The following is a 57,671-nucleotide window of genomic DNA, read 5'->3' on the forward strand; positions in this document are numbered from 1 at the left end:
AGATCTCCGATAAAACACCTCGGAGATGACATATGAAAACACTGAGTTCATGCTCTTTTGAGATAATAGCCTTATATTCAAATTTCAAATCTAGCGCCTAGTCCCTCAAACCTAGTCCAAAATATGCGAAAGATCATCTTCTATTTCAAAAAAAGCACTTTTAACATCGGTTAGTAAATCTTCCCGAGCGACTGATTTTTGAATTGTTGTATCTACTTTTTTGAAAATATAAAGCTCTTGATCTTCATCTAGACCCATATAAGGAATGCGGTTTTCAAATTCCTCTTGTAGTTCTCTAAAAATCGCTTCGTTCATTTCATGGCTTAAATTAAGTACACACACTAACTCTTCAAAGCGAGATTTTACCAAAGCAAAAGCGCGTTTTAGTTGCATTTTTTGGTACTTTAAAACCCTAGCGGTTAAAATTGCATTTAATTGTTGCTCGGTAACACTGACAATAAAACAGATATGATCTCGGATCCGACCTAATTTTTCAGGATCATCTAACGGCATATTGAGTATTAATAGGCTGATAGTGGGGTAATTAACTAATATCCTGGGGCTAAATTCATATAAACGCCCTTTGTTTTTAAGTAATTCAAAAAGCTCTATGACCATAGGTGAACATATACCTTCTGAACTAAAGTGAGAAACTTCTTTATCAACTAAAAAAGCACTACATGTTTTTAAACCAAAACTCTTTAAGCATTGGCTCAATGCACTTGCCAACTCTTTTGGTTCATCAATCGTACCTATATTTTCAATATATTGAACAATCGTACCCATTTCACTTGATAATGACATGGCATTAAAAGCCGCAGAAGTGGCGTCTTCAACTTGCTGCTCTAATATTTCACGATTTTCAATCACCTTAAATAGGCTTGATAATTTTGATTGTAATTCTTTATTGCCAAAAGGTTTTACAATATAGTCCTCTGCTCCGACATCGTAACCTGCAATACGCTCCTCAACAGTGCCTCTCGCTGATACAAACATCACTACAATTTCTGAAGTTGCGGGGTTTTCTTTTAATTTTCGGCAAACTTCATAACCATCCATATTCGGCATACTTACATCAAGCAATATTACTCGCGGTTTAAATTCCTCTGCTATTTTTAAGCATTCAGGACCGCTATTAACGCAGTGTAGTTGATAGTCGTCTTCGAGAATTTCTTCAATTATCTCTAAATTATACGGCTCATCATCTACAGCTAAAATTCTATTCTGGACCATTATTCCTCCCTAAATAATCTATACAGTTCAATACCTTATTTGTGACAGTCACAGATAATAAGATACTAATCTAAAACAAGCATAGTTAAGCTTATTTACTTTCTCCAGTTTTCAGTTGAATGTACCCAATTCATCTTGCTTTAGGCAAAACAATGATAACGGAGGCTCCTTGTGTAATATTATTTTGCGCATTAATCGTACCTTGATGGCAATCAATTAATTCTCTACATATTGCCAAACCCAAACCTGTACCACCAGCACCTTTATTGGTTTTACTACTTTGTGAAAACTTACTAAAAATAAGCTCTAACTCATCTTCAGGTATCCCTATCCCCTGATCTTCTACTTTAATTTCTACATTACCTTTACTATCAAAAACATTGATCTGTATTTCGCTATTATCAGGACTAAATTTAATGGCATTTGAAATAATATTTTTGAGTACCTGTGATATCTGATCCCTATCACAATTTAGCATTACCTGAGATAAATTAGCCTCTAGGCCAACCTTGATATTTCGTTCTAGCGCAAAACCAGAAATATCATCAATACTGGTTTTTATAATCGGTAAAAGATCATGCTCTTCAGGATAAAATGGAAATTTACCGACATCTAATTTAGAAAGATCTAATAAGTTATTTAATAAAGTTAATAATCTATGACCACTGCTTTCAATTCGTGACAAATACTTTTTCATTTTATCAATGGGGATCGGCTGTAATTCTAATTTATCTAAGCCAAAGCGAGAAAAACTCAATATTGAGTGCATAGGTGTTCTTAATTCATGGGACATATTCGCTAAGAAGTCTGATTTACTCAGATTAGCCTGCTCAGCTTGATCTTTTGCAAGTTCCAACTCTGAAGTACGATCTTTCACTTTTTGCTCTAACATATCTTTGGTTTCTTTGAGCAGCTCTTCTTTATGCTTTAAGTGCGATACATTTTTTAAAATAGCCGCAAAAGCAATTTCGCCATGAAAATCTATTTCAGAAAACGATCCAGCTAAAGGGATCTTTAAACCATCTTTTAATAAAACTTGTAGCTCACAGCTGAACTGCTTATTGCTTCCAGCCTGAAAAATAGCAGTTTTAACTTCTTCAGCAGACTCAATATCTATCAACGAATAAATAGAGCTACCCACTAAATCTTTATTTGAAGCTGAAAATAGATAAGCACATGAATCATTAGCTTCTAAAATATTACCTGACTGCTCAAACAGTACGATGCCATCAGGGGTGTTTTTATATATCACCCTAAGTAAGCTATCTTTTTCGATTAACGCATCAACCGTATCTTGAAGCCGTTCGACTAGCTCTAAATTATTACGTTTTAATAATTCTGTTTGCCATACTTTATGCAAGGCTTGCAACAATACACTTTCATTAAGTGGTTTTTCTAAAACATCCTCAACACCAATACGTATCGCTTCTATCAGTGCACTCTGATGTGGTTTTGAAGTAACCAATAAGCAACGACAATCTGAGTTAATTACCTTTAGCTGTCTAAAAACATCAATTCCGGTGCATTTGGCCATATTAAAATCAGATATTAATAAATCAAACTTTCGATTTTTAGCTAATTCAATAACCTCTTTAATCTCAGATGCTGTTGTCACATCTAAATGGGCCCCTTTAAGGCTTTTTTCTAGTTTTTCTAACCGCTGAATATCATCATCAACTAACAGTACCTTAGGCAGTAATATTTCGGCCTCTGCACTATTAATTCTTAACTCTTCCTCTAAAATACCTATAATTTCCTTATTATCAAAAAATGGATAAATCATTTGGGAAGAAGGTAAAAGTTGATGCAATTCAGCAAAAGTGGAGGAAATTTTTGCATCTTGTGAGTGAGGTGCAACAAGCAAAAAGGGGATTTCTTTAAAATTATTTTTTAATTCCTGCACTAAAGAAAGTGGAATTCCGTGAACCACAACTATCATATCAAAATGATCGTTTATCAAATCATTTTTAGGCACATCTTCTATTTCTAAAAAATGATTTAATAAAGTTTCACAGCCCACTAACTCTAGCAATACCTTGACCCGCATTGCTAATACACTGCTATTATCGACGATCAAAATCCGTTTTAACATGATCTAAATATTGCTCTTTTCTTTTATTGCATTCTAATAGAGTAGCGTGTTTTTGTTTGTCATTCATTGTATTCCACGACAAAATCTCATCTAAGTGCCTAAAGCATCCCAAACAAATATCAATTTCCGACAGGCAACAGTTGCCAACGCATGGATTATCTTTGGCCATATAAAAACCAAATAAAAGGATGTATTTTTAAGTATAGAGTGATTTTAGAAAAGAAGATAAATGGCGCACCCTGCAGGATTCGAACCTGCGGCCTTCGCCTCCGGAGGGCGACGCTCTATCCAGCTGAGCTAAGGGTGCATTTTATAAATTACAGTAAAATATTTTTTATCATACCTAAGTACTGTAGAGGGTTACAGGCGTATAATAAAGCCAACCAAAGTTAAATGCCAGCTTATTGATTCTATTTGCTTAATAATTCCACTATACTTTTTGCCGTTAGTAAGCTTTACTTAAAATAGTCTGATTTATGAATTGGCTAATTATAAAACTAGGAGAGATAAATGGCATTAATGACAATACTAGAAGTTGCCGATTTTTTAGGCGTCAAAGAAGAACGTGTAAAACGCTTAGAACGAGAGCATTTATTAATTGCAAAAGAAAATAATGATGCAGGAGATCCTCTTTTTGATGATGGTGATGTACAAAAATATAAAGAGCTCGCTGAGCGTATTGGTGGCCTTTAATTATATAGCAAACCCCTGCATAAAAGCCTACTTGCTTTTAAATTCACTTTGATTCAATTGTGATAAAGCAAGTATGGCTGCCTCATCAAACCCACGCTTTATATACCAAAAATAACATAATGCATTATAAATAAAGCTAAATATATCTAGCTTGTTTTTTGCTAACTCACGATTAATCGTTAAGTTACCTTGCTGACAATATAAATTCACTAACTGTGATTTTTGCTGTTCATAAAATTGATAACTTGACGCTATCGCAGCTAAATCAAAAAATACATCGTTAGTTTGTGCATACTCAAAATCAATTATCACAAACCTGTTGCCTTCATTTATAATATTGTTCTTTATTAAATCGTTATGACAAAAACCTAAAGTTTTTGGTAACTGGCTCACTAAAGATAAAGCTAAGTTAATTTTATGCTCAAATGTTTTATATTCGTTTAACTGTTTATAAGGTGAAAAGTGTGCGGCTAAATCCAAACAAGCAGAGCCTGTTGGGAATTGATGTAAATGAATTAATGATTCAACAATTGTTGTGATAGATATGTTATCTACAACCTCACCAGGGGCGTAATCAAATAAAGCTGTATTGTTTATTTTATTAAAACCGTATACCTGTGGCGCAATATCTTTTTTTGCTAATTGCTTTTGCGCAAGTAACTGTGCTATAGGTAATGCATTACGGTAACACTTTAATAAATAATGTTGTTGCTCAGTAATAATATGATAATTAATATTACTGAGCCCAGTAGGTAAAAATGTTGCTTTAAGGATTTTTTCATCAGGTTTAAAGTGATAAAAAAAGTCTGATACCTCTTCCATTAAACTGCGTTTTTCATATCTTGATTATCGGTTATATCAAGTCTGTTTTTTTCATATTCTTGATACCAAGTACTAAAACCCCATGCTGCCATTATGGTATAACAAATGAACAGTACAACAGTTGGATAATAGCCTTTTTCAACATATAAATATATTGAAGCGCCATCAATTACAATCCAGTATAACCAGTTTTCAAGCACCTTTTGAGTGACTAAATAAGTTGTGACTGCTGCAAAACAGGTCGTAAAACTATCTAAGTAGGCAAAATCAGCATGAGTATAATTAGACATTATATAACCGACTGCAATTGAAACTAAAGTGGTTATAGCAATGATTTTAAGATGTCGTTTAAAACCCCAAGATTGAATAGACACTTCCATTTTTTCTATTAAATCAGGTCCTTTATTATGCTTATGCCATGCAGTCCAACCATAAACAGCCATGCCCATGTAATACACATTTAATAGTGACTCCATTAGCAAAGCACCATTAAAAAACAAAATGGTATAAATAAAAGTACTAAAGAATGCTGCAGGCCAACACCACAAGCTTTCTTTTACCGCTAACAAAAGATAAGCGATGGAAAACACAACAGCGATATACTCCCAATGAGACATAGCAGTAAAGCCAGATAAAGTATCAGTGATAACTTGTGTCCAGTTTAAATCACTCATTCTGGAGATAAATCGCCATTAATAAATTTACATACAAATATTGCTTTACCAAAAGTTTCATAAGACTTTTTAATTTCTTGGTTTAATACACTCATAACTAAATCATAATCACCAAAAATCTGAGTCGACATGGTATTAGTAATCACTTTTAAACCCTCATGCGCATTTAATCTATCGATGAAGTCTTTAATAAACGGAATGTAATCTTGATTTAATGGGTATTTGCTAATTTCTACAGAAAGTTCCATATATTATCCTTAGTAAACTGTAGATTCATATTTGAATCTACAGTTTGATTAAACTAATTAATTAAAAGTTATAGTTAAAGCTTACGCCAGCAACCATAGGTTCGCCGTATTGCACATAAGTATGTGTTTCGTAACCATCTTGTGGATCATTACCAAATTCAAAGCCACGTACCGCATACTCTTCATCAAATAAGTTACGTGCCCATGCGCTTAGTTCCCAATCATCTTGAGAATAGGCCATTTTTGCATTCACTAAGTTAACGCTTGGAGCTTTTGAATCATGACCATCTGAAAAGTAATAATCATCTTTACCTTCAATGCCTACACTCATGTATATCGCATCAGTGGCATCAAATTTAGCATTAACAGAATATTGATATCTAGGCGCTTGCGCTTGTTCACGACCATCTTGATCAACACCAGATGAAGTTACATAATCATTAATTTCTGATTCTAAGTAGCCAAAACTACCATTTAAGCTAATACGATCAGTTAGTTGGTAAGAACCATCGATCTCTAAGCCATAGTTAGTACCACTACTTCCGTTAGCATAAAAACCAGTGAACTGCTCTTGCCCGCCATCTGTTTCTTTAATATTCCAATCTTTTAATTGAATATTATCGCGATACATATAAAAAGCGGTAACACGAAGTAGTAATCTGTTATCAGCCGATGAGCCTCTTACTCCAAACTCAGCGTTGTATAAGTACTCTGGCTCAAATGTTGTATGGTTTTTAAAGAATTCGTGATCTTCTCCTATTCCACCATCTTTTGCTTTGGCTAATGCTTCACCATTCACGCCACCAGCCTTATAACCACGAGATAAACTAGTGTAAATCATAGTACGAGGTATCACTTGATACTCTAATGCGACTTTACCACCAAACATAGTATCTGATGTGCTTTCTACTATGGCATTATTATCGCTATAATCCCCGTCATTTTGCTCTACACGAAGACCTGTAATTAAAGTGGTTTTATCATTAATTTGGGTCTCTACTTGGCCAAATAACGCTACATTTTGTGTATCGTAAACAGAAGTAAATTCATCTTCGGCATATAAATCCCAGTTGAAAAAGTTTCTAGTTAAGTCCACATCTCTGCTTTGATAATAAAGACCTGTGATCCAATCTCCTTGTTTACCTGACACAGATAACTCGGCGCTGCGGTCTTCACGATCTCTATAATATGCATCTTTTGAGCTATAACCCCAATCATGTAAGCCAGCAGAACATAGCTCAGGCTTATTTGGATCCTTACAAACCCAATCTTCATCGTAACTATACAATAGCTCAGAACTAATACCTGATACATTAAAAGCCACATCTGCACTATCAAAACCCTTAAAAGTATTTGCCAAACCTATGGCTAAACTTTCTTGATCATCTTGTCCTGGTTCATCAGCCACACTAGTACGACTATTATCTAACGTAAAACCATCATAGCCGTTATCAATATCAATGTAGTGAACGGTTAATTCAGAGTGCAATGATGCAGTTACTTGGCTATCAAGTTTAAAACGACTTACAACTTCATCTCTGCCTTGTGTATCATCTCGCTCTAAATAAGCATTTTCGACAAAACCATCTGATTTAGATTTATATGCACTAAATCTAAATGCAGTATCTTCAGTAATACCAGTACCAAAGGCGAAACCTGCATCTTTACTGTTGTAATTTCCTGCACCCACTTTAAAGTTAAAATTGGTATCAGTTGACGCTTTTGCTGTTTCAATATGTATCATGCCAGCCAATGCATCTGCACCAAAACGTGTACCTTGTGGGCCACGATAAATATCAACTTGTTCAGTATCAAATAACAGTGCTGCACCACCTAAACCAGAATAATTAATGCCATCAATAACTACGCCAACCGAAGGGTTGATAGGGTCAACAAATTGTGAGCGTAAACCCACACCACGAATTTGCATAAAACGGCCACGAGAAGCACCCGCAGTAAAGTTTACATTAGCTGCACCATTTAAAATTTCATCTAACGCTGTAGCGCCACGTAAATCAATATCATCTTTAGAAAATACTGACGCACTAGCGCTTAAAGTTTGAATGCTTTCTTTTTTAAAATCACCTGAAACCAGAATACGCTCAATATCAGCTTCATTTTCTATTGCAAGAGCAGGCGTTAATATCGCCTGTGAAACTGCCAAGGCAAGTATTGATGTAGATGTTTTAAATTTGAATTTCATGATGAAGTTTATTCCATTATTGTCTGAAGCGCGATGCGCGTTATTTTATGTCAAAGATACTGATTTAAACAGTAAAAATGTGTAGTAGATTTAATAAAGACTAAAGTGGCTTTATTGGCAAATATTACAATCAGGGTTTGCTGAAAATGTTATTTTTTGTTGCCCAAAAGTCATTGCATCAAAACTTATAAACTGATTTAAATGCATATGACCTAAAATATAGTTTAAGGCCAGCGTCGCTTGCATAGAACCCATTACACCTAATAACGGACTCACTACTCCTGAGTTTTCGCAGTTAAGTGCTGCTTGCTGCTCTGATGGTTCAAATATGCATTGGTAACAGCCATTACCTTGTTGGCGATTATCAAAAGCCATCAACTGACCTTTTGTTGCTATGGCAGCCGCTGAAATTAAAACCTTTTGCAAATTAACGCAGTCGCGATTTATCAAATATCGCGTTTCAAAGTTATCAGAGCAGTCAAGTATAATATCTGCGTTGCTGATCAGACTTTTAGCATTATCAGCTGAAAGCTGTTCGTTAACAGTATTAATGATTATTTCATTATTTAAGCTAGCTAAACTTTTTTTAGCAGCCTGTGTTTTAGCTTGTCCTAAGTGATTAATCTTATATAAAATTTGCCTTTGCAGATTAGTAAGTTCTACTTTATCGGCATCAACTAAGGTGATTTCACCTATACCCGAAGCAACCAAATACAAAGCCGCTGGGCAGCCTAAACCACCCACGCCAATGATCAATACCTTAGCTTGTTTTAATTTTTGTTGGCCGTCAAAACCAACCTCTTTAAGCATAAGTTGACGGCTGTAACGAACTTTCTCTTTATCACTTAGCGGCGTATTACTCACAATTAATTTCCGCTTGTAGCTTTTCAATTGCCAGTGCTGGATCGTCTGATTCTGTGATAGCACGTACTACAGCAACACTGCCTACGCCTGTTTGGGCAACTTCATTAGCACGCGATAAATCAATACCACCTATCGCTACCGTAGGGTAAGATTTCATTAACGGCACAAAGTGTTTTAGCTTTTCTAAACCTTGAATTTGACCTGTCATATCTTTGGTTGTTGTTGGGTAAATAGCACCAAATGCTAAATAACTAGGTTTATAGTTATCTGCTCTGAGCATTTCATAAAAACCATGAGTCGATAAACCTAAACGCAGATCTGCCATTTTTATTGCCGCTAAATCTGCTAAATATAAATCTTCTTGCCCTAAATGCACGCCGTAAGCTTTATGTTTTATCGCTAATTGCCAATGATCGTTAATATATACATTTGCTTTATATTTATGACCTAAAGCAACTGCTTGGGCTACTTTAGACTCCAACTCTGGGTCTAATTTATCTTTAATACGTAATTGAATGGTTTTAATGCCATTTACTAAACAAGTTTCAAGCCAAGACACAGTATCTACAACTGGGTATAAACCTAATTCTAAGCTATCACATTTAGCAAATTCCATAGCCGGTGGGTGTGCTGAGATAGGGTCTAAATCTAACTCTAAACCTAAATAACTATCTGGTTCTATCACTTGGGGAAAATCAGCTTTATTTTCAGGAAATCCACAATGGGCAACCGGACCAATACCTTCACCAAATCGTTTAGCCGCTTTTAAACCTTGATTAATATAAGCTTTAGCTAAAATAAAAGCGTCTTTTAATGGGTATTCTTTTGCTAAACATGCAGCCATTGCTGATGCAAAACTACACCCTGTGCCATGACTATGAGGCACAGCCAAAGTTTTATTACCTAACCAATATTCCGTACTCAAATCATCACTTGATTGGCAATAATCAATACAATAACCTTGCGGATAATCCCAGTGACCCCCTTTAAGTACCACAGATTGAATACCCATTTTAAAAAATGTCACTGCTGCGTCTCTTATTGCGCTAGGGCCAATTAAATACACCCCAGTTAAAGTTTGTGTCTCTCTTGTATTTGGCGTTAAAACATCAATTAAAGGCAGTAAATGCTCTTTTAACGCAGGTATAACATCATCTTCAGTTAAGTTTTCACCGCTTGATGCCACAACAACAGGATCGTAAATAACAACAGGCTTGCATGACCAAGTATTTTTATATTCTTGAATTTTTTGCGCTATAAACTTGATTTGCTCTTCATTTGCTAACATGCCAATTTTTATAACCGCTGCAGGCATATCTTGTTCTAAGGCTTTAAGTTGTGATGCAATCACATCAACTGCAACAGGGTTGATAGCTTCAAGCCCCATACTATTTTGTGCAGTTAACGCCGTTACAACAGTACAAGTATGAATCCCAAAACTTTGCATTGCTTTTACATCAGCTTGAATTCCTGCACCACCGCCAGAATCAGAACCCGCAATAGTCCAAACTACCTTATTCATTTACAACCTCTTAAAAATTTTTGTCAGTGAGTGCAGCTTCAATAAACATTTATAAAACACAATAAACGCGGTTTATGATTTAAACCTGTTCATGCCAAAAAGGCGTGCCTAGAGTAGGTGTAGAAGCATGAGCTGTTTGCCTTTGTGGCATTATACCCGCTAAATATCCTTGGCTGCCGGCTTCAATTGCATTCGCAAAAGCACGCGCCATTAAAACAGGATCATCAGCTAAAGCCACTGCACTATTTAATAATACGCCATCATAACCCATTTCCATGGCAATACAGGCATCTGATGGTTTACCAATTCCCGCATCTAAAATTAAAGTCGCATCAGGTAGGCGCATTCTTATAGTTTCTAGGTTATATGGATTCATCAATCCTTTGCCTGTACCGATAGGTGATGCCCAAGGCATAATCACTTCACAGCCTAAATCGTATAATCGTTGGCAAATCACTAAATCATCAGTGCAATAAGGTAATACTTTAAATCCTTCGGCAATCAATTGCTCTGCAGACTTTAACAGCTCAATTGGATCAGGTTGTAGGTTATAATCATCACCAATAACTTCTAACTTAATCCAATCAGTATTAAATATTTCTCGGCTCATTTGCGCTAATGTAAATACTTCATCCGCTGATTTACACCCAGCAGTATTAGGCAATAACTTTAAACCCATATTTTGAATATGCTGCCATATTTGAGCACCACTTTGCTCTGATGGATTTTGACGTTTTAATGATAATGTTATTACTTCAGAACCACTTGCTAGTACTGCTTTACTCATTATTTCTGGAGATGGATATAAAGCACTGCCAATTAATAAACGGTTTGTGAGTTCTTCACCATAAATAGACCAGGTCATATTAGCCCCCTGTTATTTGAAATAGTGAGACATTTATGTCGTTTATATAGCAAATCATATTAGCCCCCAGCTATAGGCGACATAATATCTATCTTGTCACCTGCATTTAAAGTTGTTGTAGCGTAATTACCTTTTGCAATAAATTGCGCATTTAGCGCCACTGCAAAGCTACCTGCGATACTTTTATTTTGACTATATTCGGTTAAAACATCAGCTAAACAAGCCGATTCATTCACTGTTTGTTCTTGCGAATTAATTAATATATTCATGCTAACTCACTTGTTTAATAAGTGGATTTTCTTGACTCAAATTTAAAGATCTTGATGAAAATTGCTCTGATACTGCAACTAATGCTTGCTGCAATACAACAGGTGCTAATAAAAATCCATGACGATACAAACCGTTTATACGTATTAAGCCACTTTGATTATAAACTGCAGGGCTATTATCAGATAACGCAGGTCGACAAGCGGATACTTGCTCTTTAATTTCTGCTTCAGCAAAGCCTGGATGAACACTATAAGCTGCTGATAATAGTTCTAAAGCTGAACGCACCGTCATAGGCCCCGTATTGTCTGATTCAATTTCAGTTGCGCCAACCACATAGTGATTATTTGGTTTTGGTGCGATATATAAATGATAATGTGGATGCATTAATCTTACAGGCCTAGTGATATTTACTTCAGGTGCAAATAACTGAAATAACTCCCCCCGCACAGCTCTTAAATTTTTAAGATCATCCGTTGCGCCAACGCCCCTACAATCAATCACTAAATCAGCTGAAATGTGCTTGTCATTACAAACAATTTTACCTTTTGAAAGGTGAGTAATCTTGCTATTTAGATACCAATTTATACCCTCAACGTCTAATTGATGGGTTAAAGCTGACATCAGTTTTCGATTACCTAACTGACCTTCTTCAGGTAAATAAATAGCTGAGTTAAAACGACGTGCTATTTCGGGTTCAAGTTCAGCAAGTTGGTTGCGATTTAATTTTCGCATATCACATTGTGACCAATGTGTTTGAATATGACGCACAAAACGCTGCATATCTCCGACATCTTGCGTATGAGATACAACTAAAGAGCCTTGTTGTTGGTAAAAGGTGTATTCATCTAAAGTAGCCAATATATCTGGCCACATTGAGATCCCTTGCATGCCCATTTTGACTATTTCAGGCTCAGCGATAAGTGATTCACTATAAGGCGTTAACATGCCACCAGCTGCACGAGCTGCACTACCTGTACCTTTTTTATCAGCCTTATCGTATAAATGAATATCATGACCTTGGCGGCCTAAATATAAAGCCATTAGTCGGCCAATTAAGCCACTACCCACTATGATAATTTTATTTTTTTTCATATAAAGTCTGTAGACGGGGCTTTTGCCGCGTTCACACAATGAAGAAATGCGGGACTAAAGCCCCGCTACAAAAACCAAATTACACTGGCTGGTAAATTTCAGCACCCGCATTTTTGAACTCTGCCGATTTAGCTTTCATCTCAGCTTCAACATCAATCATTTGGATTTCGATAGGTTCACCTAATTTATTAGGATCCATGCCTTTATCTTCAAGATCTTTGGCATAATCACGCACTTCTTGTGAGATTTTCATTGAACAGAACTTTGGACCACACATAGAACAGAAATGTGCCACTTTACCTGATTCTTGTGGAATTGTTTCATCATGATATTCACGTGCACGCTCAGGATCTAAACCTATATTAAATTGATCGTACCAACGGAATTCAAAACGTGCTTTAGACATGGCATTATCACGAATTTGAGCACCCGGATGACCTTTCGCTAAATCAGCCGCATGAGCAGCTATTTTATAAGTGATTAAACCTTCTTTTACGTCTTCCTTTTTAGGTAAACCTAAATGCTCTTTTGGCGTTACATAACATAACATCGCACAGCCATACCAAGCGATTTGGGCGGCACCGATACCAGATGTAATATGATCATAACCTGGTGCAATATCAGTTGTAAGCGGACCTAAGGTATAAAAAGGCGCTTCATCACAATGCTTAAGCTGCTCTTCCATATTTTCTTTGATCATATGCATTGGCACATGACCCGGACCTTCAATAAATACTTGAACGTCATGTTTCCAAGCAATTTTAGTTAATTCACCTAAAGTACGTAATTCAGAGAATTGCGCTTCATCATTAGCATCATATACAGAACCTGGACGTAGACCATCACCTAGAGAGAAAGTCACATCGTATTGCTTTAATATTTCACAGATCTCTTCAAAGTGCGTATATAAAAAGTTTTCTTTATGGTGTGCTAAACACCATTTAGCCATGATAGAACCACCACGAGATACAATACCCGTTAAACGCTTTGCAGTCATAGGTACATAACGTAATAATACGCCGGCATGAATTGTAAAGTAATCTACGCCTTGCTCAGCCTGCTCTATTAACGTGTCGCGGAAAATTTCCCACGTTAAATCTTCAGCAACCCCATTTACTTTTTCAAGCGCTTGATAGATAGGTACTGTTCCAATTGGCACTGGCGAATTACGTACAATCCACTCACGTGTTTCATGAATATAACGACCAGTAGATAAATCCATTACTGTATCTGCACCCCAACGAGTAGACCATACTAGTTTTTCAACTTCTTCTTCAATTGAAGAGCCAACTGATGAATTACCAATATTAGCGTTCACTTTAACTAAAAAGTTACGACCTACAATCATAGGTTCTGATTCTGGGTGATTAATATTATTAGGTAAAATAGCACGACCGCGGGCGATTTCGTCACGTACAAACTCAGGCGTAATAAAATCAGGAATACTGGCACCAAAAGACTCGCCTTTATGTTGCTCAGCTAATATTTCGTCACGAATTTCTTTACGACCCATATTTTCACGGATCGCAACATATTCCATTTCAGGTGTGATAATACCTTGGCGAGCATAATGCATTTGCGTCACATTTTTACCTTTCTTACCACGACGAATTTTTGGTAAGTGGTCAAAACGAATATGATCTAAACCTTCATCAGCCATACGCTGTTGTGAAAACTGTGAAGTCACAGATTCTAATAATTCAGTATCATCACGCCCCTCAATCCATTGCTCTCTGTATTTTGGCAAACCTTTACGCACATCTAAAACAAAACCTTCATCCGTATACGGACCTGATGTATCGTACACTAAAACCGGATCATTTTTTTCTACGACAGGGTTATCTTCTGGGCCACTGATATAAGTATCAGTAAGTGTAATTTCACGTATACCTACGCGAACACCTTCCATTTCACCTTCAACATAGATTTTTTCTGAACTTGGAAAAGGCTGACCCGTTAAATTATAAATATAATCTGACGCGGATTGTCGTTCTTCACGACGTGACGGTTTATTTTTAATTGCTGACATGACTAACCTCATTGCTATTAATGACGGCTTGTCAGGAGAGTACCAAATGGCACAAGTGAACTGTAAGTATTAAGACAAGATAATGCACTCAGTACATTGCCCTTTTGGTGTGTTTTCACCCATTATTGCATTTTATACAATAGGGAGAAAACAGCCCCATTGTAATTGGGCGCTTGTTTCCTACGTAGATATTAATCTATTCAGGTTCACGGATCCCGCTAATGCGATCTCAGCTCAACATATACAAAATGTATATTAGAGCACTCCGACAAGTAACTAGTGGGGAGCTTACTTATATTCAGATTGTATGGCAAGTAATACCGATATAACAAAATGAACATTTTTATAAACTTTTTATGATAATTAGCATCCAACAATTAACAAACAAGACTTTGTATATTTGCTATTATTAAGTAATTAGCATGTATATTAACTAATATTGAGTATTTTCATGAAACTATCTGCATTTTTAGCTAGCGTTTGCATTTTATTTACTAGCGGTTGCCAAATGACAAAAACAATTAAAGAAAGTGAATTAAAACATCATAATTTTAAATTAAATACAATTGACAGTAAGCCAGTTGAATCAATACAAGTGATCAATATAGAGTTTATTGAAGCCATGCGTGTAAATGGCTTTGCTGGCTGTAACCGATTTTTTGGTCAAGCTATGCTAGAAGAAGGCAAATTTAAAATAGATAAAATAGGCATGACTCGCAAGTCATGTGGTAATGATATCAATAAAATTGAAAGTGAGTTAATTGATACGTTATCAAATTGGTCTGAAGTGACAATGAAAGATCAAATGCTCACGTTAAAAGGTAAGCACCAGTTAAACTTTAAAATGACTAGCGATCTAAATAAAATAATGAGCAAATAATAATATTACAGCTATTTTGTAAGGCTTGTATGCAGGATTGATAGGTTGAATATCACACTTCAACCTATCAATAATTTTATCTATTTTGTTGGAAAAACCGAATCTATATAATCAGGTAAAAATGGACGACCACGTTCATTTAAAGCAGTACCAGTAATAAATGCATCAATCGCCACTTTTTCATCTTTTAATCTGACTATTTTTTGCCTAAAACCAAATCGGGTTTTAGAAATACGCTCAGGCACAATTTCTACATAAAACTCATCGCCCGGAACTAAAGATGATTTAAAATCAATTTCACTACGAATAACTACTAAATTAATTTTATCAGCAGCCAGCTGAGCAAAATCAATATTATTAGCAGCTAAAAATTCATGACGCGCATGCTCTAAATAATTAAAATATACGCCATTGTTCACGATACCTTGTAAGTCACACTCATAGTCACGTACTTTTAATTCAATTCTAAACGTCATTGATAGCCTCATAGTTAAATTTAATGCACCTATTTGCATAATGAGCACTAGTATGCGTATAAATTAATACGCAGCTAACATAAGCGGCACTTCAATAATTTATATAGTGTTCAGCATTAGGTTTATTAATTGTTTACTCACCTAAGATTGATGATAGGTGAATTTATTTCGCAGTAATCTAACAAAAAACAACCTTAAATCATAAATAAAGTGTGTTTTTATCGATTACTTTGTATTAAAAAAGCGCTAACTGACCACAAAATCATCACTCAAACTAAAATCTGATAAAAATACACTTGAAGGTGATGACAACAGGAAAAAAAACTCATATACTTCAACCCGCTTCAAATATCACAGTGCTGATATTTAGCAAGCTTTAAAAAGTGGCCCTTTAGCTCAGTTGGTTAGAGCATACGACTCATAATCGTCAGGTCCCCTGTTCGAGTCAGGGAAGGGCCACCATTTTTAAACCCAAACACACTCATCTAGTATTAAAATCCCAATAAAAACCTAGCTTAAACCTTATATTAGCGATTAATTACGTTTATCTACGATTTGTAATATCCAACTTTTATTATTCCATTTTAAATCCAGACAATTATTCAATAAGCCTCATTGAAATGACATGTTAGAATTATCAGCAAAGTAAAAACAAAAAAGCCTACTAAGACTTAATCAACGAAACTTCAATTTTATATCATTGAATACGCAAGTTTAATGCTCTAGTTAGATTCGATAATTTCAGTCAACCCAAAATATAAAACGTCACTTATAGGGTTGCCTAGAAATGATATCACTGCCCTTTAAAGCCGATAAAGCCTGATTTCATTACAATAAATCAGGTTACATCAGGTACCATTCGGTTTAATCAGATCCCATCAGTTTATAACAGTATTTGTATTGTCCAAATATTATTACCCTATATTTTGCAAATTAACTTTTGCTTAAATAATATTTAACAAGGGATACATGATGTATAAAAGAACAATTATTAACTTAGCTATTTTAAGTACTATTTCTACACTCTCAGCTTACGCAAACTCTGCTGAGGAGAATTCTGAAGAAATTGAAAAAATTCAAATCACAGGTTCGCGCATTCAACGTACTGACCTCGAAGGAGCAAAACCAATAACCATTATTACAAAATCAGATATCGTAGCAACAGGTCTAACTGACGTTGCAAGTGTATTAGCTGAAAGCATTTTTAATTCAGCAGGAACGTCTCAACCTAGAGCTAATACTTCAGCTGGTAACTTTTCATCATCCGATTTAAGAGGAATAGGTTCAAATCGTACTTTAACATTAGTTAATGGTCGTCGAATTGCTCCATCATCTTCTCTTTATGGCTCAAGCGCCAACCTTAACTTAATTCCAATTGAAGTTGTTGAGCGCATTGAAGTATTAAGAGACGGTGCTTCAGCCATTTATGGTTCAGATGCAATGGGCGGAGTGATCAATATAATAACGAAAAAAAATTATGAAGGTATAGGTATATCACTCAATACTTCAACTACAACTAGAGGTGGTGCAGAAAGACAAGGTGGGGCACTTTCATACGGTACATCTAACGATAAAAGCTCGCTTGTTGTAGTATTAGAGCATCAAACAAATAGCAGTTTAAAAGGTGGTGAACGCCCGCATTTAGATGCTGACTACAATGATAGACGCTTAAGTAAAACTTACTCTCCATGGGGAAGTTATTATGTAAGAGACGAGGATAAAAACTATGTTTATTCTCCAGGTCCTGACTGTCCAGAAGAAAACATTATTGAGCGCACATCAGATATCGGTTCGACTTGTGGATATGATGTGAAAGAAGGTAAATATTACTTACCAACAGTTGATAAAACATCAATATTCACTAATTTCACTTCTGCAATAACGGATGATATTGAGTTCTATAACACCATTTTATACACTAAAGATAAAACCTTTTCTTCTTCTACTCCTATGTGGATCAAAGGTTGGTTAGACGCCGGGCATGTAAACAATCCAACGACAGGCACTGACACAGAGCAAGATGTGCGCTATTACCATTATATGGAAGGTTCGACACCTAGAGAGTTCACTTTTGCAACACAATTATTAGATATAAATGCAGGTATTAACTGGGATTTCGATGATGGGAGCTTATCAATCAATTTAGCTCACAGTAGTGACAGTTTTGAACAAAAATCAAAATATTACTATTTTAAAGATGCACTACTTGAAGCAATAGAAGAAGGTGACTATAACCCGCTTGCATACGCAGGTGGCCCTAATGCGACAACCGATGTGTTAGATACATTTCGCCACACATCAACTCGAAATGGTAGAAGTACTACAAAATCAATCTCAATTGATTGGTCAAGTGTACTACCTTTTGAATTAGAAGGTGGCTCTATAGGCTACGCAATTGGTGGTGAGTTTAGATCTTTAAACTTAAGAGATGAGCAAGATGCGCAAACAAACTCTGGTAATGTTTATCCTGCTTATGGCGGTGATACTGTAGGTAGCCGTAATTATCGTTCTGCTTATGCAGAAGTTGAATTACCAGTGCTAGATACATTAACAATTTCAGCTGCAACACGCTACGACTCATATAGCCTACCTGATCAAGGACAATTTTCTAGTAGTATCTCTGCTAGATATGAAATAACAGATGAATTAGTTCTACGCTCCTCTTTCAGCCAAGGTTTTCGAGTTGCTGATTTAAATGAAGCAACAGGTGAGGAGAGTGTTAGTTTCACAAGCTTAGTCGATCCAAAGTATTGTAACCCAGTACCTGCAGACGAAAAAGATGATTCTGAACTGTGTGATAGTAATGAAACTGAAGTAAGATCCTTTGCAAATAAAAACCTTGCACCTGAAGAATCAGAACAAGTATCTCTTGGTTTCGCTTATGACATTTCAAAAGATTTTGGTATTACGTTAGATTATTGGCAGATTGAAATATCTAATCAAATTAGTTCAATCAGTGGTAAAACGATACTTGACGAAGAATATTTAGGAAACTTAAATAACTACACTGGTATCTATGTCACCCGTGATGAAGCTCTTGGTCGTGAAGATGAGATCGTAGAAATTGGTTCAACAACAACAAACTATTTAGGCTTAGATACTTCAGGTTTAGATTTTTCTGCTAACGCAAAGTTTGATCTTGAAGATATGGGGTCTATTGGATTTGACCTTTCTGCAAGTAAAGTACTTGCATATAAATTTCAAAAAACAAGCTTAGATCCACAGTATGATTATGTTGGCTACGCAAGCCGCCCAGAACATAGAGCGAGTTTTACAACTAATTATCAATACGAAGGTCTTGAAACTTTTGCTAAATTAAGATTTATAGATTCATTCCGTGGAGAGTCTCCATCACAAGAAGCTGATGGCTTGGATTACCAAGACTTTGGTTCTATGACAACTGTAGATATGGGTATAGGTTATAGCTTTGAAGATTACGGTAGAATTAAATTCGTAGCTAAAAATGTATTCGATAAACTACCAGATATCAATACTGATTGGAGTAGCCTAGGTTATAACTATAAAGTTCACAGCATTATTGGTCGTACGCTACAATTAAATTATTCTTTTAGTTTATAGTTTAACTGTTAATAAAAGACAGCTGTTGACCTGTATATAATATTCAGGTTAATAATAAACCACTTTTTCAATACACGATAAAGTGGTTTTTTTATCTCTTCATTTTTGTTAATACCTACCTTTGACGATGCATTATCAGTTTAATGTAAAATAAATTTTGCTTCATTAAATTGATTATCTGTAAATTTTCTACAGAACAGATGCTAACCGCTAAAAAAATAACCATTTAAAAATTAAAGTGTAGATTATTCACTCCACCTTACTGCATGTTAATTTAACGTTAAATTGTTTCACTTGCTTTTACTTAGATTGATATTTAAGATCAAGCTAGATTAAATATCGTTAATTAGGCCAGTTGTGCAAAAATTTTTAATCATAGCTCTGTTCATTACTTTTTCGTTCTCAGCATATGGAAACGAACTTATATCACCAAGTGAAAATTGGTATTATTATGATAAAGTCAATGCACCAAATCCCCTTTGGTACAGTGCTATTGAAACCGATGAATTGTGGCAATATGGACAAGCACAGCTTGGTTATGGCGAGGGAGATGAAAATACTACCACCTCTTATGGCGAAGCCCTAGACAACAAGACCATAACACAATATTTCCGCAAGCAATTTAAAATAAACAAACTTGAAGATATTACGAAATCACAAATAAGATTACTCGCAGATGATGGTGCTGCAATTTACTTAAATGGACAACTCATTTATACAGTACATCTTCCTGAAAAATTCGACCATTCAACTTTAGCTCTAAACTCAAATATAGAGCATGCCTGGATAGAGTTTAATGTCGCTCTTAAACATTTAAGACAAGGTGATAACGTGATTGCAGTCTCTATTCATCAATTATCGCCAACGAGCTCTGATCTGAGTTTTGATTTATCCCTCATCTACCAATAAAACTTTTCTATCTCAGACCCAACCCAATTACTTTTCTTCTTAATTAGCTGTATACGTATAAAACAAATGGATTCTAAAAATATATATCATTAATTTAGCTTAATAAACTCAAAGTTTAATTTTAATATAGGAAATACATGCTCATCAACCAAAAATAAACTAATCTTAGCTGACCTTAGCTGATATAGCGTGATAATTTAATGTTTAATATTTATTATTATAACTTTTCTTTTATTATCGACTAGTAGCTTTTAGATTGCTCGTTTCACTTAAACTGATTAAAGATCAATATGCTCAGGTACATGTGTATTCTCCCCAATTGTTAATCTAAAAGTTACTTTAATTTTTAACAGAACTTTATTCAATTAATAGACTTGTATAAACAAATCGCAATCTTATTAGTGAGTAAACTTAGATAAAAAAGTGACTCTTTTTAAATGCTTAATGAAAGTATTCAATCATTATCTCGTTAGTGATTCAATAAATCATATTAATAGCCCCAACTATAATTTTTTGATTTAAGCCCTAAAAGCATAAGTTTTACTTTACTTATGCTTTTTTTATTTTGATTTGAATAAGACAGTTTTCTATTAATATAATACGCTTATAGATGTTATATTAAGATAATGAATCAGTACTAACTATAACGGTTTCATATGGCAAATAAATTACCATCTTATTTTAAGTTGGATACTTGGTTAATCGACATAGATCAGAATCAAATCACTGATTTAGATGGGAAAAGCTCAAAGCTAGAACCTAAATCTATGCTGGTATTACAATATTTAGCATCAAAACCGAGAGAAACAATTTCTCGAGATGACTTATTTGAAGCATGTTGGCCAAATCAAGTGGTCACCGAAGATGCACTCAATCGGGTTATTTCATCATTAAGAAGAAAATTAGGTGATACAGCCGGTAGCCCAAAATTTATCGCCACTGTGAGAAATGCAGGTTATAAGTTAATAGTCCCTATACATGAATTAGACAACCCAAGATTTATTGATACAACTACAAGTAATTCAGAAGAGCATCTCGCCACTTCCCAAACATTAACAGAACAAAAACCTGTATTACAAAAAAAGAAAATACGATCTTTAGTCGCTATTTGCTTCTCGTTATTACTAGGGTGTATTATTCTCATTTATTCTTTTCAAAAAGATCCTGAAATAGCTAAACATCAGTTTGAAAGAATTAGTTACAACACACAACAAAACAGCATGCCTAAACTTGCAAGTAATGGTGAGGTTTTAGCATTTATTCAACAATCAGTTAATCATCCAAATAAGTTAAAAATAAGATATTTACCTGATACTTACGCTGAAGATATCAGTGCTGCTAACAAACACTATTTATACCCTAGCTTTTATAATTCTGCAGATAATATTGCAGTGTTATCACAAGATATTAAAACCAATCTAATACAAATAGAAAAAATAACTCTCAGTAATAAAACATCTGAGCCCTTACTTAAAATCCCTCATATGAGTCATGGTTTATCTGTTCACCCAAAAGGTGATGAAATTGTTTTTACTCAACCAATTTCAACTAATGCTCAGTCTCAAAATCACACTATTTATACCTTTAATCAAAAACAACAAAAGATGTATCCCATTTTCTTACCACACAGCCAATATAGTGATCGCTTACCCAATTATTCTCCTTCTGGAGAGTACATCGCATTTTTAAGAAATAAATCTCAATTTCAAGACGCATTATTTGTTAGTGACATGAACGGTAAAACAACTCAGCTTTCAAATTACAATGATACAATTTTTGATTTAACATGGATCAGTAACCATCAGATAATAATTACAAAAAATAAAGGTGTGTATATATTTGATTTAGATAAAAAAGAACAAATATGGCATTCAGCATCACCTTTACAAAGTTATCAAGAAATCACTTACAGCTTAGATACTAAACAGCTTATACTCACAGCCAAACAAACAATCAATACAGCCAATATTTTTGATTTAACCAATTCAACCGATGGATATTTATTAACTAAAGCGGAAGCGCAAGATACAGAGCTAAGTGTAAACTATAACGGTACTGCATTTGTTTTTGTTACCAATAGGTCTGGTAAAAAAAGCTTATGGTTTAGGAAAAGTAATAAAACTAATATTATTAAAAATACTGAAGCCGATGAAATTTATGATTTAGTATGGCATCCAAATAACCAGTATTTAGTCGCAGCTTACAAGCTCCAGTCTGAATACGGTCTGATGATTTACGACCTCAATACACAAACTGTTTATAAAAAAAGATATAATAAAAATCCAATACATATAATAGACTGGCGAAATAACCAGGAGTTATTAATTTCAGTTGAAAATAATTTACAATGGAAGCTAAATACAGTTTCATTCAATAACTTTATACCAACAGCTTTAAGGCCAATAGAAAACAGCGCTGAGCTTGATATATTTCAAGGCCGCCTCTCTCCTAATAAAAAAACGCTATACTTCCTTACTTCAAATAAAAGTCATATATTTAGTTGGGACTTTAAAGCTTCGCCTCAAGTGATTAATTTAAAAACTGAAAACATTTATCGAAACTGGTTTGTAGACAACACTAAACTTTTCCACTTTAATCTACCTACATGGAACAGATCAACCAATCAGAAAGTAGCAGATTTAATTGCATTTGATTTCAAGACGCAAGCAACATCTATCATTAAGCAATACCCTAATATTCAGATGCAATACCGCCCACAAAGATTAATTAACGGGTTTACAGCAGTTAAAAACAATAAATTACAAGGAGATTTGTGGCTTATAGAAACTAATTTTGATTAAATAAATTACGTACACCTTTTAGGAACTGCAAAGTATTGATTTAGCAAGCATTTAGCTGATGCCAGCTGATATCAGCTTTAATCTGTTGCTACTGATATAAAAAAACAAGAGGCTATTTAAATTATAAAATTGCTATAACCTAATATCATGATTTCATTTTTACTTGCGTTTAAAGCGCTTAAACAACGACATATAAAAATCGCACTGAAGTGTACCTGTTTTTTTTATTTTATAAGCCATGGCTTTTTAATGGCTAATGGCAAAGTATCAGATGGCCCTTTTATCACTCATTCGAATGATGAATTAATGATAAAGTGGTTATGCAACAGCCAAGAAAAATCAAATAAAATTTATAAACCTAGCTTTCCATACATATTTTCTAAGTGCGGTCTTAATGCAACAGTTTATGAATCAAAATTAAGTACAGAAGCAACTTACCTATCTGGTAATTTTGATATTGCAGTTTTTAGTGATGTGCATGGTCAATTTAGTTTAATGAAACAGTTGCTGCTAAAACACAATATCATCGATAAAAACAATCATTGGCGCTTTGGCAAAGGACATTTGGTGATCCCTGGAGATATTTTTGACAGAGGAGCATATGTTACTGAATCTTTATGGTTTTTATATCAGTTACAGCACCAAGCTCAACTAGCTGGTGGCGATCTTCATTTATTATTGGGAAATCATGAAGTCATGATTTTCAATGACGATTATCGATATTTACACCCCAAATATATCAATGTCTCCAAGCAGTTAAAGACTTCTACAGCTGATCTCTATGCTGAAGATACAATATTAGGCAACTGGCTTAGAAATAAAAATGTTGTTATAAAAATTAATAATCATATCTATACCCACGGCGGATTACATCCTGATTTAATAAGGAAAAAACTATCGCTTGCTGAAATAAATCAGGTTTTCTCTAACCGTTTACTATCCACTCATAAAGACAGTTTTTCAGAAATTGAAACTTATCTTCATGGTGCTAATGGTCCTGTATGGTATCGTGGATATTTTAGTGATATTGACACAGCAAAATTAGATCTCTTATTACACTATTATCAAGCTGAAAAAGTCATTGTTGGACATACTTCACATCAAAGCATTATTTCAAACAATGCTCATCGCATTATCGGTGTTGATTCAAGTATTAAGCATGGTAAATCTGGAGAGTTACTACTTATTAGATCAAACGGTTATTGGCGAGGGTTACTAAGTGGAAAACAAAAACCTTTGTTTCATTAATCAGATGACCACTCAAAAAAATTGATACGTTCTTAAATCACTTTCAGATTTTATCATTACAATAACGGATCACTACAAGAGATATAAAAACATGGTAAGACAAATCATACTATTAATTACAACATTTACAGTATGCGATGTCTTTTCATGTAATATGGTTATGGGTTATAGAGAAAATGAACGTCAACCTTTTATCAATCGCGCGCCACAACATGACGGACTATATATTGATTTATATAAACAAGCTTTAAAAGAGATTAATTGCACACTCTCGGTTGTAAGAGCACCTAAAAAACGTATATTAAATATGTTAAAAAAAGGACAAATTGATTTTTATCCTGGATTATCTTTTAACAAACAACGCTCAGCATATGTACATTTTATAAAAAATGGCTTAAAAGATGAATTAATCGCTATTTCTAAAAAATCCCTCTCGAAGTACAACACTCGCTTAAACTTAAAATTCAATTTAGAAAGTTATACTTTTCTAATGGCGCAAGGCGCTAATACATTAGGTATTGAACATTCAGGTGCGCGTATAAGATATGTAGAAAATTTAAGTATTGCAAATGCGGTTAAGTTTATCTCTGAAAATAAAGCTGATTATTATATCTATCACAAAGCTAGCCTTTTATATTATTTAAATACAAACCATATAACACATTTAGAAATCCACGCTTGCTGTGGCGAACCAAAACCAATGTATTTAGGGTTTTCTAAACGATCTATTTATGCTGAAAAGACCCTGAACACCTCATTCAACAACCACATAGCTTTAAGTCCAAATAATACCCCCTACAACTTAAAAAAACAGAGTAAAGCATTTCAACTTGCTACATCTTTGCAACGACTAAAACAATTAGGCTATATAAAACATCTTGAAGAACTGTATTTTCATCCATAAACCAACCTCCCTTTCCCCTCCCCCTAAGATATTTAATATTAAGTTAAGTAAATAGTGGTTTTTTAACTGATATAAAATGACATTAGCTTACTTTTCATCCGAATATTCACGAAGAAAAACATAAGCAACTGATTTTAATTGAAATTAATTAAACCATCAAAATCCAATGATTTGAATATTCACTCAATTCTATTAACCTATTTATTGCAATAAACACTAAAAAATCAACAAAATGTAAATTGTTTGCATTAAATAAACGCAATCTATCAGGAATGTTAACAGAATGAATAAATCGAATAATATACACCCTATTTATAAGTTAATAACGACATCTATTTTTATGGCATCGAGCCATTTGGCCTTTGCATCTGTCAGTAATGTAAAAGATGCAAACACGTATTGTAATAGTGAAGGAGGCGGTAGCCATGAATGGATTTCAAATGTAAAACTTAATAACTTGAGCTACTCATCTGGCCAAGAAGCCTACTCAGACAATACAGACAAAACTGCAAACTTAACCTCAGGGCACAATAGCATCACATTAACTCCTGGCTTTAGGTCTAAGTCATATGATGAACATTGGGCTGTTTACATTGACTATAATCAAGACGGGGATTTTGATGATACAGGTGAACAAGTCGTTACTGGAAATAGCCATAATGCATTACAAATACCATTTAATGTGCCAACTTCTGTACATGGAGTTACTACCCGTATGCGCGTGGCAATGAGGTATTATAATCCTGTTTCAAGTGCTTGTAATAATATTAGCGCTGGCGAAATTGAAGATTATACGGTATCAATAAGTAATATCGATACCTCTCCTGAAACAGGGGATATGCCAAATGCTTGTGAATCTCAAACACCATTTACAGGTAGAGATCTGTTTGATGGTCAAACTATTTGTCTTGATAGTGGCCGTCAAACTTTTAATATAGCTAACAGTGATAACTACACAACAATCGCTATCAGTACATCACATGGCACAGGTAACATCACCTTATTTGCCAAAAATGGCGAAAGACCAAAAACGGATTATACTGACCCTTATTCAAGACATGTTGGAAATAATGAATGTATTATTATTAACACCCCATCTGAATACTGGTCTTATCTTGAAGTGAACGGTACTCATGAAAATACCAGTTTGGTAGTTGATTTTAACGCCACTGCATGTCGCGTAGAAGTTGGTGAAACTGAAGAAATCAAAGATAATTATGGTAATGACGGCTATACAGATAGCTCAGTAAATATCAAAGTATTTCGTATAGAGTTTAGTGATACGCCATTTGATTGGAATACCAATGATATGAATACCGAGTTTAATAAAATGGTAGATTTTTATAAACGCTCTTCATATGGCCAATTTGACGTCACCTATGATATGTCGCACCCTGTTATTAACATAGACAAGCCTATCACATATTATGAAGGACAAAGCTCAAACCAGTGGCATGCTGATTGGCAAGCAAAAGTATTAGCTGCAACAGGTATTAACGCAAAATCACCTGGAGATAAAACGGTCATCTTAGTAACAGCACCTAAGCCTAATGGGTACAACTCTACAGCCGAAGCGCCTTATATTTCTTTATTTCACCAAGATGGTGGCGTCCTTGCACATGAACTCGGTCATGCGATGGGGATCCGCCATGCTTACGGACTTGAAGGTGAAAGTCAAATCATTGGTGCAGGTGTTGATAAAGAAACTGAAAGTATTAATTATGGGGGACTCTTTAGCCTAATGGGTAAAGGTTCAAGAGAGTATATGGACTTTGATTTAATGCATAAATCATATATGGGTTGGTTAAAACCAAATGATGTTCCTGTCATAACACAATCTGGTATTTACCGTATATATGCACTTGATCATGGAAACAGTACAGGGCATAACACTCCTGGAAATATTGGTCTACGCTTACAATCAGGTAATACTGAATCTGATCACACTTACTGGCTGGAGTACAGAACGACCAATCACAAGTATGGTAACGATATAGATAATGGCGTCCTTGTGTATCTTCAAGGAATGTTAGAGAAGGAACAAAACCCAAAATACTGGCAGCATACATCACACTTATTAGACATGACTCCAAACTCACAAAGTTCAGCTGATTGGTGGGGCCAAGACTTCACAGATTCTGAACTTGCTCTGGGTAAATCGTATTCTGATAAATGGGGTGCATTCACAATAAAGGTCCTCAATAAGGGTGGTGAATTAGGCACGCCTAATGCCTGGATGGATATCAGTGTCACATTGCATTAAATACTAATCATTTTATAGAGACACCCTAGTAATAAAATTATTGGGTTTCTCTATAATAAAATAGTCAGTGAATTAAATAATCCCCCTTTTTTAACACTTTAAAAAATATTTTATTTAATTCTTATCTTTAAACTACGGTGTCTCATCCATCAGTATCACTGTTCGATGAGGGAGTGGGTTTTCTATATCAGCTATATTTAAAACTTTTTTAATCTTCTCAGAGACTACGTAAAGTACATTAAAATAATATCATCAAGCCTCACTATCAAATCAACAAAGCGATTATTCAAAGTTTCACCTTCAATGATAGGAGTTTAAACTTGTAGTATACAGGGGTTGTTATCTAAAATTATTTAATCACTTGACGGACATCATCACGACTCTCGGTATAGCACTACCAAAATATATAGCAACATCATCAATAACATGATGAAAATGATTGATGATTTTGCTTATCCCCGCTATAAAAAAACATGACTTTCAGGAATGCCAACCTGTTAATTATTAAACATCTGAAAAATAATCGTAAACAAATCAATTCCGATTACCTTAGCAAATTAACTTATCACATAAATAAAACCATTTACTTTATAAAAGTTTAAATATTATCAGTATTACCTCCCGAGGCTAAATTAGAGAATGTCTCTTTACAGTAGACCAACAAATAAACTCGCAGTGTCAAGTTTAGCAGCAATCAAAATTAACATTGTAAATACAAAAAACCTTACACCAACCCACATTTAATTAACTTTTAATTAAAGTCATTTGAAGATTAGGTAAATCTATATAAAAAGACTCTGGAAAAGATGAACCTCAAAACATTTCAAACTTAATCTCATAAACCTATCTGATGTTAGCTGATGAAACATTATCATTAATACCAACAAAAACATAAAGCACTGTTTATAAAGTAAAAAAATAAAACAGTACATTTATTACTCTATTGAATAATGTAGTCGCAACACTTAGCCTAGGAACCCTTATTTGTATTTATCTCAATTGTACTGAGTAGCCCAAGGGCACATTAACAATGGATAGTTTCAAAAAGTGCAACAAATAGAAACAAATAATTCGTTAACACTATTAACAATAAGAAGCACAATATGAAATTAAATAAAACAACGTTAATGCTAGGTAGTATATTGGCAACCATGATCAATACCAGTACCTATGCAAGTGATTTATGTACAGCATCACCAATCGAACGCCAAGGTGAAGTTACAACAGGGGAGTCGCACTGTTTAACTGCTAACACCCATTACCTTTACTTTAAAGTACCATACGAAAACAGTGAGGTGACAATAACATTATCTGGTGGTACCTTTTCTGGTTCAAATGACGCAGAATTGCAACTATATACAGGGGATAGCTGGTCGAGTGACGAACTTGAAACGAGTGTTGATACAATCAATAGTAATAATGAATCAATGAGTTTTGTTTCCCGAGCAGGAGACCGTTACTTTAAGATCCGTGGCGATATTCAACAAGCTAACTTAAACATTACAGTTTCAGGTGGCGATATCACACCCCCACTAGGTGATTTCATTGTCTACAATACGAACATTCAAATTGATTTACCTAATGCCTCAATCACAAGTAAATCTCAATACCATGATGATGTGACGACGGTTCTAACACCAGGGAACTCGTTTACTGAATTATCGGAAAGTGGCTCGATTGATATTAATCATATTAGTGCAGCGCTTCATTTTCTTGCTTTAGAAAATGATATTAATGATAGTGACATTTCTAATTTGCTGTACTTCATTGCGAAATACAGTGAGAAAGGCGAGCCTTTAACTGACGCAGAAGCGTCTCAATTAAGCATAGCAATGCAAGCTCTTGCGAAAATGGAAGACTTCCACACGACACTTGGTAACTCCAGTAAAGTACAAATCGCTTACACTGCTGCAATTGAAACTTTCTTTACAGGTAATGCCTCAGAATACTTTGAAGCACAGTTACCACATATGCTCGCCCTCATTCAAGCTTATTCTTTATTTGAAGATCCGTGGAGCGACTCAAGATATATTGATGCCTTAACATTTATTCCACGATTACTTGGTGCGGCATCTACTGACGGTAATGCCACTGTAGTTCGCATATTAAATGATAATATGATTAATGTACTTTCAGTGCTACGTTCATTTGCACTTTTAGGTAATACTTATATTCATGCAAGCCAAGCAACAGATGATAATAAGCTATGGCTAGTACCAAATACATTAAAATCTATCGCTCGTGTTTCCACCATTGCCAGCCCTAATGCCATAATGCGCATCAATGAAATGGTCATTGAAATACACACTAAGTTAAATTTAAGTGTTGATAAAGAAAAAATTGATATCGCAGTTAAAAATGGTTTTTTAGACATTGCAGGTCGTACATGTGATACCAACGATGCATTACATAACTACTGCCTATCTGAAGGTGACATATTAACAACAACTTACGAATGTACAGATAACTTCACATTCCGTGCACAGACTGGAATATCGCAATCAATTTTAAACAGATCATGTGACGAAATAAAAACGCTCGAAACTGAGTTTCACAATTTATTTGGCACTGATAAAAACACGCCTGTTTCAGATGATTTAAACGATAATCTTGAGATCATTGCTTTTTCTAGTCCTGATGACTACAAAAAATATGCCTCTGCATTATTCTCTGTAAGTACAGATAATGGTGGATATTACCGTGAAGGTAATCCTAATCGAGATACAAACCAGCCACGTTTCTTTGCGATGACTTGTGACGATGATTGGGTTGGAAACTCATGTGAATATGAAAATCAAATTTATAACCTGAAGCATGAACTCGTTCACTATTTAGATGGTCGTTATATTAAATATGGTCGTTTTGCACATAATGATCCTTCTACAGGCTGGACTGAAGGTTTAGCTGAGTATTTAGCACAAGGTAACGTATATCAACGCACTTTAAAAAATATTAAGGGTAAAACTGTACCTCCATTACATAATGTATTATTTATGGGTGATGATTTTGATGGCCAATACCAGTGGGGTTATTTTGGTATACATTACTTAGCAAACGAGCATCCTAGTGAGTTACTATTACTCGCTAACGTACAAAAAGGTGGTGATACAGATGAGTACTTAACCACACTTAAAGGTATCGTAAATCGTATAGGCGCAGGTTTTATACCTTATGTGGTTGCAAATTCTGAAGCCGTAGCACCTGCAGCTGCAGCTATTCCAGATGCTAATTCTTTTGGATCATGTGATTTAATACAACAATATGCCTCTCCATATGACTATGAAGCACGTGCAGTATCTGTAACAAATACGACAGGCACACCAGTATCATTATTCTGGCTAGACGATACTAAAGGTACCTATTTAGGAAGTAAAAACTACCAAACATTAAATCAAGGAGATAGCTTTACCGCTTCAAAATGGCGTACAAATGACCGAATGGTATTAACAGATAATAACTATAACTGTCTTGCTGTAAGTGTAATGACAGAAGCTGAAAATACTTTCACAATTAATCCTGAGACAGTTGCCAATGCCAATATTGAAGTGATACCTGAGGCAAATACTTTTGGTACTTGTGATCTTGTTAATTCACACATCATCAATAAAAATGGTACTGGAAAACAAACAATTACCAATAATACCAATTACCCTGTCTCTATCTTACGTATCAATGATATAACTGGTGAGCCAATTTACAGCACAAAATATGCGACTTTAAGTCAAGGCGAAACTTTTGCACCATCAACACAATGGTATGAGAACCGCCGTGTCATGTTAGCTGATACAAAGTTAGATTGTCTTGCTGTCGGTGTTTTAAATCACGAAAACAACGATTATACGATTACAGCTGGCCTTGTTGAAAGTGCACCTGAACCCGAGGTTATTCCTGACGCTAATACGATTGGTTCATGTGATTTAGTACAAAAGCACTTCATCGAAAGTGAAGGCTATCCAATGACAATCACTAATAATAGTGATACCCCAGTTGAAGTATATCGTGTAATGAATGAAACGGGTGAAATTGGCGATTTAAAATATAGAACACTCCAACCAGGAGAAAGTTATATTAAAGATGACCCAGCCAAGGCTTGGTATGGTAATCGTCGTGTTGCGTTTACAACAGAAAATCAGCAGTGTTTAGGTGTTGCAGTATTAACTGAACAATTAGGTAATACATTTAGTATTAGCCAAGCGTTAGTTGATAACAAAACTGATCTCATTGATTCTGATGGTGATGGCGTTCCAGATAATATAGATGCTTTTCCTAACGATCCAAATGAAAGCCAAGATACTGATGGAGATGGTGTCGGCAATAATACAGATGCTTTCCCAAATGATGCATCTGAAACAACTGATACTGATGGTGATTCAGTAGGTGATAACGCGGACGCTTTTCCAAATGATCCTACGGAAACACATGATTCAGATGGTGATGGTATAGGTGATAATAGTGACCCTTACCCTAATGACAGCAATAACGGCATTAATTACTGCGATATTTCAGGTGAAAAGCAAACTCATGAATGGATTACAGCAGTGAGTATTGGTGATAAAACACATCAATCAAATAATGAAAATGGTGGTTACAGTGACTTTACTCATATCAGCTTTTCAGCCACAGCGGGTACACAACAAACACTTACTTTAACCAGTAATAACAGTGGTGATTCTGAGTACTGGTATGTCTGGATAGATTTTAATCAAGATGGTGATTTTGATGATAGCAATGAACTCATTGTGTCAGATCGCACTTCTTCAGAAAACTTAACGACAACATTTTCTGTACCGCAGTCTGCCGAAGGTAAGTTAAGAATGAGGACTGTACTGACATATCGTTCTATCAATAATGCATGTGAGTCATTTTCTTATGGTGAAGTAGAAGACTACACTTTAAACATTACCGAAAATGATGCACCAACAGAGCCACCAGTCCTCAGTGATGTACCTAATGCCTGTGCAAGCCAATCAGCATTTACAGGTAATAGACTAATCGCTGATGAAGCCATCTGTTTAAGTAATGACTCTCGCCATACTTTTACCATTAAAGGAGTTGATGCTTATCAGTCAATTGCTATCAGAACAGCACATGGAACAGGTGATTTGGCGTTGACCTTTAAACAAGGCAGTTGGCCATCAGATTCAAGTTTTGATGCTAAATCAGATACAACTAACACTAATACTGAATGTATTAACATTGATACCAATGATGCATATTGGGGCTACTTAGAAGTCAATGGTGCAGCAGAAGGAGCAAGTTTACTTGTAAACTTTGATACTGACGTCTGTCGTTAATATTCATTTTAAAAAATTAAAACCCATTAGGCACCAGCTTAATGGGTTTTATATTTAAAGTTAATATTTAAAAAAGCCTAAACTCTGACTCTTTATCAATTACATTGTTAGAAAAAACCTAATGGACTGGTATCATAGCTCACTAGTAAGTTTTTAGTTTGTTGATAATGCTCTAGTGCTACTTTATGGGTTTCACGCCCTACACCAGACTTTTTATAACCACCAAATGCAGCATGAGCTGGATACATGTGATAACAATTTGTCCAAACACGTCCTGCTTGAATTTTGCGACCCATTCGATACGCCACATTCATATCTCGACTCCACACCCCTGCACCTAAACCAAACTCAGAATCATTGGCAATCGCTAACGCTTCTGCCTCTGTTTTAAAGGTAGTCACAGAAATCACTGGTCCAAAAATTTCTTCTTGGAAAATACGCATTTTATTATTGCCTTTAAGCAAAGTCGGTTGAATATAATATCCATTTGAGTATTCGTTATTCAATTGCTCAATATCACCGCCAATGAGCAGTTCAGCGCCCTCTTCTTTGCCTATATCGATATATTGTAGTATTTTCTCAAATTGCTCTTGAGAAGCTTGAGCACCTACCATAGTGTCTGTATCTAATGGATTGCCACGTTTGATCAATTTAGTACGTTCAACGATTTTAGCAACAAATTGCTCATAAATATCTTCATGTACTAGTAAGCGTGATGGGCAAGTACACACTTCCCCCTGATTAAAGTAAGCAAGTACCACACCTTCAATACATTTACTTAAATAATCATCTTCATGATCCATCACATCAGGGAAAAAGATATTTGGAGATTTACCGCCAAGCTCTACCGTAGAAGGAATTATATTTTCAGCAGCACATTTTAAAATATGTGAGCCAACAGGCGTTGAACCCGTAAATGCAATTTTAGCAATGCGTGTACTTGTTGCCAGTGCTTGACCTGCTTCTGCACCATAGCCATTTACGATATTTAATACGCCCGCGGGTAATATGTCTTCAATTAACTCCATTAATACCAATATAGATGCTGGGGTTTGTTCAGCTGGTTTTAATACAATACAGTTACCCGCAGCGAGTGCTGGCGCTAATTTCCAAGCAGCCATTAAAATAGGAAAATTCCAAGGAATAATTTGACCAACAACACCTAAAGGTTCATGAAAATGATACGACACCGTATTTTCGTCAATATCACCAATACTGCCTTCTTGTGCACGTAAACAACCTGCAAAGTATCTAAAATGATCTACTGCTAATGGAATATCAGCAGCTAAAGTTTCTCGTACTGCTTTACCATTATCCCAAGTTTCAGCAACAGCCAATAAAGTTAAATTTTGCTCTAAACGATCAGCTATTTTAAGTAAAGTATTTGAACGTACCGTAACAGAGCTTGCTCCCCAAGCCTCTTTTACCTTATGTGCGGCATCAAGTGCCAGTTCAATATCTTTTTCATTAGATCTTGGGATTTCACAGATCTTCTTGCCATTTACTGGACTTAAGTTATCAAAATATTGTCCGTCTTGTGGCTCAACCCATTGACCACCTATAAAGTTTTGATATCTAGCTTTAAAGCTCATTACTGCATCTTCAGTTCCAGGTGCTGAGTAGATCATGTCACTTTCCTTTTTTATTTTTAATATGGTTAAGATTTGAACTTATCCTAAAAAAGTGTCATAAACTGTACTGTTAATTCACAAAAGTTGACTGTCAGTACAAAGTACAAATTCATATTTAAGGAAAATGATGATCACCGAATTTCTTAATAATAAAAAAACTGAACCTAAGGTTTTGGTTGAAAATAAAATAAGCTTTAATGGACCCCAATCACAACTGAGTATTTACGATACATTTGAACCTGCACAAAAAGTACAGCTAAAGTCAGATCAACCGCTGTTTTGTGCGATGATCAGCGGTAAAAAAGTCATGCATAGCGATGATGACTATCATAGTGATTTTTTCCCTCATGAATCTTTTGTGATGGCACCCAATCAAACCGTTGAAATTGACTTTCCCATTGCACAATTAGCACAACCAACACGTTGTTTAGCTATTGAAATATCATCGGAGCGTATTGCTCAAGTAGCGGAGCAGCTTAATTACGCACAACAAAAATCTAAAGAGTTTGACCATTGGCGATATCAACCGCAAATAGTGCATACACATCACAATGCACAAACTCAGGCGCTTTTACAGAGAATGACGCATATATATAGCGAAAATCATCAAGATCGCAGCTTTATGATAGATTTAGCAGTAAATGAACTGACAATAAGATTATTAAGGCAGCAAAGTAGAGAACTCATGATGTCATTTTGTATGCATCAGTCTGACTTTAGCGGTATGACAGCGGCGATTAGTTACATAGAAGATCATTTAGCAGACAATATTGAAATAGAGTATCTATGCAAACTAGCTTGTATGAGTCGAACAAAGTTTTTTAACGAATTTAAGCAAAACTTAGGCTGTACACCATTAGCATTTCAACAACAGCAACGCCTTAGAAAAGCTTATAACTTAATTAAATCTGGTAGACAAATCACCCAAGTTTGCTTTGAACTTGGCTTTACCAGTTGCAGTCATTTCAGTCGTGTATTTAAACAGTTTTATGGTACTAGCCCGAAAGCATTTCAAAATAAGCAATAAAAAAGGCTTTACTTATTACAGTAAAACCTTATTTGTTGTTAGAAAATGATAAGTTATTTTCTAATGCGCTTGATCCCAGTTATCACCAAAATCAGAGTCTGCAATTAATGGTACATCTAACTTAGCAGCTTGTGACATCAGCTCACAAATTTTTGCTGTATAACTTTCTAAGCAATCTTCTTTAATTTCAAATACTAATTCATCGTGAACTTGCATTAAGATTTTAATGGTATCTTTAGGTTGTTGCTTAACCCATTGATGTACAATTAACATGGCTTTTTTGATGATATCAGCTGCAGTCCCCTGCATAGGCGCGTTGATAGCAGCACGTTCAGCCGCTTTCTTGCGAGGACCATTTTTTGTGATATCTGGTAAATATAAACGTCTACCAAATAAGGTTTCAACATAACCTTGTTCTGTTGCTTTCTCACGCGTGGTTTCCATATAGGTTAATACACCAGGGAAACGTTCAAAATAAGTATCCATATAATGCTGTGCTTCAGAACGTGGAATATCTAACTGATTAGCTAAACCAAATGCCGACATGCCATAAATTAAACCAAAGTTAACTGCTTTCGCTTTACGACGCATATCCGTTGTTACTTCATCAAGCGGTACAGAAAATACTTCGGATGCAGTTGCACTGTGTACATCTTTACCACTAGCAAATGCTGTTAATAAGCCTTTATCTTGTGATAAATGCGCCATAATACGCAATTCTATTTGGCTGTAATCGGCAGCCATTATTTTATGACCTTCATCAGCAATAAACGCCTGACGAATACGACGACCTTCTTGCGTTCTAATTGGAATATTTTGTAAGTTAGGATCGGTAGAACTTAAACGTCCTGTTGCTGTTATCGCTTGATGATATGAAGTATGTACGCGTCCAGACTCCTCACTCACCATTAGCGGTAATTTATCAGTATAAGTCGATTTCAACTTAGATAAACCACGATACTCCATTATTATCTTAGGTAATGGGTAAGTTAACGCTAACTCTTTTAATACTTCTTCAGCAGTAGAAGCCGCACCTTTAGGGGTTTTTTTAATAACTGGCAATTGCATTTTTTCAAATAAAATCGCTTGTAGCTGCTTAGGTGAACTTAAGTTAAAAGGCTCTTCGGCTAAATCATGAGCTTCTTTTTCAAGCTCAATCAATCGCTCTCCTAGCTGCTGACTTTGCGCAGTGAGCATTTGGCTATCAATTTTTACACCGGTTCTTTCTATATCAGATAAGACACTTAATAGTGGTAACTCGATATCTGTAAATACACTTTTAAGGGATGCATCGCTATCAAGTTGAGGCCAAATTTCTTGATGCAAACGTAATGTAATATCTGCATCTTCTGCAGCATAAGGTGCAGCTTGTTCTAATGAAATTTGATTGAAGGTTAATTGCTTTTTACCTTTACCTGCAATGTCTTCAAAACTAATCGTCGTATGGTTTAGAAACTTTGATGCTAAGGCATCCATATTATGTTTGGTTGCCACACTATTTAATGTGTATGACTCCAACATAGTATCAAACGCAATGCCATTTAATTCATAACCCGCACGTGCTAATACACTTTTATCGTATTTAAGGTTTTGCCCTACTTTCGCTTTATTTTCATCAGCTAAAATTGGACCTAGCTTTGTAAATACTAATTCTTTACTTAATTGCTCAGGTGCATCTAAATAATCATGTGCAAGTGGCAAATAAGCCGCTTCGCCCGCTTTTACGGCAAAGCTCATTCCAACTAAATCAGCCTGCATGTAATCTAAGCTGGTTGTTTCAGTATCGAATGCAAATAGTTCGCTCGCATTGAGCTTTTCTATCCAAATATCTAACGCTTCTTCGGTTAAAATTGTTGTATAGTCTGCGTCAACGCTAGGTACTTCAGCTGATGCTTCTTCAATTGATTCAACAACTTCAGTTTTAACTGATTTTTTTGCTTTTGTCTTAGCTGGTTTATTTTTTAATAACTCAGTGATCCAACGTCTAAATTCCGATTCAGCATAATATTGGATCAACAAATCTTTATCTGGATCAACAACCTTTAAGCTTTCAAGATCTTCATCTAATTCAACATCAAGTTTGATTGTGGCTAGTTCATAGCTCAGTGGTAAATGTGGGATCGCAGCTGCTAGCTTTTCACCAATTTTACCTTTAATTGATTTAGCGTTATCAATCACACCCGTCAATGTATCGTATTTTTCAATCCATTTAACCGCTGTTTTAGGACCACAACCCTCTACGCCAGGAATATTATCAACTTTATCGCCCATTAATGAGAGGTAATCTATGATGCGATCCGGCGCAACACCAAACTTTTCAACTACAGCATCTGAATCTAATACTTCGTCTGTCATAGTATTAATTAAAGTGACGTGCTCATTAACTAACTGAGCCATATCTTTATCGCCAGTTGAAATTAATACATCGCGTTTGTTTTCTGTCGCAATACGTGCATAAGTACCTATCACATCATCGGCTTCAACTCCGCCAATACTGATCAGCGGAAAACCCATGGCTTTTATTATTTTATGTAAAGGCTCTATTTGGCAACGTAAATCGTCAGGCATAGACGGACGATTCGCTTTATAGTCAGAGTACATATCATTACGAAAAGTTTTGCCTTTTGCATCAAAGATCACTCCTACATGACTTGGATCAAACTGCTTTACCAAACTTTTTAGCATATTAACTACGCCATAAATGGCACCAGTAGGTTCACCTTTAGAATTAACAAAATGCGGTGGTGAGTGATATGCCCGAAAAAGATAAGAAGAGCCATCAACTAGAATAAGCGGATTTTCTGGGATCTGAGCCATTGATATGGATCCTAATAATAATTATGCCGTGATTGATGGATTATACCCAAATAACCCCAAGATGCGATATGACAAACTTATTAAACTGATATTTAATAAGATGTGGATAAGTGTGTAGATAAAAAAGAAAGCAGAAAACCTCAAAATGATATAAAAATCACTTCGAGTGCATGTAATTCTTTATTTATTAAGCTGTTATGTACTTCTAGACAGATTAATTGTTATTACTTTTAATTTTAATCTTATGTGGAAACTTTATTTTTACAGTGAATTTTTAATGACAATTTGTATTAAAATTAATCTCATCAAATTTCACAGAGGCGGTATACTACCATAAAGGATCTAAGATCATAGAGATCCTTTGAAATATTTTTGATTTTTTTATAAATTAAGCACTATAAAATTTTAATAGATGAGAATTAAATGAAAAAAATAGCTGTTATTTTAAGTGGTTGTGGTGTTTTTGATGGTTCAGAAATACATGAAGCCGTTTTAACCTTACTTCATATAGAGAAGCTAGGCGCACACTATCAGTGTTTTGCTCCTAATATAGATCAACTGCATGTGATCAATCATTTAACGGGTGAAGTTGATAAACAAGCAAAACGCAATGTATTAGTTGAATCTGCTCGTATCGCACGTGGCGAAATTAAAGATATAAAAACCTTGGATGCTGCTGACTTTGATGCACTAGTACTACCAGGCGGGTTTGGCGCTGCTAAAAATTTATGTGACTTTGCAATAAAAGGTGCTGATTCAACAATTAATCTTGATGTTAAAAATGCCTGTAAACAATTCTCAGAACACAAAAAGCCAGCGGTTTATATTTGCATCGCACCTGCGATCATAGGTCATATATATCCTAAAGGCACATTAGCTACGATAGGTAATGATGCAGATACCGCAGAGCAAGTTAATAAATTAGGCGCTAAACATGTTAATTGCGCTGTGAATGACTTTGTTTATGATGAAAATGCACACGTGATCAGTACACCTGCATATATGCTTGCAGGGTCGATTGTTGAAGCTAATACCTCTATAGAAAATGCCATTAATAAACTTGATGAAGTCTTAAATAGTAAATAATGGGATAAATGAGAAAAGTTATAGCTATAGACTAAAATAAAGTTTTGTTTAGTATTTTATATATTTATCGCTAGCGGTATAATCAGCTTAATATTCCGTCATCAATTCATAACGAGCAAGGTAACATGAAAAAACTATCAACGGCGCTACTTATCTTATTAGCAACATCAGTTAACGCACAAAACAATACTGAGATGACTGACGAAGCAATTAAAAATCGTCTTGCTCCAATCGGTGGTGTTTACTTAGCAGGCGCAGCGCCAGTAGTAGCTGCACCAACAGGTCCTCGTACTGGCCAGCAAGTTTTTCAAAATTCATGTTTTGGTTGTCACGGCACTGGCGCTATGGGCGCACCTAAAACAGCAGCTGATTGGGCTCCACGTATCTCTAAAGGCGCAGATGTATTATTAAACCACGCAATCAACGGTTTTAATTCTATGCCGCCTAAAGGAACATGTTTTGATTGTTCTGATGATGAACTGCAAGCAGCTATCGACTTTATGACTAAGTAAGTTAATTTAGTTTAAAACAAAAATGCCGTTCATTATAAATGAACGGCATTTTTTGTATCTAACACTTTTTAATATTATATCACCCGAGAAAACCTTTGCAGTTTTGCTTGGCTTTTTAAATGCGCATCAAAATTCATACAAATTATGCGAATAAATAACAAACCTTTTGATGTCACCTGAATATGATCATCTGTGATCTCTACCATTTTATCAGCAACTAAGCCTGATAATGATTCCAGAGAATCTGCAAAGTAGTTTTTAAAGTCAATATCAAACTCTTTATTAATCACATTCATATCTAATTCAAAATGACAAATAAGCTGGCGAATTACCGCCGCTCTTATCACATCATCTTGTGTTAGTGTTAAGCCTTTACATACAGGCACAGAGCCTAAATCAACTGCTTTATAATATTCTTTCACATCTTTTGGATTCTGAAAAATACTGCGCCCTACTTGAGAGATACTAGACACACCTAAACCTAATAAATCACAGTCTCCATGAGTTGTATATCCCTGAAAGTTACGATGTAATATGCCTTTTTGTTGTGCGATCGCAAGTGAATCATCTTTTTTAGCAAAGTGATCCATGCCTATTAAAATATATCCTGCATCATTCATTTGTTTGATGGTATTTTTAAACATTTGCAGTTTTTGTGCGGCAGTTGGTAATTGATCATCTTTGATCTTACGTTGTGCTGCAAATAAATCTGGAATATGTGCATAGTTAAATACTGAAACGCGATCAGGAGATAAAGCAATTAAGCGATCAATTGTTTTTGCAAAGCTTTCTTCTGTTTGCAATGGTAATCCGTAAATCATATCTGTATTAACAGATTTAAAACCGAGCTCTCTTGCTTCTACGACCAGGTCTGCAACATTATCAGCACATTGCTCACGATTAACCGCTTTTTGTACTTCATCATCAAAATCTTGAATACCAAACGAAACACGATTAAAGCCTAAGCTTCTTAACTGCTTTAACATGCCCTCAGCTAATGATCTTGGATCTATTTCTATGCCTTTTTCTGCATTAGATTCAAAGGTAAAGTTTTTTTCTAAAATGCCAATCAGACGTGTCATTTGTTCAACAGTTAAAAACGTCGGTGTACCGCCACCCAAATGCATTTGTTCAACAGTATAAGACTGATATAACTGTGACTGAGATGCCGCTTCTTTTTCTAAATAATCAAGATAGAGATCTGCTTTATGCTGATGGCGAGTAATTATCTTATTACAACCACAGTAGTAACAAAGCTGCTTACAAAAAGGAATATGTATATAAAGAGACAGCTTATTATTATCAGTGGTCTTAACGGCTTTTACGACTTCAGATTCGCTATAACCTTCTTCAAATGATAATGCTGTTGGATATGATGTATATCTCGGGCCTGAGATATTATATTTTTTTATCAGGGAATCATCCCATTCAATTAAGTTTTTCACGACGCAGATCTCTTAATTAGATTGTCGTAAAATTATACTTTGAAGTTATGATAGACGATTTGATCTGGAACAATAGAAGGAGTAAAAACAAAAAACCCCAGTTAATATCTGAGGTTCTTAGAACTGATAACTAAGCTTAATAGCTTAAGCTATAAAGTGATGGTTTTAGCATTTGGATCAGCTTTAAACTGTAATATCACTTTTTCAAGATCTTTTTGGATCTCATCTTCAAGATCTTTTTCAGCTTTCCAGCGTGCCGAGTCCATTTTAAAGATCTCTTTTTTAGAGTACTTTTTACGTGCATCATGTGTTGGCATATCTTTAACCACATCATACATCTTTAAAATAGCGGGGTATTGGGACTCAATATTGCTTTCACTTTCAAAAACATATTGAGACATTAATACCCATACTCTTAAACAGCCTTCAGAATACTCACATTGCTTTTCTTTCATTGCTTTAGCAATCAAGTTAATGCTATCAGCAAGCTTGGTATTCTTCTGTGCTTGTTGCGCTTTTAGTTTTGCCTTATGCTCCGCGACTTTGGTGTTTTGATCTTTTACTTGTCTCAGTAAAGTGCCGGCATAAAATGCTAAGGCGGCAACTATCAATGCACCAACAATAAAAGCGATTATCCAAAAGGTGCTCACTATTCGTCCTCATCCATCCATTCATTAGCTAGATCATTTGATAAATACTGATCTATCTTACTTTCTTCTGGTGCATCAAACTCATCTTCTTCATCATCTAAGCCTAGTAACTCACATAACGCCTGATGACGTTCTACTTTAGTATTAAAGTATTTAGCATCTTTACCAGTTAACAGCTCACCAGCTTCATGACGGTCGATTAAGTCTAATAATCTTTGATCATTTTCTAACTGCTCTAATTCTTGCTCAGGAGCAAGTACCACTTCAGGTGCTTTCTTAAGTTCTGCAGCAGGTTTTAAATCACGATTCATTACAGGCTCAGGCTTAATTACAACACTTGGTTTGTTACCTGGTGTTAAATCAATAGGTTTTTTACTACCCATGCCTTTAGGCTTTTTAACATTCTGATTTGAAACACCGCTATTTACAGTTTCATCAATCGCATTACGTGTTCCCGGTTTATTACCCTTAGGCTTTTTAGGACGGAAATTCTTTAATGCTCTTTCTTCTTGTAACTTTTCTTTACTTAAACGCATTTTACCTGTGCTTTGACTAGGTCCTTTGCGTGATTTTTTTTGTCTGCTCATTTCTCTATCGATCAATATAAACTGAATTACCTGTATTTTATCTTAAATTGCAGGCTTTTTCAGCAAAATCACATGATAGTCCTTAAATAGAATAATTTTAAGACTTATAAAATCTAAATTACGAAGAAGGGATAGTAGCGATGTAATTTTTAATACTAAAATTGGAATTGAAATGTTTTATGGTAGGTATTTGATTAAATTAAAAATAAAAAGGCAGTAGATTGCTCTACTGCCTATTAATTAGAGTGTCTGTTTAACCTGGACACTTCTCCCTTCGACCTTTAGATATACATCTTCAGTCTTATTTTTATTTACTATCCGTATTGTTTTTATTATAAAACTTCCATGAGTTTCTTATTATTTTTATTACCGGCCATCCTGACGCTATTATTTTTAGTCCTTAATCTGAACTTTAATCTCTTAGTGGATTTATTTATTCAGTTATTTTATTTCTCTGAACTTTCATCTCTTATTGGAATCTTTATTCAGTTTTTACTCTGCCGAATTTTCATCTCTTATTGGAGTCTTTATTCAGTTTTTACTCTGCTGAATTTTCATCTCTTATTGGAATCTTTATTCAGTTTTTACTCTGCTGAACTTTCATCTCTTATTGGAATCTTTATTCAGTTTTTACTCTGCTGAACTTTCATCTCTTATTGGAATCTTTATTCAGTTTTATTATTTTTCTGAACTTTAATCTCTTATTGGATTTATTTATTCAGATTTTTACTCTACTCTGAACTTTAATCTCTATGGATTTATTCATTCAGCTTTTCCCCATAACGCACTTAACTTATCGCTTAACTTTCCGTATTAACCTGCTTCCATGTTGTTTTATTATGTTTTTGCGACAGGGGTTAATTTACTTGTTAATAATTATTTTACAACTAATTTATACAAATTTAATCAATTATTTTAAAGGGTTTATAACGATACCTATAAATAACATAGACTTAAGTATAATAAAAAGTTTTTAATAAGAATTAACTTACAACTTTTTACGGCAGATAACTCACATTAAATGTGAGATATTTCCTACAACATACTATTAACAATTAGACTTTAAGCTTAATTCATCAACTAATTAACATTTAAAAGTTAAAAAATAGGCATAAAAAAAGCAGCTTAAGCTGCTTTTTTTAATATTTAGTACTAGCGCCTAATGAAGACCGCCTAAATATTTTGATAAAATTTCTATATCTTTATCAGTTAATTTTTTTGAGATATCAACCATCATACCATTTTGGTCGTTATTACGTGCACCGCTACGGAACTTTTCAAGTTGTGCTTTAATATACTCAGGGTGCTGGAAAGAGATTTTAGGGAATCCAGCTAGTGAAGTACCGTTGCCTCTTGGACCATGACAAGCTGAACATGCAGGAATACCACGTTCTGCATCGCCTGCTTTATATAATTTAGTACCAGCTTCAATTACATCTTCTGGTGTAGTGCCTTCACTCATATTAAGTGTTGCATAGTATGCAGATAAATCTTTCATATCTTGATCACTAAGCGCCATCGTCATGCCACTCATTACTGGATCCATACGACCTTCGCTACCGCCAGAAGTCATACCCAACTTTAAATCTTTAAGTTGTTTGTATAAATATTCTGCGCTTTGCCCAGCTAATTTAGGATAAATATTAACTGGAGCGTTGCCATCGGCGCCGTGACATGCGGCACATACTGCAGATTTCGCTTTACCAGCAGTTGCATCGCCATCAAATGCTGTTGCGTTGTTTGCAGCCAATGCACCAAACAACATAGTTAAAGTTAGAGCTATTTTTTTCATGCTGAATTCTCTGTTTCCGACCCTGTAAACTACAATGTGGGTATAAAGCCACCTATAATAAGTCAACTATTCTACACCATATTATGTATTCTGACAGTTTTTAACCCTGTAAAATCAATAAAAAGATAATAAAAATGGATAAATGATAACTAAACTCAACATTAGTGCCATCTTGGTATAAAATAACGAGCTTAGCTTAACCTTGTATCATAAAGGAGCCACAGTGCTTAAATCTCGTATAAAATACAGCGCAGCCACTTTCACTACCAGTGCACCAGATCTTTCTAAACTCCCACCTGATACAGGTATTGAGGTTGCTTTTGCTGGACGTTCAAATGCTGGTAAATCAAGTGCGTTAAATACATTAACAGACCAAAAACTTGCAAGAACCAGTAAAACACCTGGTCGTACTCAGTTAATAAACTCATTTGATTTAACTGACAATAAACGTTTAATCGATTTACCTGGTTACGGTTATGCCAAAGTACCGATTGAAATGAAGAAAAAATGGCAAAAATCTTTAGGCCAATATTTACAAAATAGAGATAGCTTAAAAGGTATCGTTATTTTAATGGATATTCGTCATCCACTAAAAGAATTGGATATGGATTTAATTACCTGGGCTGTTGATAGCGAAATCCCTATTTTAGCGCTATTAACTAAAGCGGATAAATTAAAACAAGGTCCTCGTAAAAGTGAAGTATTAAAAGTACGTAAAACACTAGCAAGTTTAAATGCAGATATTACAGTACATGCTTTTTCTTCTCTAAAAGGCACAGGATTACCTGAACTAGGTAAAAAGCTTGATGATTGGTATTTAGGCGAAATCATTCATGAAAAGCCTGCTGAAAAGTAAGTTTTAGCCAGAAGAAAAAAGACCGGCTTATCTAGTAAGCCGGGTATAGCAATCTGGGGAGAAGCTATTAATACGGTGCATCCCTAAGAATGCATCATCAACAGGATGTCTTCATACATGAAGACGGCGCGCACTGTAACAAAGGGCTCCAGAGAAATAAAGCTCCAATGTAAACAAATGCAACGATTACTCAAATAAACAGTTCCTATTTACGTATCAGTAACAAATTTAACAGCTAACTCCCAAAGTTAGACCTCTAAAAGTAGTTTAAGAGGCCTAGTAGGTTACATCTATAAACGGTAAATATTATCTGCACCGTCTTTATCAACCAACTTTACAAATGGGTCAACACCCGCGAATTTAGGTTTACCTTTTACCTGTAACTTAATTTCATTCGTGCCCGATTTTATTTCATGCTTTTGTAAATACATCACAAAATCATCAGCACCTAAGTTTTCTGGATCATCACTAAATAAGCCAATATCAACTAAGTCAGAAAACTCAACGGCTGTTTCTTGGCCTTGACCATCCGCACGATTTAACGCCGCCTCAATTGTTAAAGTAATATCAAATAAGTCTTCTTGACCTTCAACTTGTGTAACTTTTACGTCCGTCGTTTTTAAATCATATAAACTGATATGTTCAAACAAGTTACTCACAAATGCTTTTTCTTGCTCATTTGCATCCTGTGTAATAAACGCCATTAAGTCGAGCGTTGTTGGATAAGGTGTACTTTGATACTTAAATTCATTTAAGAATGCCTGTAAAGCTTCATTTAATCTTGCTTCACCTAAACGATCTTTCAATGACATCATTACAACTGAACCTTTACGATAATGAATATATTGCTGATTCTCACTTCGTAATAATGGCATTTCTTCTAAAAACTCCACACTACGACCTCGTAAATAACGATCTAATTCATATTTTAAGAATTTACGAATTTTTTCTGGACCATATTTTTTCTCCATAATCATTAATGCTGAATATTGCGATAAGCTTTCCGAGATGATTGCGCTGCCTTGTACATTAGCTGCGCCGACTTGATGTCCCCACCATTGGTGAGCCACTTCATGCGCCGTAACATAATATACAGGGTCGATATTTTCAGGATCTCTTAAATCAGTAATAAAACCAATTTGTTCTGAGTAAGGCACAGTATTAGCAAAACTTTGTGCAAATGAACGATAACCAGGAAACTCTATAATACGCATTTGTTTATGCTGGTATTCACCAAAATTAGCAGTAAAGTAGTCAATTGAATCTCGTACTGATTCAATCATACGATCTACATTCATATGATGATTTTCATGGTAATACACTTCTATATTTATGCCTTTGTATTGCTCTTTTTTCTGCGCTAACTTAGCTGACATTACGGAATAAAAGTTAACTATAGGCGCATCCATTTTATAATGAAAAGTACGACGACCATTAGCCACAGTTTCACTTTGTAAATAACCTGGTGCAATTGCAAACTGATCTTCAGAAGTGGTTACAATCGCTTCAAAGTCTATAAAACCGACACCTTTTCCAAAGAAACTTTCATTATGAAAATCTTCATCTTCCAGCTTATTTGCGCGTTTTAATGGCTCTAAATCATGTTGACGACGTTTATGACGATCAGTTAATTGATAGCTTGGCACATAACCAAAGTTAGGGAAAATCTCAAAATTATTTAAGAAAGTACCATTTTCAACTAAATTAACATCGGAATTTCCATCTGTAAAACCGCGTCTTTCACGAACAGCTGTTAATTTACCGTTACGCTCTTCTCCAGGCTGTAACGCAGGTTCGAAATTAAACCAAGCAGTATTAAATTTATCATTATGTTCACCCATAATGCCGCCTGTAATTTCAACATTCCATTGCTGTGTATTCGCACTTGGTCTAGAAACTAAAAACTTAGATATGGCTTTATTTGATGTGTTTTTTATGACGATATCTGCTTGCGCAATTACCTTCAGTTGCTCAGGGTAAATATCAATAATGGCTTTTGTTTTAGTAATTGTCGGAATTTCAGCATTAATAAATGCCACATATTCTTTCTCATATTCAGCCTGTAATGCTTCTCTATCATCTTGGATCACAAATTCATTTAATACTCGCGTATTATAGTGAATGTAACCCCCTGCACAGATCGAAATAACAAGTCCAGCCGCAATTGCCGCTTTACCTGGTAAACCTAAGTAATACCCTACATTTTTGATTCTAACTTTTAATGGTTGTGCTGGCCCTCTATGCCATAAAGCATAACCTAAAGCTCCTAATATAATTGTAACGCCACCCCAATACAGCATATACCAAGAATGACTTGTTAAAAATTGACCATAACCATTAATATCAGAATAAAGTACTTGTGGTGAACCTGAGAATTGGAACATGTTATGACTAAAACCAAAGTTACTTAATACAATTGTACTGATGATATACAGTACAAATAACATCATGCCGATATACTTATTAGGACTTATCACTTGTAAAAAGAATGCCATCACAGCAACCATGATCCAAGGCACTAAATTCACATAACCTAAACGAATCGCATATTGAGATAATTCAAAGTTACTATAACCATTCAACATTTGATTAAGTAAAGTGACACCTGTACCAAATACAAATAGCACAACTAAAATTAGGCTGATCGCAATCATTTTTGATAACCAAAAAGTGATATTATGAACAGGCATTGAGTCAACAATATCTCCCATACCTGAACTACGTTCACGCCATACTATTTCAGCACTATAATAGGCTAAAATAATCATCATCAATAAACTTGTTGAGTTAATAATTATACTCACCATAGCTTGAGTTAAAGGCCAATTAGGTGTGCCAAACATCCCCTGAGGGTCAACTAAAGGAGCAACTAATAAAAAGATTGTTAATACGCTTAAAACCATAAAAGGCGCACTGAAAATAACCTGCTTTATTTCAAATTTAGTACGCATAATTAAATGCGCTAGCGTTTGAATTCCCGCGCTTTTAAAAAGGATATTATTATTTAATAAATGACTGAAATCAGTTTCCTTTTCTTTTTTAGACTTTTTAGATGTTTTAACTTTAGATAAACGTACTTTACTGCTAAAACCACCAAAAAACACCATGATAAATGCCGCAACAACCAGCCAAATCATACGGTTTTGTAACAATATGCCTGTCATTTCGATACCAGAGTTATTTTTATCAAACATAGTCCAATAACGTGTTACCTCACGAAAAGTATTTGAGGCAAATGGGTCTAATAAAGCAGCCAAAGTACGGTACTCAGGCTCAGAAGCAAACTGACCTGCAATGATATATAAAATAAACAAGGCTACAGCCGATAGATATACCGCCATCATAGATCTAAAACGAATCGCAACAGCATAAAAGAAACAAGATAAAACTAACAAAGTAGGTAAAGACAGGTAAAAGTAAGAAGTAATGTAGTGCGTTAAATCTGTTGCACCTAAACGCTCTGGATCAACCCAACCAGTCATACCTCCGATTAAAGTACCTAATAAAATACCTAAAGGAACAAATAAAAATACAGTCGCTACAACAGCAAAAGACCCTAAAAAACGTCCTAATTGGTAACTTAAAGGGTTAATCGGTTTACTATAAAGTAGTTCTGACATGCGGCTAGTATCATTACGAGTAGCAGTACTCGCAACAAAATTCACCACTAAAAACATCGCAAATATGCCCATAATTAATAGTGTTTGCGCGATAGAGAATGGTCCGTTATATAATACGTTACCACCACCACCGATTTGTACATTTTCACTAACCGTGGCAAAAAAAGTGAGTAAAAAGAAAATCAAACTGGTCACATAAAAAGATGGCTGCCTAACAAAGTAGCGCCATTCAAACATAAACATTTTAGCTAACATAATAGACTCCTAAGCAGCTTTAGTTTGATTAGTATTACGATGTGAATGCAAAGTAGAAAAATACACATCTTCTAAATTAGCAGGTGCACTTTCAAACCCTTCAGGTGCATTTTGCGCTAGGATATGAACAATTGTTTGACCTGCAAATAATCGCTTAGAGATCACAGGCATATTTTTTTCTATTTCAACCGATTCAGCTTGGCTTACTGATTTACGCCAAATTTGACCATTTAATGTATCTGTTAAATCAATTGGATTACCTTGCAGCACAATTTTACCTGAAGCTAATACTGCCATGTTAGGACAAAGCTCAGATACATCTTCTACTATATGTGTTGATAAAATAATGGCTTTTTGTTCACCCAAGCTCACTAATAAGTTATGGAAACGATTTCGTTCTTCAGGGTCTAAACCTGCTGTTGGTTCATCAACAATTAATAAATCAGGATCACCTAATAAAGCCTGAGCGATACCAAAACGCTGACGCATACCGCCAGAAAAACCACTAACCGCATTTTTACGATGCTGATATAAATTGGTATGCGCTAATAAACCTTCAACCGCTTCTTTTCTTTCGCCTTTATTTTTAATGCCTTTTAAAATAGCCATATGATCTAATAATTCATAAGCGCTAATGCGTGGATAAACACCAAAGTCTTGTGGTAAGTAGCCTAACCTTTGGCGCAGTGCTTGAGGATCAGCAAATACATCTATGCCATCAAAGTTAATCGAACCTTTATCAGCTTGCTGTAATGTGGCGATAGTTCTCATTAAAGATGATTTACCCGCTCCATTTGGACCTAATAAACCAAACATACCTTTTGGTATCTCTAAATTAACGTCATCTAAAGCTTTAACACCATTATCGTATGTTTTTGATAATCCATTAATAGTTAACATATTCACTCTCTCTTAAGCACTTGTTAGTTTTGTTTTAGTTATATCGCTTGTTATAAAATTGTAAATTAATTTATTTTACTGTCGCTATGCTAAATAAACAGGCTTAAAAAACATACAAGAAAGTGATTAAAGGTAAATTGCGGTGATAAGTGGTTTTTTGAAATAATAGAATAAAAAAGGACTGAAACAAAAAAACCGCCAAAATGGGCGGTTCTTAATTAGATACTAAACAGTGTAATCAATGGGAATTGTTTGATCTTCATCATTTGCATTAGCGTACACAGCTAATAATTTAGCTTGCTGCTCCATTGCTTCTTTAGCGACGACTGCTTGACGAACTTCATCATTATTTTTTACAACATATGCTTCTTTTGCTGACAACGAATCATCTGTTAAATTTTGATATGCATTATATTTAGCAATTGATTTTTTAGCTTCAATATATTGACCATCATTAGGTAATGTAGGGTTTTCAGGAATGCTTGGTCTATCTGCAGCAAATAAAGCCTGAGCTTGTGAAGACAATTGTACAACCGTAGAAGATACTTCATTTACTGCAGGAGCCTGAACTTGAGCCTGTTCCATTTTAGGTGTACTACTTTGCCCAACTTGAGCATAATGATTTGATGGTTGAATTTGCATATTAACCGCGCTCCCCAGTAATTTAATTTGATAGCTGTATTTTACACTGCCAAACTGAATACTTAGTGAACAATTGTAATTTTTAGTACAAAAATTGTTTTTATGGCATTGTACAATGCTTAATCTAAACAATTTAGCCTCATAAATAATTCGCTTGATCTTTAATCATTACACAGCTATAACAATCAAAACAAATAAAAAGAGCTGCATATGCAACAACATAATAATATCCCATTATCAGATTTTATCGAATATCCACATGATGAAATGCTAGAAAAAGCTAAAGAAAACTACGAAAACATTAAACGTCGCCATTCTATACGATCTTTTTCAGATAGACCCGTGCCAAAAGAAATAATAGAAACTTGCCTAAAAGCTGCGGCCACGGCACCTAGCGGTGCTAACCATCAACCTTGGCACTTTGTTGCGATTCATAGTGCTGATATCAAAAAGCAAATTCGTATTGAAGCTGAAAATCTTGAAAGATCATTTTATGAAGGTCGTGCTGGTGAAGAATGGTTAGATGCCCTAAAACCTTTAGGCACAGATGCCAGCAAACCTTATTTAGAATCGGCACCTTGGTTAATTGCTATTTTTAGCCAAAAGAAAGGCGGTATCCATGCTGAAGATAAAAACCAAAATTATTATGTTCATGAATCCGTTGGCATCGCTACTGGGTTTTTAATTCAAGCACTACATCATAGTGGCTTAGTAACATTAACTCATACGCCAAAACCTATGAGTTTTTTAACTAAAATTTGTAACCGAAATCCAGATAACGAAAGAGCCTATATGCTACTGATTGCAGGCTATCCAGCTGATGATGCTACAGTACCCGATCATGCATTAGTGAAAAAAGATTTAAGTGAAGTTGCTAGCTTTATTTAGGATCAAAGTGATACGTTCCAATAGTATCTGCTTATCAGTAATACTATTGGATTCATTATATTAAGCAGCTTTCATTAAGCTCAAAAAAGCTTGCCATGTTTGCTCTGAATTTATCACTCGCCCATGCCCTAAGCCTTGTGTGGCAGTTAAGTTAACATGTTCAAATTGTGATACTTGCTCAGCAGTTAAATCAAAAGGGGCAAATTTATCACCTTCATCATGCACTATTTGAATTTGCTGTTGCGTTTGCGATAAATGCGGTTCGGGTAACAGCGATTTAAATGTTAAATCATGCTCAACTTCAATATCACTTAACAGATTATGAAATAATCGAGATTTTAATCCTGTTGATAAAATACGCTGCTCAAATGATTGATAAAAACCAAATGTCGGCGCAATCAATAGATGCTTGATTGATTTATCTTGGTTTAACGCACTCACAGTGCCCATTGAGTGGCTTACAATGCAGGCTAAGTTACCTTTACCTTCATGATTTAATACCGTCTTTAACCCCTTAATAAACAGAGGTAAGTTAGCAAATTTTCCTCCACTATTGCCATGCGCTAAATGATCAAAAGCAATTGCTTCATAACCAGCCTCAGCGATTTTTTCCATTAAAGTAAAAAACTGTGCGCCGCCGCCCGCCCAGCCATGTGTCAAAATCACCTTTGGACCTTGACCAATACGATAAAGATTTAAGTCTCCATATTGCGTAGCAAGCTTTTGTTGCTCAAAATCAGTTTGTGTCGATTTTAATTTTTTACTTAATATAGGTGTTAATAACAATTTTTGCGTTTGTTGTTTTGCAAATTTAGGTGCTAAAAAATATGCAGCATTAGAAAGTGCTTTAACTAAATAATAACTCAAAGATTTACTTGTTCTCTTATCCGAAAAATAGATTTTATTACTCATATCTAGCTCCTAACGCGTGTTATTAATGATGTTAATGCCAATTTAAAGCGATTATGTGAAGTATCTTCAAAGCCGACCCAAATCATGCTCTGACTGCCTAAATACAAAGAGTAAAGCTCATAAACAAATTGCTTAGCATCTGTATCTGGTTTTAGTTCTTTTTCATCTATTGCAGCTTGTACCGTAGCAATTAAAAAGCTTAGCCATTTAGCTAAATCATCAGCGACTTTGTCATGTACTAAGCCTGGTTGATCATCAAATTCAACTGACGCTGAAATATATATACAAGTCTTAGCTTGCGACTCATACCACCCTAACCAGTTATCACATACTTGAATTAAACGCTCTAATGGTGATGGTATTTCCAATACAGGAATCGTCACAATTTCACGAAATAAATCATGCGCATATTGCAACACAGCCAACTGTAAGTTTTCTTTTGATTTAAAATGTGAGAATAATCCAGATTTAGACATATCAACGGCAACAGCTAAACTGCCAATCGTTAAATCATTTAAGCTAGTAGAAGTAGCCATTTTTAATGCTACTTCCAGTATTTGCTGTCGTGTTTTTTTTGCTTTACTCATAAAAATTTCAACCAATAATAAAAACTCACACCCTAAAAATAGCACGAACGTGCTTTTTATCAAGTGTTTTATTAATGCACTATATCTTAGAATTAAATTTTATTAGCAAGCTGATTTAAAAAGATCGTTTAATACATAAGTTTGTTAATATCTCTCGTTGAATACTTAACCCCTTTAAAATGAGACTAATAATGACGATTGAGCGCCAAGAAACAAAACAACGCATGAGCCGAATTGTAAAACATAACGGTACAATTTATTTGTGTGGCCAAGTATGTGCTGATGCGACACAAGGGATCAAAGAGCAAACTCAAACTATGTTAGATAAAGTAGATTCATTACTTGAACAAGCTGGCAGTGATAGAAACCATATATTATCAGCAACAATTTATATTAAAGATATGGCTGATTTTGCTCAAATGAATGAAGTATGGGATAACTGGGTAAATGAAGGTTATGCGCCGGCACGTGCATGTGTTCAAGCAAGTATGGCACGTGATGTATTACTAGTAGAAATCTCAGTAGTAGCAGCTGAAATTTAAGCTAGAAGCTAGAAGCTAGAAGAAAACCTAATCTCCTAGCTTCAAGCAGTTTTATGCTTCATTAGGCACAATTTGAATCTCAACACGGCGGTTTAACGCTTTATTTTGCGCTGTATTATTAGCCGCTACTGGCTGTGTTTCACCATAACCTGTCGTATTTAAACGCGCTGCTAAAATGTTTTGATTCATTAGGTATGATTTAACGCTTGTAGCACGTTGCTCTGAAAGTTTTTGATTAAAATCAGCCGCACCTGAACTATCTGTATGCCCTTCGATGCTTAATAATGTTTTATCAAACTTAACAAGTACTTTAGCTACATCGTTTAAAGTCGTGTGAAAACCAGATGTGATATATGACTGACCTGTTGCAAATGTAATATTCGAAGGCATGATCAAACGTAAATTATCGCCTTCACGCACTACATCAATACCAGAACCTGATAACTCATCACGAAAAGCCTGTTCTTGCTTATCCATATAATCGCCAATCGCAGCACCTGCAATAGCACCAATTGCTGCACCAAATACAGCGCGTTTATTTTTATGATTACTAGTTGCTTTACCTAAAACAGCACCTGAAATAGCACCAATCGCAGCGCCTTTCTCAGCGTTGGTAGATGCACAGCCAGTTAATACAAGTGAAGCCACAACGACCGGTACAAGTGTTTTTTTCAATAACATGATTCATTCCCTAAAGGATTTTTATAAAGCGATAACGCAATAATAAATAAAATTAACTGAACACAAGATGAAGCGATTACATTAAATCACAAACCTGTAACCAGAAACTTAAACTATTCATTAATTGGAGGTAAATTATAAGGTTTTACAAGCTCGGTTAACATGCCATTTTTTTGAAAATCACGCATTTTTTGTTTTATTTTATTTAAAATCTCTAAATTATGATATTTACGTGAGAAAGCTGCATAACCCAAAATAGTATCTGTATATCTATAATTTAATTTCTGCAATTTATGACGATCTTGATTTAAGTATTTTAAGGAATAGTCAGCGGTTTCTTCCACTGCAATAACAATGTCAACACGGTCTTTGAGTAACATATCCATAGCAACTTTCTCAGAAGAAACTAAAACTTTATCGAGTGTTAAATCATTATCAAATCGTTCAAAATGTGCTGCTTTTCTTGTAACAGCAATACGTTTATTTGAGAGTTGCTCATAAGTATTAACTTCAATATTATTATCTTTCAAAGCATAAAATACAAAGGACGAATTTAATACCATGTAAGCTGGTTCGATAAAGTCTAAATAGTCATTTCTTTGCGGGTTTTTAATTAAGCCACCCAACATATCTATTTTGCCTTCTTTAGCCATTTTCAAGCAACGAGGAAACGGACAAGATACAACTTGTAATTCAAAACCAACATCAACTTCAATGCGCTGCATTATATCCAATATAATCCCAGAGCCTTGTTGATTAGTATCGACAAAAGTATACGGGGGTGCATGATTAATACCTAAAACGATTTGCGGATGATGTGCTATAGCAACTGGCATATCAAACATCAGTAAAAGTACTAAAAATATCATTTTATAAGATATGAATTTTTTCAAAAGTTACACCTAAAATAAGTGCAAAAATCCTTGCTTTGCAAAAGTAGAAAACATCGCCATTTTAATGTATTTCTCTATGTTTGTCGCTTTGATTACACTATTTACCTGTGTTGGTAACATTTGGCTACAGTTTCCCGCATCTATGAAAATGTATAATAAAAAAACACCTCCTTTTGAATTTAGTTTATTTATATGAAAGCATCAATAATTGCATTACTGACAACCAGCTTCATTTTAACAGGTTGTACGAGTGACGAGACGTATGAAAGCGACGTTACAGCTATTAACTTAGTTAATAACGAATTAAACATTATATGGTTTGATAAAAATAATGATGAAGAAATGTCTCTATCTCCTGATTCAGCGCTCGAGTACGGACAAGCAACTATTGAACAAACCTTATATCAAGATGAATCATATTCTAGCTATTCATTTAAAGCGACTGACGGTAATACTTTAGAAGATGTAATCGAAAAAACATCTTTTAGTTTATCTCATGATGAAGAATATGTTGTTTTTGCTTACCTTGATCAAAATGAAGACTCACAACTTGAGCCGACATTAGGTGCTGTTTTTGTAAAAGACGAAGACATTGCAGATAACCAATACCGTGTAATTATTATGCATACTTTCTCATCAAACACCGGTTTAATAGATGTGTATATCGGAGATAAATTAGTCGCTGAAGATTTAGAATACGGTGATGGTAGTGAGTACATCAATTTAAATATTGACAATACTCAACTTAAAATTACTAAAGCAGATTCAATTGCGCCAATTCTTGAATATACAATTGAACCTGTTGAAGATGAATTCCATACTATTTTCATCGCACCAGAAACAACTGATAACTACAATGCAGCCGCATTTGTTGTTGTAGATAAAGACGAAGATTAATTAATCTAAAATCTAAAAACTTCATTTATTCGTAGTGTTCGAATAAATGAAGTTCTCTCAAAAATACTATAACTTCCAAATATTATAAAATAGAAATTATCTATTTAAAGCGCTATAAAATTGCCATTTTGAATAAAAACAATTAAGGTCACGTTTCGAGAATAAAACCGGAACGCATTGTGCCAAAAATATTTCGTCAGTATAAAAGCTTAATCATCTTTCAAAGCTTGCAAATTCTATTACTGGCATGCATCTATCTTGAAATCCAGTTTACTCCGTTTGAATTTGATAAAAGTACAATTAGTACTTTTTTACATAACTGTGCGCTTTTAGTTTTGCTCCCTTTAGTATTTATTTATTCTCCTATTAAATATATTCAATTTAAAAAATACACCACTAAAACGATATACCTCAGCGCTATTTTTTTCTCTTTTATCACAGGCTTTGCCAGTGCAACTTATACTCACACAGCCTCAGTCCCTGGTACATTTTTATTGCAAATAAAAACTGAAACAAACACAGATAGTGATAATAAAAACTCAGTTCATATCGGCTTCCAGTCCCCTTCACCTAATTCAGGATATGAAAATAAAACAGGCATTGGCATATTTTTAGCTGAAGCCTTTGTACATAGCTTATTTTATTGCTTATGGGCATTATCATTTTTACAATTTGTTGCTTATTTACATAAAAAAAGATTATTCAAAGAGTTAAAAAAACAACAACTGGATATTCTGACTTACCAGCTTAATCCTCATTTTTTATTTAACGCATTAAATAGCATTAGGGGCATGTTGTTTGAGGATAAAACTGAAGCAAAAAAACTACTACAACAATTTAGAGCTTTGTTTCATCATCATTTTGAAAACAAACAACACCAATTAGAGTTACAACAAGAAATAGAATTATGTAAACATTATCTGAAGTTAGAAAAAGTACGATTTGAAGAAAGATTAGAATTGCAGTGGCTTGTAGATCAAAAAGCACTCAACGCAAAAATACCAACGATGAGTTTATTTACCTTTATAGAAAATGCAATTAAACATGGTATCGCACCTATTATGCATGGCGGCTGTATTACTATTCGTGCCAGAATCTATCGTGGCAAACTCACTTTAGAAGTTATTAACCCTATCAAACCTGACTTTACTGCTGATGGTACTAAAACAGGACTCACCAATTTACAAAAAAGGTTAGATTTAATTTTTGATAAAAACTATAAACTTAAGTTTGGCTTAACAACTGATAATAATTATCATGTTAGCTTAGTACTTCCATATAACTTTGATAAAAATAAACATGCGTAGACTTACCGATTACTGGCTAGCCCAGGTACTAATATTTATTCTATTAACGACTTTACCCTTAATCGCATTAAGCGTTGTTGAAGCAAAAAAAGTACTTGTATATACACATGACTGGCTCATTTTTGTCATTATGAATTTAATGGTATTGCACTATGTCGCACGAAAAATAATTGCAAAAAATAA

The 57,671-nt window shown here is 34.9% G+C and carries 45 protein-coding genes, 2 tRNA genes and 1 riboswitch (1 of these 48 cut by a window edge); of the genes, 19 read left to right on the forward strand and 28 right to left on the reverse strand.

The window, feature by feature from the left end; genetic code table 11:
- Positions 1 to 111: 111 nt before the first annotated feature.
- From KO527_RS00120 to KO527_RS00135, 4 genes are all read right to left on the reverse strand, one after another.
- Positions 112 to 1,233, reverse strand: coding sequence for a response regulator (locus tag KO527_RS00120; RefSeq protein WP_216038406.1), 1,122 nt, complete (start codon positions 1,231 to 1,233; stop codon positions 112 to 114).
- Between the two features lie 130 nt (positions 1,234 to 1,363).
- Positions 1,364 to 3,325: an ATP-binding protein gene (locus KO527_RS00125; RefSeq protein ID WP_216038407.1), complete on the reverse strand. Its 1,962-nt coding sequence runs from the start codon at positions 3,323 to 3,325 to the stop codon at positions 1,364 to 1,366.
- A complete protein-coding gene (locus KO527_RS00130; protein WP_216038408.1) occupies positions 3,297 to 3,494 on the reverse strand; it encodes a DUF1289 domain-containing protein in 198 nt (65 codons plus the stop codon). Before KO527_RS00130 ends, KO527_RS00125 begins: the two co-directional genes overlap by 29 nt.
- A gap of 61 nt (positions 3,495 to 3,555) precedes the next feature.
- Positions 3,556 to 3,632: transfer RNA gene (locus tag KO527_RS00135), tRNA-Arg, on the reverse strand.
- Positions 3,633 to 3,835: 203 nt separating this feature from the next.
- Between KO527_RS00135 and KO527_RS00140 the strand changes: the two genes are divergently transcribed.
- Entirely contained in the window at positions 3,836 to 4,018 is a 183-nt protein-coding gene (locus KO527_RS00140; RefSeq protein ID WP_042151359.1) for a hypothetical protein, read from the forward strand.
- A 27-nt stretch (positions 4,019 to 4,045) separates the two neighbouring features.
- Here the strand turns inward: KO527_RS00140 and KO527_RS00145 are convergent, their stop codons facing one another.
- The 10 genes from KO527_RS00145 to thiC all read right to left on the reverse strand — a co-directional run bounded on the left by KO527_RS00145 (position 4,046) and on the right by thiC (position 14,607).
- Positions 4,046 to 4,840 (reverse strand): phosphotransferase, encoded by a 795-nt coding sequence (locus KO527_RS00145; protein WP_216038409.1) that lies wholly within the window; start codon positions 4,838 to 4,840, stop codon positions 4,046 to 4,048.
- A complete protein-coding gene (gene pnuC, locus KO527_RS00150; RefSeq protein WP_252733299.1) occupies positions 4,840 to 5,514 on the reverse strand; it encodes a nicotinamide riboside transporter PnuC in 675 nt (224 codons plus the stop codon). The genes KO527_RS00145 and pnuC overlap by 1 nt, the downstream gene beginning before the upstream one ends.
- Positions 5,511 to 5,762 carry a YkoF family thiamine/hydroxymethylpyrimidine-binding protein gene (locus KO527_RS00155; RefSeq protein ID WP_216038410.1) on the reverse strand — a complete coding sequence of 84 codons (252 nt, stop codon included), beginning with the start codon at positions 5,760 to 5,762 and terminating at the stop codon, positions 5,511 to 5,513. Before KO527_RS00155 ends, pnuC begins: the two co-directional genes overlap by 4 nt.
- A gap of 61 nt (positions 5,763 to 5,823) precedes the next feature.
- Complete coding sequence (locus KO527_RS00160) at positions 5,824 to 7,965, reverse strand: TonB-dependent receptor (RefSeq protein ID WP_216038411.1); 2,142 nt, start codon at positions 7,963 to 7,965, stop codon at positions 5,824 to 5,826.
- A gap of 111 nt (positions 7,966 to 8,076) precedes the next feature.
- A complete protein-coding gene (locus tag KO527_RS00165) occupies positions 8,077 to 8,829 on the reverse strand; it encodes a HesA/MoeB/ThiF family protein (protein ID WP_354668588.1) in 753 nt (250 codons plus the stop codon).
- Positions 8,822 to 10,351: a thiamine phosphate synthase gene (thiE, locus tag KO527_RS00170; protein ID WP_216038412.1), complete on the reverse strand. Its 1,530-nt coding sequence runs from the start codon at positions 10,349 to 10,351 to the stop codon at positions 8,822 to 8,824. Before thiE ends, KO527_RS00165 begins: the two co-directional genes overlap by 8 nt.
- 79 nt (positions 10,352 to 10,430) lie before the next feature.
- A complete protein-coding gene (locus tag KO527_RS00175) occupies positions 10,431 to 11,216 on the reverse strand; it encodes a thiazole synthase (RefSeq protein ID WP_216038413.1) in 786 nt (261 codons plus the stop codon).
- Positions 11,217 to 11,275: 59 nt separating this feature from the next.
- Complete coding sequence (gene thiS / locus KO527_RS00180) at positions 11,276 to 11,485, reverse strand: sulfur carrier protein ThiS (protein WP_216038414.1); 210 nt, start codon at positions 11,483 to 11,485, stop codon at positions 11,276 to 11,278.
- Between the two features lies 1 nt (position 11,486).
- Complete coding sequence (gene thiO / locus KO527_RS00185) at positions 11,487 to 12,578, reverse strand: glycine oxidase ThiO (RefSeq protein WP_216038415.1); 1,092 nt, start codon at positions 12,576 to 12,578, stop codon at positions 11,487 to 11,489.
- A 79-nt stretch (positions 12,579 to 12,657) separates the two neighbouring features.
- A complete protein-coding gene (gene thiC / locus KO527_RS00190) occupies positions 12,658 to 14,607 on the reverse strand; it encodes a phosphomethylpyrimidine synthase ThiC (RefSeq protein WP_216038416.1) in 1,950 nt (649 codons plus the stop codon).
- Positions 14,608 to 14,767: 160 nt separating this feature from the next.
- Positions 14,768 to 14,885, reverse strand: a riboswitch (TPP riboswitch).
- A gap of 230 nt (positions 14,886 to 15,115) precedes the next feature.
- Between thiC and KO527_RS00195 the strand changes: the two genes are divergently transcribed.
- Positions 15,116 to 15,487 carry an META domain-containing protein gene (locus KO527_RS00195; RefSeq protein ID WP_216038417.1) on the forward strand — a complete coding sequence of 124 codons (372 nt, stop codon included), beginning with the start codon at positions 15,116 to 15,118 and terminating at the stop codon, positions 15,485 to 15,487.
- Between the two features lie 80 nt (positions 15,488 to 15,567).
- Here the strand turns inward: KO527_RS00195 and KO527_RS00200 are convergent, their stop codons facing one another.
- Positions 15,568 to 15,963, reverse strand: coding sequence for an acyl-CoA thioesterase (locus tag KO527_RS00200; RefSeq protein ID WP_216038418.1), 396 nt, complete (start codon positions 15,961 to 15,963; stop codon positions 15,568 to 15,570).
- Between the two features lie 385 nt (positions 15,964 to 16,348).
- On the opposite strand from KO527_RS00200, the gene KO527_RS00205 reads away from it, so the two are divergent.
- From KO527_RS00205 to KO527_RS00240, 8 genes are all read left to right on the forward strand, one after another.
- Positions 16,349 to 16,425, forward strand: a tRNA-Ile gene (locus tag KO527_RS00205).
- A gap of 510 nt (positions 16,426 to 16,935) precedes the next feature.
- Positions 16,936 to 19,542: a TonB-dependent receptor gene (locus KO527_RS00210; RefSeq protein WP_216038419.1), complete on the forward strand. Its 2,607-nt coding sequence runs from the start codon at positions 16,936 to 16,938 to the stop codon at positions 19,540 to 19,542.
- A 357-nt stretch (positions 19,543 to 19,899) separates the two neighbouring features.
- The gene (locus KO527_RS00215; RefSeq protein WP_216038420.1) at positions 19,900 to 20,451 is read left to right on the forward strand and encodes a hypothetical protein; all 552 of its coding nucleotides are present in this window, start codon (positions 19,900 to 19,902) and stop codon (positions 20,449 to 20,451) included.
- Positions 20,452 to 21,107: 656 nt separating this feature from the next.
- On the forward strand, positions 21,108 to 23,252 hold the full coding sequence (locus tag KO527_RS00220; RefSeq protein ID WP_216038421.1) for a winged helix-turn-helix domain-containing protein: 2,145 nt from the start codon (positions 21,108 to 21,110) through the stop codon (positions 23,250 to 23,252).
- 249 nt (positions 23,253 to 23,501) lie between these two features.
- Positions 23,502 to 24,500 (forward strand): metallophosphoesterase, encoded by a 999-nt coding sequence (locus KO527_RS00225; protein WP_216038422.1) that lies wholly within the window; start codon positions 23,502 to 23,504, stop codon positions 24,498 to 24,500.
- A gap of 91 nt (positions 24,501 to 24,591) precedes the next feature.
- The gene (locus KO527_RS00230) at positions 24,592 to 25,404 is read left to right on the forward strand and encodes a transporter substrate-binding domain-containing protein (RefSeq protein ID WP_216038423.1); all 813 of its coding nucleotides are present in this window, start codon (positions 24,592 to 24,594) and stop codon (positions 25,402 to 25,404) included.
- A gap of 283 nt (positions 25,405 to 25,687) precedes the next feature.
- Positions 25,688 to 27,667 carry a GEVED domain-containing protein gene (locus KO527_RS00235; protein WP_216038424.1) on the forward strand — a complete coding sequence of 660 codons (1,980 nt, stop codon included), beginning with the start codon at positions 25,688 to 25,690 and terminating at the stop codon, positions 27,665 to 27,667.
- 1,103 nt (positions 27,668 to 28,770) lie between these two features.
- Positions 28,771 to 32,961: a collagenase gene (locus KO527_RS00240; protein WP_216038425.1), complete on the forward strand. Its 4,191-nt coding sequence runs from the start codon at positions 28,771 to 28,773 to the stop codon at positions 32,959 to 32,961.
- Positions 32,962 to 33,068: 107 nt separating this feature from the next.
- Here the strand turns inward: KO527_RS00240 and KO527_RS00245 are convergent, their stop codons facing one another.
- A complete protein-coding gene (locus KO527_RS00245) occupies positions 33,069 to 34,589 on the reverse strand; it encodes an aldehyde dehydrogenase family protein (RefSeq protein ID WP_216038426.1) in 1,521 nt (506 codons plus the stop codon).
- A gap of 130 nt (positions 34,590 to 34,719) precedes the next feature.
- Between KO527_RS00245 and KO527_RS00250 the strand changes: the two genes are divergently transcribed.
- Positions 34,720 to 35,619, forward strand: a complete 900-nt coding sequence (locus tag KO527_RS00250) for an AraC family transcriptional regulator (RefSeq protein WP_216038427.1) — start codon at positions 34,720 to 34,722, stop codon at positions 35,617 to 35,619.
- 60 nt (positions 35,620 to 35,679) lie between these two features.
- Here the strand turns inward: KO527_RS00250 and polA are convergent, their stop codons facing one another.
- On the reverse strand, positions 35,680 to 38,436 hold the full coding sequence (gene polA / locus KO527_RS00255; RefSeq protein ID WP_216038428.1) for a DNA polymerase I: 2,757 nt from the start codon (positions 38,434 to 38,436) through the stop codon (positions 35,680 to 35,682).
- A 423-nt stretch (positions 38,437 to 38,859) separates the two neighbouring features.
- Between polA and elbB the strand changes: the two genes are divergently transcribed.
- Both elbB and KO527_RS00265 read left to right on the forward strand, forming a co-directional pair.
- Positions 38,860 to 39,522: an isoprenoid biosynthesis glyoxalase ElbB gene (gene elbB, locus KO527_RS00260; RefSeq protein ID WP_216038429.1), complete on the forward strand. Its 663-nt coding sequence runs from the start codon at positions 38,860 to 38,862 to the stop codon at positions 39,520 to 39,522.
- Between the two features lie 125 nt (positions 39,523 to 39,647).
- On the forward strand, positions 39,648 to 40,034 hold the full coding sequence (locus KO527_RS00265; RefSeq protein WP_216038430.1) for a cytochrome c5 family protein: 387 nt from the start codon (positions 39,648 to 39,650) through the stop codon (positions 40,032 to 40,034).
- A 74-nt stretch (positions 40,035 to 40,108) separates the two neighbouring features.
- Here the strand turns inward: KO527_RS00265 and hemN are convergent, their stop codons facing one another.
- The 4 genes from hemN to KO527_RS00285 all read right to left on the reverse strand — a co-directional run bounded on the left by hemN (position 40,109) and on the right by KO527_RS00285 (position 44,508).
- Entirely contained in the window at positions 40,109 to 41,479 is a 1,371-nt protein-coding gene (hemN, locus tag KO527_RS00270; protein WP_216038431.1) for an oxygen-independent coproporphyrinogen III oxidase, read from the reverse strand.
- 149 nt (positions 41,480 to 41,628) lie between these two features.
- Positions 41,629 to 42,129 carry a DUF2489 domain-containing protein gene (locus KO527_RS00275; RefSeq protein WP_216038432.1) on the reverse strand — a complete coding sequence of 167 codons (501 nt, stop codon included), beginning with the start codon at positions 42,127 to 42,129 and terminating at the stop codon, positions 41,629 to 41,631.
- Entirely contained in the window at positions 42,129 to 42,716 is a 588-nt protein-coding gene (gene yihI / locus KO527_RS00280) for a Der GTPase-activating protein YihI (protein WP_216038433.1), read from the reverse strand. The genes KO527_RS00275 and yihI overlap by 1 nt, the downstream gene beginning before the upstream one ends.
- A 1,159-nt stretch (positions 42,717 to 43,875) precedes the next feature.
- On the reverse strand, positions 43,876 to 44,508 hold the full coding sequence (locus KO527_RS00285) for a c-type cytochrome (RefSeq protein WP_216038434.1): 633 nt from the start codon (positions 44,506 to 44,508) through the stop codon (positions 43,876 to 43,878).
- Positions 44,509 to 44,731: 223 nt separating this feature from the next.
- Between KO527_RS00285 and yihA the strand changes: the two genes are divergently transcribed.
- A complete protein-coding gene (gene yihA / locus KO527_RS00290) occupies positions 44,732 to 45,364 on the forward strand; it encodes a ribosome biogenesis GTP-binding protein YihA/YsxC (RefSeq protein WP_042150145.1) in 633 nt (210 codons plus the stop codon).
- Between the two features lie 290 nt (positions 45,365 to 45,654).
- Here yihA and KO527_RS00295 read toward each other — a convergent pair whose 3' ends face one another.
- From KO527_RS00295 to KO527_RS00305, 3 genes are all read right to left on the reverse strand, one after another.
- Positions 45,655 to 49,239 carry a M1 family aminopeptidase gene (locus tag KO527_RS00295; RefSeq protein WP_216038435.1) on the reverse strand — a complete coding sequence of 1,195 codons (3,585 nt, stop codon included), beginning with the start codon at positions 49,237 to 49,239 and terminating at the stop codon, positions 45,655 to 45,657.
- A 9-nt stretch (positions 49,240 to 49,248) separates the two neighbouring features.
- Complete coding sequence (locus KO527_RS00300; protein WP_042150139.1) at positions 49,249 to 50,139, reverse strand: ABC transporter ATP-binding protein; 891 nt, start codon at positions 50,137 to 50,139, stop codon at positions 49,249 to 49,251.
- A gap of 225 nt (positions 50,140 to 50,364) precedes the next feature.
- Positions 50,365 to 50,781, reverse strand: coding sequence for a hypothetical protein (locus tag KO527_RS00305; RefSeq protein WP_216038436.1), 417 nt, complete (start codon positions 50,779 to 50,781; stop codon positions 50,365 to 50,367).
- Between the two features lie 210 nt (positions 50,782 to 50,991).
- Here KO527_RS00305 and KO527_RS00310 point away from each other — a divergent pair, with 210 nt between their 5' ends.
- A complete protein-coding gene (locus tag KO527_RS00310) occupies positions 50,992 to 51,669 on the forward strand; it encodes a nitroreductase family protein (protein ID WP_216038437.1) in 678 nt (225 codons plus the stop codon).
- A gap of 60 nt (positions 51,670 to 51,729) precedes the next feature.
- On the opposite strand, the gene KO527_RS00315 is transcribed toward KO527_RS00310, so the two are convergent.
- Together KO527_RS00315 and KO527_RS00320 are read right to left on the reverse strand one after the other, a co-directional pair.
- Positions 51,730 to 52,581, reverse strand: a complete 852-nt coding sequence (locus tag KO527_RS00315; RefSeq protein ID WP_216038438.1) for an alpha/beta hydrolase — start codon at positions 52,579 to 52,581, stop codon at positions 51,730 to 51,732.
- A gap of 2 nt (positions 52,582 to 52,583) precedes the next feature.
- Positions 52,584 to 53,168 carry a TetR/AcrR family transcriptional regulator gene (locus tag KO527_RS00320; RefSeq protein WP_216038439.1) on the reverse strand — a complete coding sequence of 195 codons (585 nt, stop codon included), beginning with the start codon at positions 53,166 to 53,168 and terminating at the stop codon, positions 52,584 to 52,586.
- Between the two features lie 191 nt (positions 53,169 to 53,359).
- Here KO527_RS00320 and KO527_RS00325 point away from each other — a divergent pair, with 191 nt between their 5' ends.
- A complete protein-coding gene (locus KO527_RS00325; protein ID WP_216038440.1) occupies positions 53,360 to 53,710 on the forward strand; it encodes a RidA family protein in 351 nt (116 codons plus the stop codon).
- Between the two features lie 51 nt (positions 53,711 to 53,761).
- Here KO527_RS00325 and KO527_RS00330 read toward each other — a convergent pair whose 3' ends face one another.
- Positions 53,762 to 54,391, reverse strand: coding sequence for an OmpA family protein (locus KO527_RS00330; RefSeq protein ID WP_216038441.1), 630 nt, complete (start codon positions 54,389 to 54,391; stop codon positions 53,762 to 53,764).
- Between the two features lie 113 nt (positions 54,392 to 54,504).
- A complete protein-coding gene (locus tag KO527_RS00335; protein ID WP_216038442.1) occupies positions 54,505 to 55,284 on the reverse strand; it encodes a transporter substrate-binding domain-containing protein in 780 nt (259 codons plus the stop codon).
- A 192-nt stretch (positions 55,285 to 55,476) separates the two neighbouring features.
- Between KO527_RS00335 and KO527_RS00340 the strand changes: the two genes are divergently transcribed.
- From KO527_RS00340 to KO527_RS00350, 3 genes are all read left to right on the forward strand, one after another.
- Complete coding sequence (locus KO527_RS00340) at positions 55,477 to 56,181, forward strand: DUF4397 domain-containing protein (protein WP_216038443.1); 705 nt, start codon at positions 55,477 to 55,479, stop codon at positions 56,179 to 56,181.
- Between the two features lie 179 nt (positions 56,182 to 56,360).
- Complete coding sequence (locus KO527_RS00345; protein ID WP_216038444.1) at positions 56,361 to 57,488, forward strand: histidine kinase; 1,128 nt, start codon at positions 56,361 to 56,363, stop codon at positions 57,486 to 57,488.
- Positions 57,481 to 57,671, forward strand: the beginning of a protein-coding gene (locus KO527_RS00350; RefSeq protein WP_216038445.1) for a histidine kinase. Its footprint extends 748 nt past the window's final position; only the first 191 of its 939 coding nucleotides appear in the window; the start codon lies at positions 57,481 to 57,483; the stop codon falls past the right edge of the window. Before KO527_RS00345 ends, KO527_RS00350 begins: the two co-directional genes overlap by 8 nt.

The organism is Pseudoalteromonas sp. C2R02 (genome assembly GCF_018860845.1).
In the GTDB taxonomy this organism is placed as follows: Bacteria; Pseudomonadota; Gammaproteobacteria; order Enterobacterales; family Alteromonadaceae; genus Pseudoalteromonas.

Coding starts and splice junctions, on each gene's coding strand:
- thiO (WP_216038415.1), bottom strand. CDS start 12,578: ATGAAAAAAAATAAAATTATCATAGTGGGTAGTGGCTTAATTGGCCGA.
- KO527_RS00325 (WP_216038440.1), top strand. CDS start 53,360: ATGACGATTGAGCGCCAAGAAACAAAACAACGCATGAGCCGAATTGTA.
- KO527_RS00200 (WP_216038418.1), bottom strand. CDS start 15,963: ATGACGTTTAGAATTGAATTAAAAGTACGTGACTATGAGTGTGACTTA.
- KO527_RS00250 (WP_216038427.1), top strand. CDS start 34,720: ATGATCACCGAATTTCTTAATAATAAAAAAACTGAACCTAAGGTTTTG.
- KO527_RS00175 (WP_216038413.1), bottom strand. CDS start 11,216: ATGACCTGGTCTATTTATGGTGAAGAACTCACAAACCGTTTATTAATT.
- KO527_RS00265 (WP_216038430.1), top strand. CDS start 39,648: ATGAAAAAACTATCAACGGCGCTACTTATCTTATTAGCAACATCAGTT.
- KO527_RS00120 (WP_216038406.1), bottom strand. CDS start 1,233: ATGGTCCAGAATAGAATTTTAGCTGTAGATGATGAGCCGTATAATTTA.
- KO527_RS00230 (WP_216038423.1), top strand. CDS start 24,592: ATGGTAAGACAAATCATACTATTAATTACAACATTTACAGTATGCGAT.
- KO527_RS00340 (WP_216038443.1), top strand. CDS start 55,477: ATGAAAGCATCAATAATTGCATTACTGACAACCAGCTTCATTTTAACA.
- KO527_RS00315 (WP_216038438.1), bottom strand. CDS start 52,581: ATGAGTAATAAAATCTATTTTTCGGATAAGAGAACAAGTAAATCTTTG.
- pnuC (WP_252733299.1), bottom strand. CDS start 5,514: ATGAGTGATTTAAACTGGACACAAGTTATCACTGATACTTTATCTGGC.
- KO527_RS00140 (WP_042151359.1), top strand. CDS start 3,836: ATGGCATTAATGACAATACTAGAAGTTGCCGATTTTTTAGGCGTCAAA.
- KO527_RS00320 (WP_216038439.1), bottom strand. CDS start 53,168: ATGAGTAAAGCAAAAAAAACACGACAGCAAATACTGGAAGTAGCATTA.
- KO527_RS00160 (WP_216038411.1), bottom strand. CDS start 7,965: ATGAAATTCAAATTTAAAACATCTACATCAATACTTGCCTTGGCAGTT.
- thiC (WP_216038416.1), bottom strand. CDS start 14,607: ATGTCAGCAATTAAAAATAAACCGTCACGTCGTGAAGAACGACAATCC.
- KO527_RS00125 (WP_216038407.1), bottom strand. CDS start 3,325: ATGTTAAAACGGATTTTGATCGTCGATAATAGCAGTGTATTAGCAATG.
- KO527_RS00240 (WP_216038425.1), top strand. CDS start 28,771: ATGAAATTAAATAAAACAACGTTAATGCTAGGTAGTATATTGGCAACC.
- KO527_RS00225 (WP_216038422.1), top strand. CDS start 23,502: ATGGCTAATGGCAAAGTATCAGATGGCCCTTTTATCACTCATTCGAAT.
- KO527_RS00300 (WP_042150139.1), bottom strand. CDS start 50,139: ATGTTAACTATTAATGGATTATCAAAAACATACGATAATGGTGTTAAA.
- KO527_RS00295 (WP_216038435.1), bottom strand. CDS start 49,239: ATGTTAGCTAAAATGTTTATGTTTGAATGGCGCTACTTTGTTAGGCAG.
- thiE (WP_216038412.1), bottom strand. CDS start 10,351: ATGAATAAGGTAGTTTGGACTATTGCGGGTTCTGATTCTGGCGGTGGT.
- KO527_RS00195 (WP_216038417.1), top strand. CDS start 15,116: ATGACAAAAACAATTAAAGAAAGTGAATTAAAACATCATAATTTTAAA.
- thiS (WP_216038414.1), bottom strand. CDS start 11,485: ATGAATATATTAATTAATTCGCAAGAACAAACAGTGAATGAATCGGCT.
- KO527_RS00330 (WP_216038441.1), bottom strand. CDS start 54,391: ATGTTATTGAAAAAAACACTTGTACCGGTCGTTGTGGCTTCACTTGTA.
- elbB (WP_216038429.1), top strand. CDS start 38,860: ATGAAAAAAATAGCTGTTATTTTAAGTGGTTGTGGTGTTTTTGATGGT.
- KO527_RS00155 (WP_216038410.1), bottom strand. CDS start 5,762: ATGGAACTTTCTGTAGAAATTAGCAAATACCCATTAAATCAAGATTAC.
- KO527_RS00245 (WP_216038426.1), bottom strand. CDS start 34,589: ATGATCTACTCAGCACCTGGAACTGAAGATGCAGTAATGAGCTTTAAA.
- KO527_RS00130 (WP_216038408.1), bottom strand. CDS start 3,494: ATGGCCAAAGATAATCCATGCGTTGGCAACTGTTGCCTGTCGGAAATT.
- KO527_RS00310 (WP_216038437.1), top strand. CDS start 50,992: ATGCAACAACATAATAATATCCCATTATCAGATTTTATCGAATATCCA.
- KO527_RS00210 (WP_216038419.1), top strand. CDS start 16,936: ATGTATAAAAGAACAATTATTAACTTAGCTATTTTAAGTACTATTTCT.
- KO527_RS00285 (WP_216038434.1), bottom strand. CDS start 44,508: ATGAAAAAAATAGCTCTAACTTTAACTATGTTGTTTGGTGCATTGGCT.
- KO527_RS00145 (WP_216038409.1), bottom strand. CDS start 4,840: ATGGAAGAGGTATCAGACTTTTTTTATCACTTTAAACCTGATGAAAAA.
- KO527_RS00220 (WP_216038421.1), top strand. CDS start 21,108: ATGGCAAATAAATTACCATCTTATTTTAAGTTGGATACTTGGTTAATC.
- polA (WP_216038428.1), bottom strand. CDS start 38,436: ATGGCTCAGATCCCAGAAAATCCGCTTATTCTAGTTGATGGCTCTTCT.
- KO527_RS00305 (WP_216038436.1), bottom strand. CDS start 50,781: ATGCAAATTCAACCATCAAATCATTATGCTCAAGTTGGGCAAAGTAGT.
- yihI (WP_216038433.1), bottom strand. CDS start 42,716: ATGAGCAGACAAAAAAAATCACGCAAAGGACCTAGTCAAAGCACAGGT.
- KO527_RS00235 (WP_216038424.1), top strand. CDS start 25,688: ATGAATAAATCGAATAATATACACCCTATTTATAAGTTAATAACGACA.